We start from the raw sequence: 57,549 nt of genomic DNA, 5'->3' as shown, positions 1-57,549 counted from the left end.
CAGCCCAGAAGCCTTCAGTCGAGCGTTTAAGCGATCGTTCGGCATGGCACCGAGTTCTTTCCGGCAGCACCCGAAATGGCAGATCTGGAGCGCAAGCTTCGTCGTCCCCTACTTTTCAAGGAAACTGACCATGCAAGTGAGAATTGTTGATTTTTCTGAAACCCGTGTCGCCGCTCTTGAACACTGTGGGCCGACCGGACTCGTCAACGAGAGCGTGCGCCAGTTCATTGCCTGGCGCACGCAAAGTGGCCAATCTCCGCTGCCATCGAGCAGGACTTTCGGTATTCCGCGCAGCAACCCGGATACGACACCGGCGGATGAATTCCGCTTCGACATCTGCGGAGAGATTGACGAACCTGTCGCGCCAAATGTCTACGGTGTTCGCGAGCTCGTCATTCCAAGCGCTCGATGCGCAGTGGTTCGGCATGCGGGAGCGACCGACCACATCGGCGAGACGATCTATCCGATCTATCGCGACTGGCTTCCTGCAAGCGGAGAGGAACTAGGGGACCACCCCTTGTTTTTTCACTACCTGAGCGTCTCTCCGGAAACCCCGCAGGACCAATGGCAGACCGACATCTACATTCCCCTCGTGTGAAAAGACGTGTCGACCGCACGGTCTGGGTCGACGCTTCACCCCGGACGTTCAATGTCCGCTTCTTGCCAATACGAGGGTCGGCTCCGGGTCGAACGGTCTCATCCGTCAACACGGTCCGGATGCATCGGTCGGACCCACTCCTGAACTAGGGGAAGCCCAGCTTCCCCGAAATTCATGTACAAAATAGGTTTTCTCATATAAATTTTGCGGATGAGCAAGTCATCCGCCACCCCACCTTTGCAAGCCGCCGATTCCGACGAAGAACGGCCGAAATACAGCGTGCCCGCGCTGGAGAAAGGGCTCGACATTCTCGAGCTGCTCGCGACGCAAAGCGAAGGACTCACGCAGTCGGCCATCGCCGCCGAACTCGATCGCTCGACCAACGAAATCTTTCGGATGCTCAACTGTCTCGAGCGGCGTGGCTGGATCTCGCGCAGGCGGCCGGAGGAAACCTACACGCTCTCGCTCAAGCTTTTTCACCTGGCCAACCATCATCCGCCCGCGCGGCGGCTGCTCGACGTCGCGATTCCGCAGATGCGGCAGATGGCCTTGTCGATCCAGCAGTCATGTCATCTTGGCGTCTATAGCGACGGCGCGCTGCTCGTGATCGCGCAAGTCGAGAGCCCGATTCCGGTCGGACTCTCGGTGCGCCAGGGCGTGCGCTTTCCCCTCATCGAAACCTCGTCGGGGCGCGTGCTGCTCGCCTTCCAGCGGGCCGAGGTCCAGGAGCAATGGCTGCGTGAAGCGGGTGCGCCACAGCCGGGTACGCTCGCCCACAGCAAGCTCATGCAGCGGCTCTTGCACTGCCGGCATGAAGCCTTCGAGACCGTCTCGGACGAGACGCTCGACGGTGTCACCGACATCTGCTTTCCCGTCTTCGACCCGGTCGGCGAAGCCTGCGCCGCACTGGCCGTGCCGTTCCTCGCGGCACACAAGACCGGCATCACGCTCGCCGAGGTCTGCGAGCAGGTGGCCCTGCATGCGGCTACGATCACCGAGGCGATCGGCGGGTTCAGCCCCGTGCAATACACGACATCGAACGGAAGCTGAGCGGCGCACGCTGAAAAGCGGTCGTTGCGAAGACAGCACGGAGAGATGCGCCCCCCAAAAGCACATGTTGAACAAGTGCGCGGCGATCATGCCGGAAAGCGGACGCCGAAAACCAGACTCCAGACCCAGCGCCCCGCAGGATTTACGTCAGCTCAGTCGAGCCGGTAGATCCGCCGCGCGTTGTCGTACAGCATCGCTGACTGCTGACTTGCATCACATCCCTCGAGCAGCTTCGACGTCGCAGCGACCCAGGCGCCCAAGTCCCCGCCGAGCCGGCACACCGGCCAGTCACTACCCCAGACGAGGCGATCCCAGCCGAAGCATTCGACCACATGCTCGAAGTACGGCCTTAGGTCGTCGACCTGCCAGCCTTGCGCCGCATACGCGACGATACCTGACACCTTGCAGTTCACGTTCGGCAGCTCGGCGATCGCCCGCATCGAATCGCGCCAGGGAGCGAGCGCCCCACCCTTGATATCGGGCACCCCGCAGTGATCGAGCACGAACGTGAGATCGGGGCAGCGCTGCGCCAGCGGCAGGCCCACATTCATCAACTGTGTCGCCAGCACGCACAAATCGAAGGTGTAGCCACGCGCGGCCAGCAAGTTGAGGTTTTCGGAAAATATGTCGTTTTGCGAAAGGCTGTCAGGTGCCTGATGCAGGATCCGACGCAGACCCTTGACATGCGGCCGCGAGGCAAGCCGATCGACAAAGGCGGCAAACTCCGCGGTCGAATGCTCGGGCCTGCATCCGGCGATCATGCCGATCACATTGTTGTCCGCGCGCGCAACGATCTCGCCGATCAAATCGATTTCAGCCTCGATCTGCGAAGCATCGACATCGACTTCCATCATCAGTGCCTCGACGATGTTCGCGGGCTTCGCGAGCACCGCGAAGTCCTCGATATGCGCGGCGACGGCTAACTCGGGTGCCCCTTGGGTCCACGGGTAGTTCAGCGACTCGGGATAGAGCAAATGCAGATGCGTGTCGAGGATCTTCATACTGGATAACGGTCCTTGCGGCAAGCAATGAGCCTGCACGGAGTCGGGGTTGACGTCGGAACGCAGACGATAAGGGCATCGGCCCGGTCACGGGTATCCGTACAAGCACGGACACCGGCATGCGCGCCGGTGCCGTCGTTCACAGCGAGTTGCCGTGCGCCGCGACCGCGTCGCGATACTTTACTGTCTGCAAATGTTCGCAGTAGAGCACGAGTTCGCCATCATTTTTGAACACCTCGTAAGACGCGCGATAGAGTCCCATGTCGGGATACTTGGGCTGCTTCTCAAGATCCGTCTTGATCGTGTAGATCGTGTCGCCGATGAACACCGGCTTGATGAAGCGCAGCTTGTCGTAGCCGTAGGAGAACGCGTTCACGCAGTTCGTCGCGACCAGGCCGAGCCCCGCGCTGAACACGAACGCACCCGCGATCAGACGGCGCCCGAAGATGCCCTCCTCGCGTGCGAACATTTCGTCGGCGACGTACGGATGCATATCGAGCACGAGTGCATTGAACTGCATGCTCTCGCCCTCCGACAAGGTGCGGCGCAGGGAGCGGATGCGGTGGCCCGGCACGATGTCTTCGTAGAACCAGTTCTCCGCGTTCCAGACGGGGATCTGCCCATGCAGTGCGGGATCGGCATTCGGATTTTTCATTGCAGGACTTCCTTTATTGGACCGCGCGCCCTCATATCACGGAGCCCTTCACCACCCCCATCCGCAGGTCGAACTCAGCATCGATCGCGACATTGTGCTCGCCGACGGTTGGCGAGCCCCGGCTCGCCTTGAGCGCCAGACCGTCGAGACGGATCGGGCAGCGCGTGGTCACCATCGACGCGCCGTTGTCGCGCACCACATCCTGCAAGAAGTCGAGCACCTTGAAACCGTCGTGTTCGAGCAGTTCGTTCCAATCCATCACCGGCGCACACCAGTAGTCGGCGGCTTCGAGCTTCGCGAGCCATTCGGTCGTCGGACGCGTCGCGATGTGCTCCACGAGCACCTGCTTGATTTCGTCGCGCTGTTCGAACCAGCTGCGCGGGTCGGCGAAGACGGCGAGCGCATCGCATTCGAGCAACTGCCCGAGCCGCGTCACCGAACCCATCGCCAGCGCGAGATACCCGTCGGCACTCTTGTAGATCCCGTAGGGCGCACCGAGATAGGCATGTGCATTGTTGATCGTGCTGCGCGACGGGCTGCGCCGGCCGTCGTTCAGATGGGTCGTCAAGACTTCGAACTGGAAGTCGAGCGTCGATTCGAGCAGGCTCACTTCGACGAGGCCGCCCTCGCCCGTGATGCCGCGCCGCACGAGGCAGGCGAGCAGACCCTGGACCAGATGCGCGCCCGCCAGCATGTCCGCCACCGCGAGGCCGAACGGCACCGGCCCCTGCGACGCATCGCCGTTGAGCCAGACGAGGCCCGAGCGGCTTTGCACCAGCAGGTCCTGCCCCGGCAGCTTGACCCAGGGGCCCTGGGTACCATAGCCGGTCACCACGCCGTAGACGAGCCGCGGATTGATCTTGCGGACTTTCTCATAGTCGAGGCCGATGCCTTCCATCACTCCCGGGCGGAAATTCTGGATCAGCACGTCGGCACGCTCGATCAGCTTGCGCACGCGTGCGAGGTCCTCGGGGTTCTTGAGATCCGCCGCGTAACTGCGCTTGTTACGGTTGATCGTATGGAACAGGGTGCTGTCGCCGTCGAGCTCGAGGTTCGAAATGTAGAGCTGGCGACACAGGTCGCCCTGCTGCGGACGTTCGATCTTGATGACGTCGGCGCCGAGATCGGCGAGCCGCAGCGCGGCGGACGGCCCCGACAGAAACTGGCTCATGTCGAGCACGAGCAGTCCGGCAAGCGGACGGGAATCAGTGGCACTCATTTAAGACTCGTCGATAACTTATTGGTGACTCATTGCCGGTTTGCGCGGGATGCCTCATTTCCAATACTGGCGATGCAGGCGGTTCAATCCGTCGAGCGTCTCGCGCAACCCGGCCTCACCGCGCAGCCAGGTGTGCACGACGAGACCGGCGTCGTTCTGGAATTCGATATAGCCAGGGTAGCGCGGGCGCTGCCAGGCTTCGTCGAGCGTCGAAAGGGTCCGCGTGAAATAGTTGTTCGAGAGACGGTTCGCTTCAGCGTCGAGCCAGGCCGCGCGGTAGCCAGGCTGGCCGCCGCCCTGCACATAGATGCCCCCCTGCACGGCGCCGCTCGCGACGAAACGTGCGTACTGGAGCGCGGCCTCGCGGTGCGGCGAAGCCGCCGATACGGCCAGCCCCGCGCCGCCGAGCGTCGAACGCAGGCGGCTGCCCTTGCGCGTGACGAGCGGGCCGGCTTCGAGTAGGCTGGCCGCATAGCCCGGGCGCGAATAGTTTGAATAGCCATAGGCGAACGGACAATAGAACAGCGTGTCCGAGCGCGTCATGGCTTCATAGGTCTGGATCGGATTGCGCTTCAGACAGGCCGGGTCGCAGGCCGTCACGAGCTCGCGCAGCGCATTCAGCGCGCGTTCGCCGACTTCGTCGCTGCCGAAGCGCTCCGGACCCGCGCACGGTATCTCCCCTTCGTTGACCCACAGCATGAAGAGATTCATCAGGCTGTCGATCGGGATCGCCGGCACGGCGACATGACCCGCCCGCGCGAGCGTCATCAACTCGTCCCAGGTCTGGGGCACGGCCACGCCTGCACGGTCTAGCAAGTCCCTGCGCGAGGTCGCGACCGGCGTCGCCGCATCGATCGCGAGCGCCCAATGATGACCATCGTACTCATAGCTCGGGTGCGAAGAGCCGACGCTCTGCGCAGCCTGGTCCTGAAGAAAATCCTGCGGCAAGGCCGTATCGAGCGGCACGAACAGGCCATGCGCCGCGGCTTCGCCGATCGACGGATGGTCGATCACCAGCAGGTCGAATTTCGACGCGAGCTGTTCGATCGAAAAATCGGCGAATGCCTGCAGCGAACGCGTCTGCCACTGAATCTCGACACCGGGGTTCAGTTCCTGGAACCGCTGTCCGGTCGCGACCTTCGGCAGGAAGCCCCGGGTATGGTTCCAGGTGATGCCGCGCAATGTGATCATGCTTGAAGCTCGCTTCGAGAAGGACGGATACCGCCCTGCGCGCTCGAACGCGCGCAGGCGTCGACGAGTTCCATCGTATGGAGCGCATCGTCGACGGCGGTGTGGAGGACAGGATCTTCGCCGGCGGCGAAGCGCTGGAGATTGGACATCGTGCCGATGAACCCATCCGGAAACCACCGACCTTCGAGCGGAATATCGGTCCAATTGAACGCAGCGGCTCCGAGCCCCTCGGACAGGCCGAGCGTCGCGAGCCGCAGGGTTTCCGGCTCGCCATTGGGATAGTTGAGCAGCAGGCCGAGTTTGACTTCCACGGCCCCGCGCGTACCTTCGATGCGCAACGTTGCGGCCTCGCCTTCAGGACCGAACTGATAGGTGTGGTTCAGCGATAAGCAGCAACGGACCGGCGCCTCGAAATCGAGAATCGTGCTGGTGCGCGCATCCCGCAGTGTCGGGTGAGCCGGATGCGGGACCGAACGCGACATGACCGAGCGCGGTTCACCGAGGAGGCTACGGATGAGGTCGAGGTAGTGGATCGAATGCATCGGCACCTCGACCTGTTCGAGATCCGACATGAATGGCCAGAGATGCCACGACGTCCGACAGGCGAGACGGACTTCGACATCGAGCAGTTCGCCGAGCAGTCCGCGCGCGAGCGCGTCGCGTACCGCGAGCATCATCGGTGTGAAGCGCAACTGGAAGTTGACGGCGGCGATGAGTTGACGGCGATGACAGAGTTCGACGATCTGCCGCGTCTCGGCGAGTGTACGGCCAAGCGGCTTCTGGATCAGGACGGTCGCGCCTTCGGGCAACTGTTCGAGCGCCATCAGCGCCGCTTCGGGAACCAGGGCAAGGTCGAAGACAACGCCCGGGATGGCCGCAAGCTCCGCGATCGATTCGCAGACTCGCGCGATCCCATACTGGGCCGCAAGATCGCGCGCCTTGCCGAGGTCACGGTCGTGGATCGCGGCCACTTCGAGGCCTGCCTTGCGGTAGGCGGGCAAGTGAGCATCGCGGACGATCGCGCCGGCGCCGATGATCGCAATCGGCCTGGGCTTCGCAGGTAGCGGCCAGCGTTGTTGTAAATGGTCCAGCGCAGCATCCATCGTAAGGGCTCCCCCTCCGTCCGAACTCCCCGAGTACGCTGGCAGCCATGCCTGATGGCATCTGGCCGCCCGGCGCATCGCGAGGCCTAATTTGATTTGTGAAGCGACGACTTGTGAAAGTCATCCGTGAATTTGCTTGTGAAATTCAATTTCATTCGTAAAGTATCATACAAATGGTTCGAGCGAGCAGGGTGTAAACCCGGGAGCGTCGGGATAGGTGAAACGGAACGAGGCGTTCGACCCAGACAGGCCGGGAGTGAGGCCTGGGTCGAATGAGGCGGTGGTCTGAGAGGAATACGCAGACGATGTGACGAGTCCAGGGGTAGTGCCCTGGATAGGGCACTTCGAAAACGAAAACTCAGACGTCGAAGCGTACCCCTTGCGCGAGGGGCAGCGACTCGCCGTAGTTGATCGCCGTCGTCATCCGGCGCATATAGCCTTTCCACGCGTCGGAGCCTGATTCACGTCCGCCGCCAGTGTCTTTCTCGCCGCCGAACGCGCCGCCGATCTCGGCGCCGCTCGGCCCCATATTGACGTTGGCGATCCCGCAGTCACTGCCGAGCGCCGATACGAAGCGTTCGGATTCGCGCAGGTCGTGGGTCAGGATGCTCGACGACAAGCCATACGACACCGCATTGTTCAATGCGATTGCCTCGTCGAGGCTCGCGAACTTCATCACATAGAGGATCGGTGCAAAAGTTTCCTCGCGGACGATCGCCGTCTGCGATGGCATCTCGACCAGCGCGGGCCGCACGTAATACGCATGCTCGCCCATCTCGGGCGCGGTCCGCTCGCCGCCGGTCACCTTGCCGCCCTGTTCGCGCGCGCAAGCAAGCGCGTGTTGCATGCGTTCGAAAGCCGCACGGTCGATCAGCGGCCCCACGAGCGTTTGCCCATCGAGCGGGTCGCCAACGCGTATCTGGCGATAGGCCGCTTTCAGGCTCGCGACGAGTTCGTCGTGGACCGACTCGTGCACGAAGAGCCGCCGCAAGGAAGTGCATCGCTGGCCGGCCGTGCCGGCGGCCGCAAATACGACCGCACGCCGCGCAAGTTCGAGGTCGGCGGTCTTGCAAACGATCGTGGCGTTATTGCCGCCAAGCTCAAGAATGGTCCGGGCGAAACGCGGCGCGACCGCCGCGGCGACTTGGCGCCCCATGCGCGTGCTGCCCGTTGCACTGACGAGCGCAAAGCGCGCATCGGCCACCAGCGTCTCACCGAACTCGCGCTCCCCGTTGGCAACCTGAACCAGATCCCCGGGCACGGCGCCGAACGCCTGACAGGCCTTGTCGAAGAGCTGCTTGACCGCGAGCGCGGTGAGCGGCGTCTTCTCCGACGGCTTCCATACGACGCTGTTGCCGCAGACCAGCGCCAGGGCAGCATTCCAGGCCCAGACAGCCACTGGAAAATTGAACGCGGTAATGACAAGGCATGGGCCGAGCGGATGCCAGGTCTCGAGCATCTTGTGATCGGGCCGCTCCGAGGCGATCGTCAAGCCGTAGAGCTGGCGCGACAAGCCCACCGCGAAGTCGCAGATATCGATCATCTCTTGTACTTCGCCGAGCCCTTCCTGCTCGATCTTGCCGGCCTCGAGCGAGACCAGTCGACCCAGTTCGGTCTTCGCGGCGCGCAGTTCATTGCCGAGCAGGCGTACGAGTTCGCCGCGCTGCGGAGCGGGCACGCGGCGCCAGGCATCGAACGCCATGACCGCACGCGCGGCAATGCCGGCGGCGTCGGCCGGCATATTGCGGTGTACGTGTCCGAGCACGCATCCGTCGATGGGCGAAATCGAGCGCATGCCTCCTTCGACCCCCGCCTCAAGATCGAAACCCAACGCGCGCCGGGTGCCCGATTTCCCGCCGACGGGCTCATTGACGATTTCCGAATCCATTTCCGTTGCCATAGTCATCGTCCCATGCTTGACGTCCTCCCCCTACCTGAAGGAAGGGGATTCCCACTTCAACGAATGCACCCCAACATCATCTCCAAGAGACATGGGACTTACGCTTTTTCCATTGGACTGACACCGCCAGTTCGGAGGCCGCTTCAAGCCGCCGCCAGAATTTCCGAACCTACCTCGATGCGCATCTGCGGGTGATACGCACGCCCGAAGCGATTGGCGAGAAAGTCGCCGAGCGCGATCGATTCCTGTCCGACAAAACCGGCCTTCGGCAAGCGCCCAGTACGCAGCAAGTCGACCGCCGCGCAAATGCCTGCCGCGGTGGTGATCTGGATCGCGCTCATGCGCCCGCGTCGCGTCTCCTGCGCGAAGATCTTGCGACTGAAGGTTTCCTGGGAGAACTGACCGTCGCGCTCGCCGCTGACCGTGATGAAGATCAGCACGACGTCCTGCATGGTCGAGGGCACGGCCGCGCGCATCAGGTTCTTGAGCGTCTGCTGGTCTTCGCTGAGACGGAGGTCCTCGAGCAGGAATTTCATCAGCTTGCGGTGCCCCGGATAGCGCACGGACTTGTAGTCGAGCGACTCGACCTGGCCCGCGAGCGTCTCGCATAGCGTGCCGAGACCGCCCGAGGTGTTGAACGCCTCGTATTCGGTACCGTCGAGCATGAAATGTTCGAGCCCTTCGAGTGGCAGAACGCGCTCCAACTTGCCTGCGCGAATCGCATCGCAAGGGTGGCAATATTCGTTGACGAGACCGTCGACGCTCCAGGTCAGATTGTATTTGAGCGCGTTGGTCGGAAACTCCGGCAGTGCGCCCACCCGCATCTTGACATCGCGAACGCTGTCGAAACGCTTGACGAGTTCATGAGCGGCGATGCCGACAAAGCCGGGCGCGAGGCCGCACTGGGGCATGAAGACGGTGCCTGCCCCTTCGGCAAGCGCACGAATCGCCCGGGTCGCGTAGACGTCTTCGGTGAGGTCGAAATAGTGCGCACCGGCCGCGCGCGCGGCGGTCGCAGCCTTGATCGCCATCTGATACGGCAGCGCGTTGACGACGACCTCGAAGCGGCTTACGAGCCTCGTCAGCAGAGTGAGATCCGACAGATCGATCACCTCGGTCGCCACACCGGCTTCGGCCACCTTGGCCAGCGCCGCGGCCTCACGATCGGCAACCGTGACCTGGTAGTCGCCGCTGTCATGGAGCAAGGTCGCAATGGCCCCTCCGATATGACCCGCTCCCAGAAGGATGATTTTCATGGCCCTGCTCCTGTAGAACCCGAGTCGGCGATCGACCTCGTTTACAGAAATTTTATATGGCCATGCAGTCAATCGAAATGGATGAATTGTCGAGCACAACGGATCATCCGTGACGATATGACCGGAATAACGTCAGTTTGACGAGACGGCGCCTGCCCCCCGCTCTCATGCCGTCACCGATGCCGCGACTGAGTCCGCTCAAAACAGTTGCGTGCCCCGCTCGATCTTCCTCGACAGGACTACTGAGGTGCGCGTGCGCGCGACGCCCTCGATCGAGCCGATCTCGTCGAGCAGCCGGTCGAGCCGCGCAGGCGACGGCGCTTGGAGCATCAACATATAGTCGAACTCGCCGCTCACCGAGCAGAGGGTCTGAATTTCGACGATCTTCGACAGCTTGCGAATCACGTCAGGCCCACTGCGCGCCTCGACGGTGATGCCGACGAACGCCTGCACGAGTCCGTCGATGACCTCGCGGCTCAGCCGCAGGCTGTAGCCCGCGATGACGCCGTCGCGCTCGAGCCGCGCGATCCGGGAGATGACCGTGGTACGTGCGACGCCGATCTCCTTGGCGAGACGCGCCGTGCTCGTGCGCGCATCGTCCTGGAGGTGGGTGATGATCTTCAGATCGATCTCGTCAAGATTCTGCACGGCGTTTCGTCTGGAAATTTGAAAGTCTCCTGAAAACGATCGAACGGGACCGGACCAGGTCGAGGCCACCAAACCTCTCTGGCAAACGACGGCCCGACGGCCTGGCATCAAATAATAACCTTGGGTTTTTCCCGCTTCTTTTCTCATATCCGGGCCATTCCGTATTCACATGCCAATCCTGACGCAATTGCCATGAAATTGCTGACGCAATTGCCATATAACTCAGATCAATATTCGGTAACAAAAATTCCTCTCCTGCATCCCCGTTCATCCCGCCGAGCCCGCCCCCGCCGTGCCGGCGTGCCTCAGCCATTGTTTTATTTCGCAAAAGACTGGTTTACCCTCAACGACATCGCACAAAAAGTGAGCTCGGGTTAGCATCCCGTGGCCTTACCCCTGTCCAAAGGTTCTGCAAATTCAATTCCATTTGTGTACATTCCGGTTTTCTCGCGACGCTGCGCAGACCACACGATGGATTGGGCAGTACCGCCATGACGAACCGCTTCTGTAGCTTGCCGTCGCAAGCCGTCTGTAAGTTGTTTAGCCGTTTAACCACCCCGCTCCCGGAATATTCATGCTCGGCCTAGTTAGTATTGCCCTCAAACGGCCATACACCTTTGTCGTCCTGGCGATCGTCATTTTGATCGTCGGGCCGTTGTCCGCCATGCGGACCCCGACTGACATCTTTCCGGATATCCGGATCCCGGTGATCAGCGTGGTCTGGCAATACACGGGGCTGCCGCCTGACCAGATGGTCGGCCGCATCACCTCGCCATTCGAACGCACGCTGACGACCACCGTCAACGACATCGAACATATGGAAGCCGAATCCGTCAACGGCTTCGGGATCATCAAGATCTTCTTCCAGCCGGGCGTCAACATCAGCACGGCGAACGCACAGGTCACAGCGATCGCGCAGACGCAGCTCCGGCAGTTGCCGCCGGGCACTACGCCACCGCTGATCCTGAACTACAACGCGTCGACGGTGCCGATCATCCAGCTCGCCTTGTCCGGCAAGGGGCTCTCCGAGCAGAACCTCGCCGACATCGGGCTCAATTCCCTGCGGCCCTTCCTCGTGACGGTCGCGGGCGCGGCGATCCCCTACCCGTTCGGCGGCAAGACGCGCCAGATCCAGATCGACGTCGACCCGGCCGCGCTCCAGGCGCACGGCCTCTCTGCGCAGGACGTCGCGAACGCGCTCGCGATGCAGAACCTGCTCACACCGGTCGGTACGCAAAAAATGGGGGACTTTGAGTACACCCTGCAGCTCAACAACGCGCCGTTCGACATCAAGGCGCTCGGCGACATGCCGATCAAGGCCGTCAACGGCACGACGGTCTATATCCGCGACGTCGCCAACGTACGCGACGGCAGCCCGCCGCAGACCAATATCGTTCACGTCGACGGCCACCGCTCGGTGCTCATGTCGGTGCTCAAGAACGGCTCGGTTTCGACGCTCGGCATCATCGCGGGCATCAAGCAGCAAGTGCTCAATGCGAAATCCTCGATGCCCGACTCCCTGGTCGTCGCCCCGATCGGCGACCAGTCGCTGTTCGTGCGGGCCGCGATCACCGGCGTCGCCCGCGAAGGGATCATCGCCGCCGCGCTGACGAGCCTGATGATCCTGCTGTTCCTCGGTAGCTGGCGCTCGACGATCATCATCGCGACTTCGATCCCGCTGGCGATCCTGGGGTCGATCGCGACGCTCTCGGCGCTCGGTGAAACGCTCAACATCATGACGCTCGGCGGCCTCGCGCTCGCGGTCGGGATTCTCGTCGACGATGCGACGGTGACCATCGAGAACATCAACTGGCACCTCGAGCAGGGCAAGGAGGTCGAGACCTCGATTCTCGACGGCGCCGCGCAGATCGTGACGCCGGCATTCGTGTCGCTGCTCTGTATCTGTATCGTGTTCGTGCCGATGTTCTTCCTCCAGGGCGTCGCGCGCTTCCTGTTCGTGCCGATGGCCGAGGCCGTGATCTTCGCGATGATCTCGTCGTTCATCCTGTCGCGTACGCTCGTGCCGACGATGGCGAACTACCTGCTCAAGAAGCACGCCCATCATGAAGAGGGCGCCCACGTGGCGCCGAGCCGCAATCCGCTCGTGATTTTCCAGCGCGGCTTTGAAGCGCGCTTCGAAAAGATCCGCGGCGGCTATCACGCCCTGCTCACGCTCGCGCTGGCCAACCGGCGTCCGTTCGTCAGCGTGTTCTACGCCTTTATCGTCCTGTCGTTCACGCTCGTACCGTTTCTCGGCCGCAACTTTTTCCCCGCAGTCGATTCAGGCCAGATCCTGATGCACGTGCGCGCGCCGGTCGGGACGCGTATCGAGAAGAGCGCCCAGATCTTCGCGGACGTCCAGAACGTGGTTCGCCAGATCATCCCGCCGACAGAACTCGGCACCATGGTCGATAACGTCGGGATGCCGGTCAGCGGTATCAACCTGGCCTATAACAATACCGGCACGATCGGCACGCAGGACGGCGATATCCAGATCGCGCTCAAGGAGGGCCACCGGCCGACCGCCGAGTATGTCCGCGAGATGCGCGAGAAACTGCCGCGCGAGTTTCCGGGCGTCACGTTCTCGTTCCCGCCCGCGGACATCATCAGCCAGATCTTGAACTTCGGCTCACCTGCCCCGGTCGACCTGCAGATCCGCGGCAACAACCTGCCGGCCAACTTCGTCTACGCCGACCAGCTGCTGCGTGAAATCCGCCGCGTGCCCGGTGTCGCCGATGCACGCATCCAGCAGTCCCAGGCCAATCCGACCTTCGAGGTCAATGTCGACCGCACGCGTGCCCAGCTGCTCGGTATCAGTGAGCGCGATGTGACCAACAGCATGGTCGTGAATCTCGCCGGTTCGAGCCAGGTCGCGCCGACTTACTGGCTCAACAACCAGAACGGCATCTCGTATCCGATCGTGATGCAGACGCCGCAATACAGCCTCGATTCGCTTGCCGAGCTGCGCAACCTGCCGATCTCGTCGAGCCCGACCTCGGGCGCGCAGATCCTCGGGGGCCTGGCGACCTTCAAGCGTACGGGTAGCAATGCGGTGGTCAGCCAGTACAACATCCAGCCGATGGTCGAGATCTTCGCCACGACGCAGGATCGCGATCTCGGCACGGTCGCGAGCGCGATCCAGCAGATCGTGAAGAACCACGCGAACACGCTGCCCAAGGGTTCGACCGTCGCCCTGCTCGGCCAGGTCCAGACCATGAACAGCGCGTTTGCCGGCATGTTGTTCGGCCTGCTCGGCGCGGTCGTGTTGATCTATCTGCTGATCGTCGTCAACTTCCAGTCGTGGGCCGACCCGTTCGTGATCGTCTCGGCGCTGCCGGCTGCGCTCGCCGGCATCGTCTGGATGCTGTTCGCGACGCATACGACCCTGTCGGTGCCCGCGCTCACCGGTGCGATCATGTGTATGGGGGTTGCCACGGCGAACTCGATCCTGGTCGTGAGCTTCTGCCGCGAGCGCCTCGCCGAACACGGCAACGCGCTTCAGGCCGCGCTCGAGGCCGGTTTCACACGCTTCCGGCCCGTCTTGATGACGGCCCTGTCGATGATCATCGGCATGGCGCCGATGGCCCTCGCGCTCGGCGAAGGCGGCGAGCAGAACGCGCCGCTCGGCCGAGCCGTGATCGGCGGTCTGATCTTTTCCACTGCGGCGTCGCTCCTGCTCGTCCCCGTGATTTTCTGCATCGTTCACTCGCGCCCTGGGCGCGCGTCTACCCCGGCATCCGCTTCCCGAGGTCCTGCTCATGTCGTCTGAAACCACTTCCCCCGTCGTCATCCCGCGGCGCCGTATTAAAGTCGTCGGCGTGATCGCCGTCGTCGCCGTCGTCCTCGTGGTGGCCGCAGGCATCGAGACGCGCTCCTCCGATGCGCGCCATCTCGAGACCTGGACCGACACCCAGGCCGTGCCGACCGTCAATCTCGTCGTGCCCAGCCGCGACTCCACCGGGCCGATGCTGAACCTGCCCGCACGACTCGAGGCCTATACGAGTGCGCCGATTTTTGCGCGCGTGAACGGCTACCTCAAGACGTGGACGGCCGACATCGGCACGCCGGTCAAGGCCGGGCAAGTGCTTGCCGAAATCGAGACACCCGAACTCGACCAGCAGATCCTGCAGGCACGGGCCGACCTCAGCAGCGCCAAGGCCAACTCAGCGCTCGCCGGCACGACCGCGCACCGCTGGCAGGCCATGCTCAGCTCCGACTCGGTATCGCGTCAGGATGTCGACATGCGCACCGCCGACTTCACGGCGAAGGACGCGCTCGTCCAGGCCGCCCAAGCCAATGTCGATCGCCTCGTCGCGACCAAGGGCTTTGCCCGAATCGTCGCGCCATTTGACGGTGTGGTCACGGCTCGTGATACCGATATCGGCCAGCTGATCAATGCGGGCAGCGGTGGAATCGGACAGGAATTGTTCGCCGTCTCCGAAGTCAAGCAGTTGCGTGTCTATGTGCAGGTGCCGCAGAACTACGCGCCTGAAGTGCATGCTGGCGCAACCGCGAGCCTGACCGTGCCCGAGCATCCCGGCCAGACCTTCTCCGCCCACGTGATCGCATCGTCCGGCTCGGTCAATGCCCAGTCCGGCACGACCCTGGTCCAGCTCCTCGTCGACAACTCGAGCGGTGAGCTCCTGCCCGGTGGCTTCGCGAACATCCAGTTCTCGCTGCCCGTCCAGGCCAATATGGTACGCATCCCTGCGAGCGCGCTCGTGTTCGACAGCCGCGGCCTCGTCGTCGCGACGCTCGGCGCGAACAACCGTGTGCAGTTCAAGCCCGTCACGATCAACCGCGACCTCGGCGACGCCGTCGAGATCGGCTCGGGTCTCACGCCAGACGACCGCGTGATCGATACCCCACCTGACGGCCTGCTCGACGGCGATGCCGTGCAGGTTGCGACGACCGACAAGAAGGCGGCCGCACATGGTTAAGTACGGACTCCCGGCGCTGTTGGCCGGCACCGTCGGGCTCGCGGCTTGCTCGCTCGCACCCGACTATCACGTGCCGCCGACGCCGGTCGCCGACAGCTACCGGACCATCGGGCCGTGGACCAGCGCACAGCCCGCCGATCAGTTGAGCCGCGACGGCTGGTGGAAGATCTACAGCGATCCTCAGCTCGACGACCTCGAACAGCGCCTGCTCGCGAACAACTCCGACTTGCGCGCCTCGCTCGCGCACTATGAGCAGTCTCGGGCATTCCTTTCGGAGAGCGAATCGGCACTCTATCCGACGGTTAGCGTGGCGGGCTTGCCGCAGCGCAACCGGCAGTCGGACAACCGGCCCCTGCGTGTCGGCGGTCCGAACGAGTACAACTCCGCCACGGTCGGTGGCGAGGTCGACTATGAAGTCGACCTCTGGGGCCAGGTACGCGACAGCGTCGCCGCGGCGAGGGACGAGGCCCAGGCATCGAGGGCCGACCTTGCCTCTGTCCAACTGAGCCTGCAAATCCAGTTGGCGGACAGCTATGTGCGGCTGCGCGGATTCGACCAGCAGACCGAACTGCTCCAGCAAACGGTGGTCGCCTTCGCCAAGGCACTCGAACTGACCGTGACGCTCCACGGCGGCGGAATCGTCGCGGGGCTCGATGTCTCGCGGGCGCAGGCGCAATTGTCATCAGCGAAGTCGATGTTGTCGCAGAACATCGCCCAGCGTGCGCTCGTCGAGCATGCGATCGCCGTGCTCGTCGGCCAGTCGGCAAGCGAATTCACGATGCCGCAGCAGACCGCCTCGATCCCATTGCCGACGATTCCTATCGGTGTGCCCTCTGCCCTACTCCAGCGGCGCCCTGATGTCGCTGCCGCGGAGCGGCGGGTCGCCGAGGCCAATTCGAGGATCGGTGTAGCGCGTGCCGCGTATTTCCCGCAGCTTACTTTAAGCGCTCAGGCCGGCTTCCAGAGCTCCATGTATGCGAGCCTGCTCAGCGCGCCAAACCTGTACTGGGCAATCGGCCCGCAGCTCGTGCAATACGTGTTTGACGGCGGCTTGCGCCGGGCCCAGCTGAATGCCGCGAAAGCCGCGACCGACGAGGCTGGCGCGCGTTATCGCAGCGTCGTGCTGATGGCGTTCCAGCAGGTCGAGGACAATCTCTCAATGCTGACCGACCTCGGCACCGCGCTCAAGGATCAGCGTGACGCTGCCGACGCTGCCCAACACTCGGTCGACCTCGCGCTGAACCAATACAAGGAGGGTGCGATCGGTTATCTCGACGTCGTGCAGGCGCAGACGGTCGCGCTCGATGCACAGCGTGCCTTGCTCGATATCCAGACGAATCAACTCAGCGCCAATGTGCAGCTCGTGCGCGCGCTCGGCGGTGGTTGGTCGGATGCGGAACTCGCCAGCACTAAGGCGATGCCCGTACTGGTTGCAGCGGGGGCGACGCCCAAGGCGAACTAGAAATAGCTCGTCTGCGAATGGACGAGTCGTTGCTTGCCGCATTGCGTTGCCGTTCAGGCGGCTGGACCGGCGACGCGATGCGCGCGGCAGGCTTGCGACGGGCCGGGCAGCGAACGGCCTTACACCGCTCCAGCCCCTCGCATGAATATGCCGGGCTTCAAAGACCCTTCGAAGACCCTCTCCAGGCCACCTGGGCTGTCCGTCGGTGGCCGGATTGCAGCGGCGCTATTGCGTTCGGCGTGAAGGCCAAGGTGCCTGGCACGCCTCGCGCGCTCAATGATCGTGCGACATCCCTTTCAGCGCCGCCTCACCCGCATCGCGCGCAGCGGCCGGCGTCGCAAAGCTGTCGTCCGATAACAGGACACGCCGCACGTCGTTTTCTTTCATGTCGAGCAATGTGATTGCCCACAGGTAGCCAGCGCCGTGTTCTGCCGTATGGACAGAAGCGCGGACTTTGCCCGCATCCTTGTTCGCGTGTTTCCCTGACATGACTGTCTCCTTTCTTCAAAGAAATTGAAGGTTGATATCCCCTGGGAATGAGCGGCCCGGTGGAGATCGGATCAGCCCCGGTCATCACACACCGGGACGAACTGCATCGTCTGTCAAGGCAGCAAATTTCGATCCCGCACGGGCCTGCGCGGCCTGCTCGAATCGTGCTGGCGAATACTGCCGAATTCATTGCAGTATGCGCCATCCGAGCGTCGCCGGATCAGCGATTGCCGCGCGCCTTTCCGCCAGCCCGCTACAATCTCGGACATAAGCAATCCGGAACACCTGCACCATGCATTCAGGCGATCGCAAACAAGACACCCCCCAAGCCAGCTTCGATGCCTATGTCGAAGCGTTCCAGGAACTCCTGCATGCGCCCCTTCCGATCCCTCAGGCGTTCGAGGGCCCTTGCCCCATACGAGAGATCGATGCCGGCAAGCCTGTCGCGCTGATCGTCTCGCCCCATCCTGACGACGAATGCATCGTGGGTGGCCTGCCCTTGAGGCTTCACCGCGAGGCCGGCTATGAAGTGGTGAATGTCGCGGCGACGCTCGGCAGCAATGTGGCACGGCGCGAAGAACGATGGATCGAATTGACCCACGCATGCGGCGAACTCGGCTTTGCGACAGTCGATCCGGATTTCGCGGGGCAACTGCCCTTGCATCTCGCACGCCGCACGTCCGAGCCGGACAGCTGGGGGCGCGATGTCGCACGGCTTGCGCAGGTATTCGAACAGTTCCGGCCCGCGCTCGTGCTCTGCCCGCATGGCGCCGATGGCTCGGCCACGCATATCGGCACACATACACTGACGTTCGATGCCTTGCAGGCCTATGGCAAACCGACGTGGCTCGTGCAGAGCGAGTTCTGGGGAACCATGGCGTCGCCGAACCTGCTCGTCGAGCTTTCGGTTGGCGACGTGAGCACCTTGTTGCGCGCACTCGTCTGCCACCGCAAGGAAGTCGAGCGCAATCCCTATCACCTGAAGCTGACCTCATGGCTCGCGGACAGCGTGCGGCGCGGTGGTGAAACGATTTTCGGTGCGGGACTCGAGCCGCCTTCGTTCGACTTTGGCGCGGTCTACCGGGTCGATCGCTGGAACGGAAAGCGCATCGAATCGCGTGAGAGCCGCTGCGCGATCGGCCTGGCCGAGTCGTTGCTGCCGGTATTCGCGCAGTAGGCTTGCGCTATCCGCCGATCCCATTCGAATCCGCGAGCCCGGCGGGGGTCGGCGACCAGCGTGCGAAGACGCGATACAACACATAGCTCGCCGCGAGCGCGGGGAGCGAAGCCCCCCACTGCGGTTCGAAGCGTGTGACGTACTGGTAGACAGCGATGCCTGCGATCCAGGCAACGGCGCCGACCCAGCTCAGTGCGACCTGCGTGCTGTCGGGCGTACGCGGCCGCGCGCCATGGTGTGCGATCACGACACCGAACAAGGGCACGAATATCGATCCGAGCAGATAAAGGAAATCCTGGTAATTCTGGATCGGCAGCAGCAAAGCGAGCACCGTGGCAATCAGCGCCAACACCGGCCCCCAGACGCGCACCGACCACTTGGGCACCAGGCTGTGCGTCGAAACGGCTGCGGAATACAGATCGCTATAGCCGTTATCGGTTTCGTCGATCAGGATCAAGGCCAGTGCGAGCGCACCAAAGCTCGCCTGCAGAATCGTCGGCATGAGTTCCGCCCCCGGATGCAGCGCGGCGATCAGGATACCCAGCAGGAAGCACCATGCGTTCGCGAGACCATAGCCGACGAGCGTGCCGCCGAATGCGGCGCGCGGCGAGCGGCCGTAGCGCGTGTAGTCGGCGACCAGCGGCAGCCATGAAATCGGCATGGCGATCACGAGGTCCACGGCGGCGGCAAACGCAAGGCCGCCCTTGCCCGGTTGCTCGAGCAACACAGGGCTCGCTTCGCGAGCGAAACGCACTGTCAGCCAGACGAGCGAGGCCAGCATCAACCATAGGCCGATACGCCGGATAAGGCGCCGCACCACGCCGACCATGCTCAGTGACAACAGTCCGGCGAGCACCGCGCCGGCAAGCACCGTGAGCCATGGCGGGGGAATCGCATGGAACTGCTGCCTGGCGATCGCACCCAGCCCGTCGCGCAGCACGACGATTTCGAACACCGACCATCCGAGCAATTGCAGCACGTTGAGCGCGATCGGCAGGACAGCGAAGCGCCGGCCGAGCGCACTCCAGATCAGGCCGGCGCTCGACACACCGGAAACCGAACCGAGATAGCCGACCCAGGCAAGCAGAAGCGTGCCGCCGATCGTGCCGACGGCGACGGCTGCCGCGGCGGCTGCGCCGCTCAATGCGGGAATCAGCAGGGCGCCTGCCTGCATGACAAGCAGGCCGACGCCAAGGCTGCCCCACAGGGCGAGGTAGTCGGAGAAGCCGAGCTTGCGCAGCTCGGGCGGCACGGGGTGCAGCGATTCGTTGACCACGCGCGTGGTGGAATTGGAAAGCGGTGAGGCGGACATGGGCGGCTCTGAATGGATCATGACTGATCGGGAACGCCGCCGGAAACCGGGTCGATACGACTACATCGATGCGCTTCCCTACGCTGGTGCGATCCAGATCAGGTTCAGCGGGTCGAGTACTGGCGCGTCGAACCGACCGCACAGGCACGCTCTCAGCCGGCCCCACCGGCTCCCCGAGCAAGCCGACACCTTCGCATGTCAAACGGAGGACGTCAATTTTTTTAGGGAACGGATCGGTCGTCGAAAGGTCGGCTTCATTGGCGCATTGGCGCATTGGCGCATTGGCGCATTGGCGCATTGGCGCATTGGCGCATTGGCGCATTGGCGCATTGGCGCATTGGCGCATGGAGGTTGAGGGGCGGAGCTAATGGGGGAGGTCTGCGTGCGAGGAGGAGCAGCAGAACGCCGACACGCCGCTGCACTGCAACATCCCACAGCGATATACACTGAAAGCGCATTGACCGAATCGCCCCAACCGAGGACGCAAGCCATGATGCCTGACCAACAAGACCGGGACACGCTATCGGACACCGACACGCGGCCCGCCATGGAGAATCCCGCCGTCGATCCCCTGGTGGCCGAACGCCCCGGACCTGAGCACTTCGATGCAGCCATCGGCCATGTGGACACACTCTGGTCGTCCGGCAATATCGCGGCGAGCGCGGCACGCGGCATCCTTTACAGCATCGTTGAGACGCTTGGCACCTTCGTCGGCGACCCCGACCTCCCCGAGCACGCGCGCGCCGGTTATATCGGCCTGCTTGAATCAGCACGGGAGTTGCGGGTCAAGATCGGCGAATAGACGCAAAAGGTTATCGCGGCGGATACATAAGGTTCGTCCGATGCCATACGGCCAGGACGACGGATTACGACGCGACGGCCCCTGGATCGGACCGTCGCGAGCATGCCGCAACCATCACGTGACGATCCGGGCCCCGACAGTTCGAGGCCCCCCCCGGCTTGGGAGAATCCGCAGATGGCACCACAACAGATTCGCGTCGGTATGGGTGGCTGGACTTTCGAACCCTGGCGCGGCAGCTTTTATCCCGACGATCTGGCGCAAAGCAAGGAGCTTCACTACGCGAGCCGTGAGGTCACGGCGATCGAGATCAACGGCACTTACTACGGTTCGCAGAAGCCCGCGACATTCGCCAAATGGCGCGACGACACGCCAGACGGTTTCGTGTTTTCGCTCAAGGCCAGCCGCTATGCGACAAATCGGCGCGTGCTGGCGGAAGCGGGGGAATCGATCGAGCGCTTCGTGAACAGCGGCATCACCGAACTCGGTCCGAAGCTCGGCCCGATCCTCTGGCAATTTGCGTCCACCAAGCGTTTCGAGCCGGACGACTTCGGCGCGTTTCTCGCCATGTTGCCGAAGAAAGTCGACGGTCATGCCTTGCGCCACGTTCTCGAAGTGCGCCATCCGAGCTTCATGACGGCCGAGTACGTCGAGCTTTCGCGGCGGTACGGTGCCGCGACCGTCTTTGCGGACTCGGATCAGTACCCGTCCTTCGCCGACCTGACCGGGGATTTTGTCTATGCGCGGCTGATGTCGAGCAGCGAGCAGTTCAAGAGCGGCTATGCGCCGAAGGAGCTGGATGCATGGGTGGAACGCGCGACGGCGTGGGCCAACGGAAAATCGCCCGATGACCTGCCTCGTGTCGGCGACAAGGATCCCGTGGCCAAGCAGCGCGATGTGTTCATCTTCTTTATCAACGGCGCCAAGATCCGCGCGCCCCATGCGGCGAAGGCCCTGCTCGAGCGGCTGAAGAAATAGGCCGCCTGGATCTCCGTGGCGGCCAATCCTTCATCAATGGTGTGCGCGCGACGCGCGCGTAGCTGCCGCCTTTTTTTTTGCTGCCTGCGACCGGGCGGCTGCCGCTCTGGTGGCGGCTCCCTTCTTGGCCGCGGCCGACCGCTCGGCGGCGGAACGTCGGCTTGCCGACTCGTGAGCCTGCTTGGAGAGCGCCTTGGGTGAGGCGGCTGCCCCACTCTCCCGCTTGAGTGCCTTTGTCGCGGCGGCCGAACGCTTCGCATGCGATTCGGCGTTACCGGCCGTGGGCGTCTTCCCCTGGCCGGCATCGCTATCGGACTTGGCCTTGCGACGCGTGGCTTCGGAGACGCTGCCCTTCTTCGGCGGCTTCAGCTTGACCCCGGCGCGCCGGGCTTCCGACAGGCCGATCGCGATGGCCTGCTTGGTGGACTTCGCGCCGTGCTTGCCTTCACGGATGTGGTCCACCTGTTCCTTGACGAAAGCACCAGCCTGGGTGCTGCCAGACTTGCCCTGACGCTTTGCGGCGTGAGCACGTTCCAGTGTTTTCTTCTCAGGCATGACAAACCTCCATGGTTAGGTTCGTATTCCTGAGGACAGCAACGGGTGTGCCCGGACTCGTGCAAACTCAGGCTTGCACGGCGCGCGCACGTCCGTTGAGAATGACCGCGCCCACGCAAAACGCCAACATCTCCCATGGAATCCCGACCGGGCCCAGGCTATGGAAAAGCGGCCCGACCAACGCGGCTGCCAACGAGCCGCCCAACATCTGGACGCAGCCCAGCAGCGCCGCGCCTGTCCCGGCTATCTCAGGCAGTGACTGCAGCGCTTGCTGGATCGAGATGGGTAGCGTCGCACCCGCGCAATACGCGACGATCGAGAACCCCAGGGTAAGCGGCACGATCATGCCACCCGTGCCCGACAGATATTGCACGATCAGAATCGCCACCGAACCGAGGCAGGCCGTCACGAGATGCGCCTTCAGCAAGCCTTCGGCGGAGCGCCCGCGCGAAAGGGTCGCGGTCGCCCACGATCCCGCGATGATGCACGCGCTGATCAGCGCGAAGATTCCCGCATAGTTCAGCGCACTCAGATGCAGCGTGTTCACGAAGACGAGCGACGAACCCGAGACAAAAGTGAACAGGCCTCCGAAGGTGCATCCTGTCAGCAGGGTGTTCGCTATCGATACCCGCGAACGCACGAAGCGCAGGTAGTCGTGCGCGACGCCGCGTCGTTGCCCGCTTGCATTCGGGTCCAGTGTCAAACTCTCCCTGAGCGACATCCAGATAACGCAAATCAGCACGGCTCCCGCCCCGGCGAGACACAAAAAGATCGCGCGCCAGGAGAGGCCGGCCATGAGCATCAAGGCACCCAGCGGTGGCGCGATCACAGGTGCGACCTGGCTCACCGCATTCACGTAGGCAAACTGAACGCGCGCCGATGCAGGGTCCGGGAACGAGTCGCGCACGATCGCGCGCGAAAGGACCATGCCGGCTCCCGCGCCGGCGCCCTGCAAGGCGCGCCAAACGAGAAGCGTCGGCAGCGACGATGCGAACGCGCATGCCAACCCACCGGCGACATAGAGAACGAGCCCGATCAGCAACAAGGGGCGGCGCCCGTAGCGATCCGAAGCGGGACCGTAGATGAGTTGCGCCACCGCAAACCCAAACAGAAAGGCACTCAAGGTCGCGGCTGCCGACTGCGGCGCCACCGCGAGCGCTCGCGCAAGCTGCGGCAAGGCGGGCAGGTTCAGGTCGATCGAAAGCGGTGGGAGTGCCGAGATCGCGCCGAGCAGGACGCCGAAGCCGATCGACCCCGGTTTCAGGTGGAATGCCCCCGTCTCGGCGTCGGGCCCCGTCGATTTTCCAAATGCGAACACCATGTGTCTTTGCTTTCCCACCAGGTAAACATCTTTCGGTCACCCCAATTGAATGGTTGGGGCGTTGGCCTACGCGGTCGTCCGTCACCGGCCGGTTGCGACCGTGAGACCTCGCGCGCACGACGTGGGCGCACTACAGCCCGTACGCCGATTTGCCGGGGGCTTAGTATAGCGGTGCAGTAAATCACAGGCAGGACAGGCGCAGCGGAATGGAATTTCCTATTGAAGTTGAATTTCATCTTTCAGATATTCACTTTCAGCGCTGAAAGAGCGCGCGTGCGGAGGGCTTGCGATCAAACGTCGCAAGCAGCACGCAAGATGGATGACCGATCGATCGACCGAATGAACGATGCGTTCCGAGCGAGCGCATTCGATGCACACGCCGCATTGCGCGGCGTGTGTCCTTCTAGCCTACTCGCCCCGATAGTTGAGCCATACCTTCATCGGCCCGCTCTCGCGGTTATGCCATGCGAAGTACGGAATCGCGACTATCGTCGCTGGATCCGGCGATCCGTTCGATCCGTCCTGAGCCATCGGTCGATACAGTGCCCCGCTCCAACTGGAGCCGATCGACCGGCGATGCGCCGCCGCCTTCAGCACGACCACACCGCCCAACTGTTCGGCCTTCCAGCTGGCCTCGATCTGTGTCGGATCGACATACAGCTCATCGAGATCCACACCCGGCATGTCCGCACGTTCGACGCAATACAACAACGGACCCCGGCTCAGCGCGACACGCCCACGGTTTTCGGCAACCTTCGGATGACTTTGCCAGACCCGCACGGTCATCGGCAGATCGAGCCGGATCCGATCGCCATGCTGCCACGCGCGACGAATTTCGACATAGCCCTGCGAATCCGGCTTCGCTTCGAGCGGTACACCGTTGAGCGTCAGCACAGGCAAGCCAGTCTTACCTGGCTCCGCGGCATGGCCGCCTGCTTCGCGGGCCGGCGTCGTCAGGTTGGCCGAGCCGTCGACCCAGCCCGGGATCCGCAGCTTCAACGAGAACTCGCCCTCGCCGTCGACCGTGATTTCGATCGCGCCATCCCACGGATACCGCGTGCGCTGGCGCAGACCGACTGTGCGTTCGCCGAGCGGCACCTGTGCATCGCTTTCGACGTAGAGGTGAACATAGATCGCATCCGCGTCGGTCCCGTACACATAACCCGGCAGGGAGGCGAGCGTGCGCGCCACATTCGGCGGACAGCACGCGCAGTGGTACCACGGCTGACGGCGGTGACCGCCATCGTCCTCGAGCGGATTCACGTAGTAGTACTCACGCCCGTCGAGCGACCAGCCCGGCAGCATGCCGTTATACAGTGTCCATTCGAACAGGTCGGCATATCGCGCATTGCCGGTCGCCGCGAGCAGCCGGTGGCACCACATCATGCTGGCAATCGCCGCGCACGTCTCGGTATAGGCCTGCCCATTCGGCAGCTCGTAGTCCGCGCCGATCGCCTCGCCGTCGTGACGCGAACCGACACCGCCGGTGATATACATCCGCTGCGCGGTCAGCCGCTCCCAGAGCGTTTCGAGCCTCGGCAAAAGTTTCGCATCGCCGGTCTCGAGATAGAGGTCAGTGATCCCGCAGGCCATATACAGCGCGCGCACCGCGTGGCCGGCGAGATTTTCCATCTGGTCGAACGGCACGTCGTCCTGGTAGTACGCGTCGCCGAACCGGCCGCCCTTGAGCAGCCCATGGCCGCGTGCCCGGATGAAGAATCGCGCGAGTTCGAGATAGCGGGTCTGGCCGGTCTCGCGAGCCAGTTCGATCAAGGCCATTTCGATTTCCTCGTGGCCGTCGACCGCCTCGATCTTGCCTTCGGCGGCCGGCCCGAAACGGCTGCACAGCATGTCGGCAAAGCGGGTTGCGATATTGAGCAGCCGCGTCTGGCCCGTGCTGCGATGGTTCGCGACCGCGGCCTGGATCAAGTGGCCGCCGACATACATTTCGTGGAGGTCGCGCAGATTGGTCCAGCGTTCGCCCTCACGCTCGAGGCAGAAGTAGCTGTCGATGTAGCCATCCGCGCCTTGCGCGCGCTCGATCAACGTAATGCCTTCCTCGATGCGCTGCTCGAGCAGCGCGTTCGGGCCGCGGGCGACCAGCCACGAAGCGGCCTCGAGCCATTTATAAAGATCCGAGTCGTTGAAGAACAGACCCTCGAACGGTCCGTCGTATTCGCCGAACACGCGCCGGAAGTTGTTGAGCCGGCCCGTGCTTTCGAGCAGGTCCCATTGGCTCGGCAAGGTCTGCTCGAGATTCGTCGCGAAGCGGTGCCCCCAGAAATCGCCACGCAGTTCGACGGCCGTTACCGCGACGGGCTTGATCCGGGCATATGCCGTCGATGCGAAATCGACGACCACGGGCTGACGCAAGGTTATCGTGTCGTTCATGGTGTGAGTTGCAAGTGTTATGCCTTGACCGCGCCCGCGATCAGGCCGTTGATGTAGTAGCGCTGAAGCAACAGGAAAAGCACCGCGCACGGCAGGATCGACAGCGTGATGCCCGCCTGCATCAGCCCCCAGTCGATCGCGCCCAGTTGCCCGCTCTGTGCATTGAGCAGCATCACGGGCATCGTGTAGTTCCTCGCATCGCCAAGCAGGATCAGCGCGGCAAGCAGTTCGTTCCAGGAACCAAAGAACGCGAACAGCCCCGCGGTCACGAGCCCCGGCAAGACGAGCGGCAGCATCACGATGCGCAGGGATTGCAGCGAGCTGCAGCCGTCGATCAGCGACGCCTCCTCGATCTCGCGTGGTACGGAGTCAAACGAGTTGCGCATCATGAACACCGCGAACGGCAACTGGAATGTCGTATAGACGAGTGCCAGGCCGAATAGCGTGCCTTGCAGGTGCAGCCAACGCAGCAGCACGAACAAGGGGTTCAGGATCGACTGGAACGGGATCATCAGCGTCGCGAGAATCACGATGAAGATCACATTGCGTCCGCGAAAACGAAAGCGCGAGAAACCGTAACCGCCGAGCGTACAGAGCACGAGTGTCATCGATACGGTCATCGCCGCGACCGAGGCGCTGTTGCCGAGGTAGCGCCAAATCCCTTCGCCGTAGCTCGCGAGATTGAAGTAGTTCTCGAACGACAGATGCGACGGAATCCATTTCGGCGGCGAAGCGCTCGCATCGGCGGGCGAATAGAACGACGTGAACGCCGACCACGCGATCGGAAACAGGAACAAGACCGTCAGTACGCCGCAGACCAGATAGTAGAGCGCGACAGCCGCCCTCGCCTTGATTCGCGCTGTGCGGCCACGATCCTGCATGACGGGCAGGTCCCCGGAACCGGAAGCCGTCGCCGGCGACGTCGAAGCCGTGCCCAAATCGCGATCGGCGGAACGCAGCGCATCACTCATGGTCGTCTCGCAGAAGGATCATCTGGATCACGCTCAACAACAGCAGCACGATCAGCAACACCACCGACATCGCCGCACCGTAGCCCAACTTGAAGTACGTGAACGAAGCGCGATAGATCCAATGGACCACCGTGATCGTGGTATTCATCGGCCCGCCGCGCGTCATCACATAGAACTGCTCGAACGCGAGGTAGGAACCGATGACCGCCATGATCAGGGCGAGCGCGAAGGTACGCCGCATCAGCGGCACCGTGATGTAGCGCTGCTGCGCCCACCAGCGTGCGCCGTCGATGCGCGCCGCGTCGTAAAGGTCCTGCGGAATCGCCTGCATGCCGACGAGCAGGATCACCATCGTGAAACCCGATGCCTTCCACAGGATCATCACGATCAGCGACCACAACGCCGAGTTCGTATCGCCGAACCATTGCACCGGTTCGTCGATGATCCCAAGCTGCATCAGCATCGCGCTGAAGATGCCGACCTGGTCGTTGTACATCCAGACCCAGAGCAGGCTCGCTGTCGTGAGGCCAATTACCACGGGCAGGAAGAACGCCGTGCGGAACAGACCGACGAAGCGCCGCGCGCGATTGACCAGCATCGCGAGCACGAACGCGACCACGAAGATCGCGGGCGTCACGAACAGGGTGTATTCCGTCGTGAACCACAGAGCCGCCCAGAACGAGGCGTCCTGCAGCAAGTCGAGGTAGTTCCTGAAGCCGGCGAAGCGCGCCACGCCCATCAATGGCCAGTTGTACAGCGACATGCCGAGCGTCATCACCAGCGGCACGAGAAAAAACACCACGGTGAAAACGACGCACGGCAACACGAACCAGTAACCTGCGCGATTGCGGTCGCGACCGCCCGGCGAGCCGGGCTTAGGCACGCGTCGGCGCAAGGCTGGCGTGGTGCTCTGCGATCCGAACAGGACGCCCATGATGATCGCGCTCCCTATTGCGTGTTCAGAATCTGCGTGAAGCGCACCTGCGCGGCCGCAATCGCGACATCCACACCTTTGCCGAACACGGCTTCCTGGATCATCGCGGCCCAGGGGCCGTTCGGATCGTTGATGAGCTGGTTGAATTTCGCGCTGTACGGTGTCTTGCCCTTGCTCATCGCGTCCGCGGCGAGTTCATAGCGCGTATCGAGCTTGCTGTAGGCGTTGGTCGCAAGGTCCAGGCGCACCGGGATGCTGCCGTTCTTCGCAAACTGTTCGATCTGCACCTGCTCGCTGAGGCACCACTGGATAAACTCCATGGCTTCCTTGCGATGGGCCGAGTGAACCGGAATCGCGATCGAGTCGCCTCCTGCGAAGCTCGACCACCCACCGCTCTGGCCTGGCAGGTAGGCAAGACCGAAGTCGATCTCAGGATGGCTCTTCTTCAGCACGCCGATCGAAAACGCGCCGGATCCGACCATACCGACCTTGCCCGACAGGAAGGCGTTGATGAAATTCGCGCCGCTGTCCGTCTTCGCGCTCGACGGCATGTCGCCCGCTTCCCACATGCGGCGATACATGGCAAGCGTGCCCTTGAGTGCGGGATTGTCGAGCGTCGCTGTCTTGCCATCCGCCGACAGCACGTCGCCGCCCGAGGCCCAGACATAAGGCGTCAATGTGAAGATGTTGCAGCCGCCGCAGGCGCCCGAGAAGTAGAAGCCCTTGACGCCGCCGCCGAGCGCGGTGATCTTCTTCGCGGCCGCCTCGAGTTCGGCCCAGGTCTTGGGCGGCTGGTCAGGGTTGAGACCCGCGCGCTTGAACAAGGTCTTGTTGTACAACAGCATCGAGCTTTCCGCACTGAACGGCAGCGCGTATTGCTTGCCCTCGTACATCGCGAGCCGCACATGCGAGGGGCTCAGGCTCTGGTTGAACGGCAGTTTCTTCGCGTCTTCCGTGATGTCGGCGAGCTGCCCGGCCTGCGAGAACGCCGGCACGTAAATCAGGTCGATCGCGAGAACATCGGGGCCTGCGCCGCCCGCCGATGCGGTGCCGAACTTCGTCACGAAATCGTCATTCGGTATCACGGTCAAATTGACCTTGGTCGGATGCGTGTCGTTCCACGCCTTGACGACCGGCGTAATAAAGCCCGAATCCGCCGCGCGTGCCCAGAACGAAATGCCGTCGTCGGCGTGCGCCGGCGAAGCGGTCAAAAGCGCTGCCGCTGCCCATAGAGAAAGCCATCGCTTATGGCGAACCATCAGTGTCCCCTCCTCGTTGTCGATGCGTCCTGCTGGCCTTCGCCAGCCTGCTGCCTGGGAGTGTGCGTCGTTCGTCGTTCGGGAAAACCCCCTGTGCATACAGAGGCGCTTTCCCGGTGAACGTGCTTATTTCTACCATTGCGCGTCGCAGCAAATTCTGGCTGTTTCCTGCCAACGCAAGGTATGCAAAGGTTGACATGCTCCCGCTGCGCTCACAAGATGAAGAAACCGCAGCAAAACAGGCCGATTCCGACTTTTTTTGAAATGGACGATTCGACACTTCGCTTGACGTCTACGCTGGGTCTCGAGGCCAGCAATGGGGGCTTGTTCGTCTCGCGCGGCACGGGGGTTCACCCTTCGCGCGTGATTCAGTCCTACGAGCTAATCTACGTGCGCCAGGGCTATCTCAATCTGCACGAGGAGGGTCAGCAATTCGAGGTCAGTGCAGGCGAGACATTGCTGCTGTGGCCCGGGCGGCTGCATGGGGGCACGTCTCCGTACGCACTCGATCTGCAGTTCTACTGGGTGCATTTCACCCTGCCCGCGATGCGTCGTGCGAAATCGGCCGAGTTGCTCGAAGTGCCCCGGTATGCGCGCATCGAACGGCGCGATCATCTGACCGGCTTGTTTCAGCGCCTGCTGAACGACCAGGAGATCTACGGCGTGCAGCCGCTGCCCGATAGCCTGACGATCCTGCTGATGCTCTGGGAGCTCACGCGTTCGCGCGTCGCGACGGCGACCCTCGATGGTGCGCCCCAACGGCTCGCGGCCAGTGCCGATCGCTGGATCCGCACGCATTTTCACGAGGCCATCGGCGCCTCGACGATCGCCGCGCAACTGGGCTGCAATGCGGATTATCTCGGGCGGGTGTTCCGGACTGTCTATGGCCGCACGCTGACCGATGCGGTCCACGAGCGGCGCATGCTCCATGCGGCAATCCTGCTGGCCGAGGGAAAGCTCACGATCGCACAGGTCGCCCATGACGCGGGGTTCGAGGACAGCGGGCACTTCCGTCGACTGTTCAAACGAAGCAAAGGGATGACGCCGAACGCGTTCCGGCGTCTTCACTTACGGGTTCACGTGAATACGGCGTAGCGGGAGGTATGATGAACGAGTACTCCCCGCTTTCTGATGTGGAATAAACCGCACACACGGCACGTTCATCGAGTACACGCAGTCCAACCCATGCACGGCATGGGCCGCTGCATGCATGCTCGTTCCACTGGAGGAGAAGCTAATGAAAGCTGTCCGTATTGTTCGTGTTGTTTCGATTGCGATGATAGTGATAAGCGCGGCACTGGCGGGCTGCCAGGGCAGTGGCATGTCAGGCACTTCGGGCTCCGGCTCGAGCGGTAGCTCGGGTGGTGGCTCAGGCGGCTACTGATCGCCTTGTCCGTATCGATGCGTAGCGCGCTGCGTCCGCCGCACGTCACGCAAGCCGCGTTCGACGCGGCACTCGATGCGTTCCGCATCGCTATCGGCGACGCGGCCGTCATCACCTCGACCGACGGCCTCGCCGTCTACCTCGACCCGTTTGCGCCGGGCGACGCGCGGCAGTATTCAGCATCCGCTGCGCTCATGCCGGCGAGCGTCGACGAGATCCGCGCGGTGCTCGTCACCGCGAATCGCTACCGCATTCCGCTGTGGACCGTCTCGACCGGGCGCAACTTCGCCTATGGCGGGGCTTCGCCTCGCATCGCCGGTTCGGTCGTACTCGACCTCAAGCGCATGAACCGGGTTCTCGAGGTCGACGAGACGCTCGCCTATGCCGTGGTTGAGCCCGGCGTCAGCTACTTCGATCTCTACCAGTATCTGCTTGCCCGGCACTCGTCGCTCTGGCTCGATCCGCCTGCGTCCGGATGGGGCAGCGTGGTCGGCAACACCCTCGAACGCGGCTTCGGCGCGACACCCTATGGCGATCACGCTGCGATGCAATGCGGCATGGAGGTCGTGCTCGCCAATGGCGACATCGTGCGCACCGGCATGGGCGCCATGCGCAACAGCAATTCATGGCAAGTCTTCAAGGCCGGCTTCGGCCCTTCGTACGACGACATGTTCATGCAGTCGAATTTCGGCATCGTCACGAAGCTCGGCATCTGGCTGATGCCGCGGCCCGCGGGGTATCGGCTCTGCCATTTCAAATTCCGCCATGACAGCGATCTTGCCGTGATCATCGATACGCTGCGCCCGCTGCGACTCGACGACACGATCCAGAGTCAGGCCGTGGTCGAGCACGCGATCCGTTGGGCCGCGGGTGTCTCGACGCGGCGACAGTGGTACGACGGCGCGGGCGCGATGCCGGATGCCGCCATTGATGCAATGGCAAGTGCGCTCGGTATCGGGCGGTGGAATCTGCGCTTCGGCCTGTATGGGCCGGAAGAACTCGTGGCAGCCCGCTTTCGCGTGATCGAGCGCGCGTTCGCGCGGATTCCCGATGCGCGGCTCGACGCCGATGGCTATATGAACGCGAGCTCGATGCCGAAGGGCGGCGGCGATGGCAGCCAGGTCGGCATTCCGAGCATGGCGGCATTCCAGTTGCTCAACTGGCGCGGCGGCAACGGCGCGCACGTCGACCTGTCGCCGATCTGTCCGCCGACCGGACGCGATGCGCTCGCACAGTATCAACGGGTCCGGGCGCGGGCCGCCGAGTACGGTTTCGACTACTACGGGGGATTTACGGTGGGGCCGCGTCATATGCATCACATCTTCGCCGCCATCTTCGACAAGGACGACGCGACGCAGACCCAGGCCGCGCGTGCGCTCATCGAGGCGCTGATCGAACAATTGGGTGCCGCGGGCTACGGCCAATACCGGACTCACCTCGCCTTTATGGATCTTGCGGCCTCACAATACGATTTCAACGATCATGCACTGATGCGCCTGAGCGAGAGGATCAAAGGCGCACTCGATCCGCAGGGCATCCTATCGCCGGGCAAGCAGGGGATCGGGGGCGCGCGGTTCAAGGATTGAGGGTCGGCAGGGGCTGAGACAATGATCGGGAGACGGCAGTTTCTGATTGCGACGGGATCGGTGATCGGCGGCGGAATCGCTTTGCCTCAGGCGGCATGGTCCGCGTGGCGGACGGCCATGGCGCCCTCTGCCTTGCCGGTGACATGGCCGGCTGGCGACGTGTTTGACGGGGTGCAAGACAGGGGCAAGGCGCTGAGTCCAGGTGAGCCGGCGATCGGCGAATCCCCCGCGGCACCCGCCTCGCGTGCGCTCTTGATCTTCGATCCTGCGATCGCCCTGGCATGTGCCGTCGCAGCACAGGCCCGGCGCAACGGCGAATTCGCATTACCACTCGAAGGCGATGCGGGCACATTCTGGTATCGCTCGATCCTGCCGCTCCTACAGCAGGATGCTCGAGCACCAGCCCCCGGCGGCTTCACGCCTGAAAATCTCGGCAGCGGCGCCCCCGGACCTCACAACGGCGACGTCTTCGAACACCGGATCGCGATGACCGGCCTCACACCGCACGCGGCATTCTTCGTGCTCTCCACGCTCGCAATGGGGGCCGGCATGGGCGTCTCGAGCCGTCGCCTGATTGGTGCCGACGACGACCCGCACCTGGTCGCCTGGCACTTCGAACTCCGCATGACCGCGTAGAGGCGCTAAGATCTGACCCGCTTCCACAACAACATCACAATCACGGAGACGATCGAGATGGACCTCAAACTCACAGGCAAGGTCGCGGTACTGACTGGTGCAAGCGTCGGTATCGGCCTCGCGGTCGCGGAGAGTTTCGCGGCCGAGGGCGTGCACCTCGTGTTGGCCGCACGCCAGGCTGAGCGCCTCACGCAGGCCGCCCAGCGCATCGCCGCCCAATACGGCGTGCAGGCCTTGCCGGTCGCCTGCGACGTCGCGACGGCCGCCGGCGTCGACCAGCTGGTCGCTGCGGCGGAACAGACCTTCGGCGGCGCCGACATCCTGTTCAACAATGCGGGCACCGGCAGCAACGAGACGATCATGGATGCGCCCGACGAAAAATGGCAATCCTACTGGGACCTTCATGTGATGGCCGCGGTGCGTCTCGCGCGCGGCCTCGTGCCTGCGATGAAGCGGCGCGGCGGCGGTGCGATCCTGCACAACGCGTCGATCTGTGCGCTCCAGCCGCTGGGCTACGAGCCAATCTACAACGTGACCAAGGCCGCGCTGATGATGTTCTCGAAGAATCTCGCCAACGAAGTGATCGGCGACAACATCCGGGTCAACACGATCAATCCCGGGCTGGTGCTGACACCCGACTGGATCAAGACCGCCCGGCAATTGACGCAATCCTCCGGCGGCGACTGGGAGGCGCATCTGGCAGGCGTAGCCCACGAACATGCGCCGATCAAACGATTCGCGAGCCCGCAGGAAATCGCGGACTTCATCGTATTCCTCTGCTCGGAAAGAGCGAGCTACAGCGTCGGCGCGACCTATTTCGTCGACGGCGGGATGTTGAAGACGGTGTGAGCCGGGGAGACCCGTTTTTCCCACACAAGGCAAGACTTACATAGCGCTCGACTGCGCGTAGGAGAGGGCCGGCACGCATCCCGGCCCTTCTCCGCCTCCAATGCACGCAAGATAGCCAAGCCGGAAACTCGCGCCTTGCCACACACCGCGTGACCCGAGTCAAGCGATCCATTTGCAGAGCTTGCGGGAGTGGAGAAACCCGCGCCGCGCCAGCCAGGTGGCATGTTTGTTGCATCGCTACGAGTTCAACTTCGTGGGGCGCGCAATGGCACATATGATCTGGAAAGGCGCGATCAGCTTCGGTCTCGTACACGTGCCGGTACAACTCTACCCGGCCACACAGAGCGAACGTATCGGCTTCAACCTGCTCGACAAACGCACGATCGATCCGATCGGCTACAAGCAGATCAACAAGCGCACGGGCAAAGAAGTCCCACGCGAGAACATCGTGCGTGGCTTCGAGTACGAAAAGGGCAAATACATCATCCTCAGCGATGCGGAAATCCGCTCGGCGAATCCCGAGTCGACGCAGACGGTGGATATTGTCGCTTTCGTCGACGCTCCCGAAGTCTCGTTCTTCTTTCTCGATACGCCCTACTACCTCGTGCCCGATCGCAAGGGCGAAAAAGTTTACGCGCTGTTGCGCGAAGCCATGAAGGCCTCCGGCAAGATCGGCATCGCGAATGTCGTCATGCACAACAAGCAGCATCTGGCTGCCTTGATCCCGGCGGGTCCCGTACTGGTGCTCAACACGCTGCGCCGCGCCGACGAGGTCCGTTCGACCGAAGAACTGAAACTTCCCGCCGAAGGCAGCAAGGCCGCCGGCATTACGCCACGTGAACTCGATATGGCGAAAAAGCTCATCGACGACATGAGCGAGACCTTCGATCCGTCGAGCTATCACGACACCTTCCACGACGACATCCTTGCGCTCGTCGACAAGAAGATTCGCGCGGGCAAGACCGAAGAAATCGACGAAACCGAAGCCGCCGAGGAAAAACCACGCTCGGCCGATATTCTCGACCTGTCCGACCTGCTCAAGCGCAGCCTTGGACAACGCAAGGGCAAGAGCAGCCGGACGCCCGATGACGATGAGCGCGACGCCCCCGCCCGCAAGACGCCGAAACGCCGGCGCGCTGCGGGGTAGGCGGACGACGACCCCGCCCAGGCGCAGGAGGATGTCGAAACGATGGCTGGCAAACTCGAAACCTACAACCAGAAGCGGCGCTTCAACGAGACACCGGAACCCGCGGGCGAGGCGGCGCGCAAGCGTGCCGCGCGCACTCGCGGCACGGCGAGCGCACCGAGCCTGTCATTCGTGATTCAGGAGCACCACGCGCGGCGCCTGCACTACGATTTCCGGCTCGAACTCGACGGCACGCTCAAGTCTTGGGCGATCCCCAAAGGACCGAGTCTCGATCCATTAGTCAAGCGGCTTGCGGTTCATGTCGAAGATCATCCGATCGAATATGGTTCGTTCGAGGGCGAAATTCCCCCCGGCAACTATGGCGCGGGTTCGGTCATCGTATGGGACCGCGGCAGTTGGCGACTCGCCACCGAAGAAAACGCGCTGGCCGCCTACCAGGCCGGCAAACTCAAGTTCAGGCTCGACGGCGAGAAACTGCACGGTGGCTGGACGCTCGTGCGCAGCCATATGAGGGGAAGCGGCGACAAGGAGCAGTGGCTGCTGATCAAGGAGCGCGATGAGGAGGCCCGCAACGAGGCGGAATTCAACGTGCTCGAAAAGCGCCCGGGCAGCGTGCTCGATGCGGCTCCCAAGCCTGCTCGTCAAAAAGCCGCTGCAACGAAGACCGCTAAAAAGGCCGCCAAAACCGCTCACCAGGATAGAGAGACGGCCTCCGCTCGCAGCGAGCGTGTGCTGACCCGCAGCCATGCCACGCTGCCCTCGACGCGCGGCAAGAACAGCCGGCCCGACATCGTCTCGACACGCAGCACCGGATCGCTGCGAGAGCTCGCCAGCCATCCCGCGATCAAGGGTGCGGTGAAGGCCACCCTCCCCTCCACCTTCAAGCCTCAACTCGCAACGCTCGTCGACACAGCGCCCTCCTCGGGCGACGACTGGTCATACGAGATCAAGTTCGACGGCTATCGCGTTCTCGTTCGCATCGAAACCCGTCAAGGCGAGCCGCATGCGCGCATCTTCACGCGTGCCGGCAACGACTGGACCGAAAAATTCGGCCGCCTCGCCACAGCCTTTACCGAGCTCGGCATCGAGAGTGGCTGGCTCGACGGAGAGGCAGTCGTGCTCGACGATGACGGCCTGCCCGATTTCCAGGCGCTGCAGAACGCCTTCGATATTGCGCGACCGCAGGACATCGTGATCTACCTGTTCGATGTCCCCTTCCTGAACGGCTATGACCTGCGCGACGTGCCGCTCGTGCAACGCCGCGCGATCCTGCGCGCCCTGCTCGAGGACACCGAACCCCTGCACCTGCGCTTCTCCGAAGACTTCCCTTTCAGCGCCGACGAATTGCTCAGGAGCGCCTGTGCGATGTCGCTCGAAGGCATCATCGGCAAACGGCTCGACAGCGGCTATGCATCGCGCCGCTCGTCTTCATGGATCAAGCTCAAATGCCGGCGCCGGCAGGAGTTCGTGATCGGCGGCTATACCGAACCGTCGGGCAGCCGCACACAATTCGGCGCGCTGCTGCTGGGCGTTCACGATTCGCATGGCAAGCTTCAGTATGCGGGCCGCGTAGGCAGCGGCTTCACTGCAAGCACCCTGCGCGCAGTCCACCAGCAGCTCGAGCGCCATGTGAGCGACACGATGCCTTTTGCAAAGGCCCCCTCCGAGCGCAGTCGCACCCCGGTTCACTGGGTCGAGCCCAAGCTTGTGGCCGAATGCAATTTTGCCGAGTGGACCGATGAACGCATCGTCCGTCAGGCGTCTTTCGTGAGCCTGCGCAACGACAAGCCCGCGAAACAGATTGTCAGGGAAGCACCCGTCAAAGGAGCGACCGTGCAAAACTCATCCGCACATGAAGCTGCCCCGGCTCGCGCGAAAACGCCATCGGCATCCGCCCCGTCGAAGACCGTGTCGAAGTCGACCGAGAAAGCGCCCGTGACGCGGTCCACGCTGACATCCACAACGGAGTCCGCGCCCAAATCCGCCATAAAGTCCCGTTCAAACACGAGCGACAACACGATCGCGGGCGTGAGGATCACCCATCCCGACCGGGTCATCGACAAGCAGAGTCAGGCACGCAAGATCGACCTCGCGCGCTACTACGAATCAGTCGCGCAGCGGATGCTGATCGAGCTCAAGGACCGCCCGCTCGCGCTAGTCCGTGCGCCCGACGACATCGGTGGGGAGCTGTTCTTCCAGAAGCATAGCCAGCGCCTCGCCATTCCCGGCGTCACGCAACATCCGGGACTCGATCCCGGCCATTCGGCGCTGATGACGCTCGACACGGTCAAGGCGGTGGTCGGCGCGGCCCAGATGGGCACCGTCGAAATGCATACATGGAATGCCCTGGCGTCGGCAATCGAGAAGCCCGACCGGATGGTCTTCGACCTCGACCCCGACCCCGTGCTCGGCTGGGACCGCATGATCGAAGCCGCGCAGCTGACGCGTACGCTGCTCGAAGAACTCGGCCTGAGCGCATTCTGCAAGACAAGCGGCGGCAAAGGGCTGCATGTGGTGGTACCGCTTGCGAAACAGGCCGGTTGGGATGAGGTCAAGGCGTTCACACAGGGTGTCGCCCAGCATATGGCCGCGACGCTTCCGGATCATTTTTCGGCAAAGATGGGGGCACAGAACCGCAGGAAGAAGATCTTCATCGACTATCTGCGCAATAACCGCGGTTCAACGACGGTTGCGGCCTTCTCCGCGCGCGCGCGGCCGGGGCTGGGCGTATCGGTGCCAATCGCCTGGGACGAACTCCCTCAGACGACAGCAGGCGACCAATGGAACATTACCAACGTCCACGAACGCCTCGATAGCCTCGAGGCCGACCCTTGGGCCGCCTATCCAAAGTCGCGGCAACGCCTGACTGCCGCGATGAAAAAGCGCCTCGACCTCGACAAGGGACGCTAGCAGCACGCTGCAGGCACCCCCACCCTGCTTGCGACGGACGCAGCAGCGCCGGACTCCACCGAAACCAGGAGACTCGCCATGAAAGTCGCTCAACAGAAACCCGCCAACGCCCTCCCGAAGGATCCCGCGGGCAAGCATGCCGCGCCGCGTGGCCGCCGCGATCATGAGGACGTCGCGCCCTTGCCACACGAGACGGACCAGGATGCCGAGTCGCAGCACGAACAGGGCACCCGGCGCGTGGGCCGACAGGCTCACCAGGACCTTGCGCGCGGCCTGACCGATACCGATCGCCGCGGCGGCGATGCGTACCAGCAGCAAACACAGAACGACGCGAATGTGAACACCGCCACGCCCGCGCAAAAGGGAACGCAGCGCAAAGGAACGCCAGAACAGAAAGCGACACGCAAACCCTAGCCGGGCCCGCGGATTGCTGGTCGAAGGACAGGGCGCATCGCCCCGAATGCTTACTTTTAGGAGGCCACCATGCGTACTCGGCACACTGAGCAACACCCGAGCAGTAGCAAGGCTGAAAAGAACGTCGACAAGGCTATCGAGGATACCTTTCCAGCCAGCGATCCGCCGTCCATCGGCGGTGTGACGAAAATCAAGCAGCCTGCCCCGAACAAGGAGGCCACTAAAAAATCCACTAAGCAAAAGCGTTCTCACTAGGGCGCTTGCCCGCCGGGGGCATTGCTGCGATGTTTCCCAGCTCTCCCTGGCCTTCTGCACTTGCCGGCCGCCCATCGATCCTGTCGATGCGGCCGGCTTTCTTATGCGGCGGCGCGTACCGCATTGCGCCCTTCCGCCTTCGCGCGGTAAAGCGCCCTGTCCGCCTTGGCAATCAGTTCGGCCAGGCTTTGTACATCGGGCGCATCCGACAAAGCGACACCGATGCTCACGGTCACCGAACCATGCGAATGATAGGCGTGAGCGAGGCCCCGTCGCACGACGCCGTCGCGGATCAGTTCGGCGACCTCCAGGGCGCCGTGCGCATGCGTATCGGGCAGGGCCACGACAAATTCCTCGCCGCCATATCGCCCGATGCTGTCCGACGGGCGGCGCAGGCAGTCGGTGATCGACTGCGCGACGACCGCGAGGGCCTTGTCGCCGGCCGCATGACCATAGTGATCGTTATAGGACTTGAAGGCGTCGACATCGATGAACAGGATGCCGAGCGTGCGCCCGTCGCGTTTTGCACGGCGCCATTCGCGCGCGAGTGTCGCATCGAGCGCATGCCGATTCGACACGCCGGTGAGTCTGTCTTGCGTGGCCTGCTCGATCAGTTTTTGCTGGTTGCGTGCGCGCTCGCGCAACTCATGCGCAAGCAACGAGGACACGCAGACAAACACCGCGCTGAAGACCACCATGAGGCCGCCGATGATGATCGAGCGCCGCCGCCAGTTCTCAAGGATATCGTCTTCGGCCGGTGCGACGACCGCGATCACCGGCACACCGGGGATCCGGGCATAGCTGTACAGACGCCGCACGCCCTCAGTAGGGTCCTGCCCGGTGAATGTGCCGGATGCCGCGCTCTGGAAGCGCTTGAAGTTCACCGAGCCAATCATGCTGCGCCCTACGACGTTCGAGTGGTCGGGCTGGCGGCTGATGACCGAGCCGTCTTCACAAACCAGCAGCAACACACCGTGCGCCCCCACGTCGAGCCCCGCGAGCAAATCATGGAAATAGTCGATGCCGATGGCGACGAGCGCGACTCCGCCGAATGCGCCGTTGGGCAGGGACACGCGACGGGAAAGCACCACGATCCAATGATCATGAGTCAGGCGCGAGCGAAACGGGCCGCTCAGATAGAGGCCGACGTTCGGATTCTCGCGATGGATGGTGAAGTACTCACGGTCCGAGAAATTGCCTTTGCGAGGCACCGGGTTTGCCGAATCGATCAACACCTTGCCCTGGGCGTCGAGCACCAGCAAGGCCCCCACGTATCGGGCCTGCACCGAGCGGTCGAACAGGACCGCTCGCTGCAGCGAGGACGGCAAGGCCATGACATCGCTGCGCTGCGAGCCTTCGAGCGCCGCCTGCAGCGATAGATCATACAACTCGACGTTGCGTGAGATGTCCTTCTGGAGGATGAGCAAGAGGTTTTGCGAGGTCTTCCGCGCACCCTGCAACGCCTCCTGCCGGCCTTCGTAAAGCGCCATCATGCATAGGCTCAGCATGATGAGCGCGACGCCCGAGCCAATCAGCGTGACAAAGCGGTGAAAACGTGCAAGGCGAAAAAAGCGCCGCGCGGCCGACGCCGCGCGGCGCTCCTGAATACCGTCGAGCTGGGGAAAACGGCCAAACATACCGATGCGAAAAGGTGGAAAGTGACGACGGACGCTATTGTAGGGGGCGCACGGGCCCGCATCGAATGCCTAGCGCTCCTGCATGTCGTTTTCCGGCATTTTTCCACTCTCGCGTACCGACCGGAATCCGTTGAGTCGGGATTCAGGCCGTTTCCTCAAGCACGATCTGGACTTTGACGTCCGAGGCGAGGCCGCGCGACGCTTCGTCAAATGCATTCACCCCGTCCTTGAACGAGAACGAACGCGAGATGAAAGGCTTGACGTCGATGCGCCCCGAGGCAATCAGCTGAATCGCGCGCGGGAAGATGTTGGCATAGCGGAACACCGATTCGATTCGGATTTCCTTGCACTGGATCGCGACGATGTCCATCTCGACCTTCTTCGGCGGCATGCCGACCAGCACGAGGCAACCGCCCGGGCACAGCAAGTCGGTAATGTTCTCGAAGGCCTTGGTGCTGCCGGTCGCCTCGAACACGATGTTGGCGCCCCACCCTCCGGTGAGTTCAGCCACCACGTCGAGGGCCTTGTGCGAACGCACGTCGACCGTCGTCACGCCCGGCGTATCGCCGATCAACGCCAATTTCTCGGGCACGAGATCGCAGACGATCACACGACTGCAACCGCCCGCGAGCGCTGCGAGCGTCGTCATCATGCCGATCGTGCCGGCACCGATCACGACCGCGACGTCGCCCGGCTTGATCGCCGCCTTCTTGGCCGCCTGCAGGCCGATCGAGAGCGGCTCGACGATCGCGCCTTCGGCAAAACTCACCGTGTCGGGCAGCTTGAACGTAAAGGCCGCGGGGTGGACCACGAACGGCGTCAGGCAGCCGTGAATGGGCGGCGTCGCCCAGAAGCGCACGGCCGGGTCGAGGTTGTACATGCCTTCGCGCGTCGCGCGCGAATCGGCGTCGGGCACGCCGGGTTCCATGCAGACCCGGTCGCCCGGCTTCAGGTTCGAGACTTCGGCCCCGACCTCGACGACCGTGCCGGACGCCTCGTGTCCGAGCACCATCGGCTCATTGACGACGAACGGGCCGATGCTGCCATGCTGAAAGTAATGGACATCGCTGCCGCAGATGCCGACCGTGTGGATCCGAATCTTCACGTCGCGCGGACCGACGACTTGCGGCAGTGCGATATCGCGTAGCGTGATGCGATGGGCTTCTTCCAGAACCAGGGCTTCCATTCGTCAATCCTTTCTTTAAAGGGGCGAAACGTATGCGCCACCTTGAATAAGTTCGACTGAACCGTCAATTGCGTTTCCGGCGACAGGGCGGAATGATTTTTTCAGGCATCGGCCAGCAATTCAGTGCCCCTCGTCATGGACCGACAACAGGCTCTTCACAGCAATCACGCCCAGCACTTCTCGAGCGAGGTGCTCGCCTGCTTTCCGGCAAGCGAGCGCCACGCGATGGGATTGCGCGTCGAACGGCCGTGCACGCTTTATGCGTGGTGCGACACTTCGACGGGGGGCGTGCCTTCGTGGAAGTATTGCTTCAGTTGTGAACGGAGTTCGGGCGAATCTTCATGCTTGTGAACCGAGACCGCATGCTGCACGGCAGCTTCCAGCAATTCACTGTCGGAATCCGCGGAGAGCGCGACCGTGCAGTTCATCTCACTCGGGTATTCGCGGCAATCGATGTATTTGCGCGTCATCATGACCTCCTTAACGCGGGTCGGGAGGGGCCCGCACCGATCACCGCCGACACGTCGCGCGGATTGAGTCGAACACCCTCGCGTCGCATTGGGCGGGTGGCTTTGAAGTATAGGTCGGGGGTAGGGATTCGGCACGGTTTAAGGCCGGACGGCCGCGGGAGCCCCCCTATTCAAGATCCCCGTACCGTCCCGGGCCGCATTCGTCTCAATGAATGTGGCGATGATGAATGTCCGGATAGTGAGCATGAGTGTGGGTCATCGGCGCGTGCCGATGAGGATGCACATGGGGTTCTTCACCATCCCATTCAAAGTCGTGGGCGTGCTGGTGGTGCTCGTCGTGTCGGTGACGATGGTTGTGGAGCAGCAGTTCATGCGTATGCGCGTGTTCGTGCCGCTCGCGAACATGAAGCCAAATCCCTATGGCCATGAACGCAGCCGCGACCCAGAAGAGCAACGGTGGCATTTCCGGCCAGAGGACGAGCGACAACGCAACACCGAAGAGCGGCGCAATCGAGAAATACGCTCCGGTGCGGGCGGTACCCAGATTGCGAAGCGCCACGACAAAGAGCACGAGACTGACGCCATAGCCTGCGAAGCCGGTCAGCATGGCGGCGGCTGTCCTGCCGGCGCCCGGAACATGCGCCCCCAGCAAAAGCGCAATGCTCAGATTAACGGAACCGGCTACCAGTCCCTTCAAGCACGCAATCACCATCGCGTCGTTCGTCGATACTTTGCGCGTCAGGTTGTTATCGATGGCCCAGGCGATGCAGGCAGCGACGACAAGCAGTGCGCCCGTCGACAATCCCGCCGCACCGGGTTGCCAGGACAGCGCCACCCCGCCGGCCACGATAGCGGCCATGCCGAGGAGGATCCGGGAGTCCACGTTCTCGCGGAAAACCACCCAGGCAATCAGCGCTGTAAATACGCCTTCAAGGTTCAGCAGCAAGGCACTCATTGCAGCGGGTGTCGTGGCGAGCCCCAGCATCAGCAGCGCGGGTCCCGCAATGCCTCCCGCCGCAATGGCGCCTGCCGGCCACGGCAGTTCGGCGAGCTGAATTCGACTTTCGTTTTGCCGCTCGGCCGCCTTGCGACGAAGCCGCCGAATGAGGATTCCGATGGCTAGCCCGAGGCCGCTGCCCAAGTAGAAGAGGCCCGCGACCATGAAAGGCGACAGTGAGCCTAGCAGCGTTTTTGCGAGCGGCGTTGTCACCCCGAACAACGCCGCTGCGAGGAGTGCCGTCAAGGCGGCATGGGGACGCGCGTTCACGAAATCTGAAATCTCAAACTATTTGCCCGGTCTCGGGCAATTCTACGCGGGATCGACTTCAGGCATCCGGAGGTGACAGGCTCCATCATGATGCTGGTGCAATCGCGAGCATCCAGCGAGATCCGGCCGACGTCCTCACGTGCAGATCAGACCCCTAGAAACGCCGCCGCGCAGAGGGCCACGCCCAGCGCGCCCATGCCGATCGAGACGCGCCTGAGCCAACGCTTACGGGTCAACAACGTGATCGCCGTCAGTGCGATGGAAATTTGGATCAATGTGGTCGCCTGCGCCCATCGGTGATGTTGATGAAACAGCGCTTCGCTCGTCGCGTTGTCCTTGTCGACTTCTTTCTCAATGGCCTCGGCGTGTACCCGGATCGGCTCCTTCTCGGATTTGTATCGGGCGGCCTCCGACACAAAGTGGGCGTGCGAGTCAGAAGACGATGTGCTGAGCGCGGCGCCCAATTCGGCGAGATTCTGTTTTTCGCCTTTTGCCTGATAGTAGGCCCACTGATTGGCCGCTTCGGTCTTGTGAATCGCGGCTTCGTTCTTGTAGTACAGCGCGAGATTCTCGTTTGTGCCGCTCTGGTAAGACGTCATCGCGCCGATGGAGGCGAGGATCGCGGTCATTACCGCCATTCGCGCGGCGCTCGGGTCGGAGTCATGTGCGCCCGCATGCTCGACAGCGTGGTCGTGAGGGCCGTGAACTTCAAAATCGTCGGACATAGTGCGCTGAAAGCAAAAAAACGAAGCTTACCGCATGGACCCTTTCACTTTCGTTCAATACGCGGTGAGGCGCACTGTCGCACTGTGCCGTGTGGGTGAATTCGCGACAGTCATGCCTGGGCGCCAATTTGCAGACCCTGGTGGCCTTCAATCAGACGAACGACTCATGGCATCACAGGAAAGGCCAGCTCGCCGTCTCGTCGTCTTTCGGCAGAGACGGCGACGATTGTGTGCGGGTCGCTTGTTCGAGCGCGACAACTGCCTGCGCAATGGCCTCCGTCGTCGCCAGGGTGTTGATCACACCGGTTCGCAAGGCACCCAGGACCGCTGTGGTTTTCGTGCTTTCGCTCGCCACCGCGATGACGTTCGGAATGTGCTTCAGGTCTTCCATGCTCAGGCCGATCACCCGGTCCCTGACCGACGTGACCGCGGGCTTGCCGTTCAGGTCGATGAAGCAGTAGCCCATCAGGTCGCCAACGGCGCCTCCACGGCGAAGTTCGGCAATCTCCTCAGGCGAGAACCAGCCCGTGCGCACCATATTGCTGTCTTCATTGATATCGCCGACACCGATCAACGCGACATGCGCTCTTCTGGCCTTGCCGAGGGTCTGCTTGACCGCATCGTTCTCGAGCAGGGCTTGCCGCACGTCGGGAGCATTCACCAGCGCGGGTGCATACAAGGTCTCGCTCTCACCGCCGAGACGCGCAGCAAGCCGCCGACAAATATGATCCGCATTCATGCTCTCGCCGCCGCGATAAAACCCGCCGGTCGCGCAGACGAACGTCGAGGCGCGTTGAATCGACGATATCGAGTGTTGGGAAATAGCATTGATATTGCGGCCCATGCCGACCGCGATGATCATGTCGTTGGCGAGGACACGATCCAGATGGCTCGCGACCAGACCCGCCAGCATCTCGCGCTGCTTGTCCTGATCCTTGTGAGTGATGGACAGGATGGCGCGGTCGATCCCGAAGCGTGTGATCAACTCGCGCTCGAGACCGCGTGTATCGCTCGGATGATGCTTGACGCGAATTTCGACGATACCCTCTTCCTGCGCGCGCTTGAGCAAGCGGCCGATCTTCGCTCTCGACAGCGAAAACTGCTTGGACAGGTCTTCCTGGGTCAGGCCATCAACATAATAAAGCGTGGCCAGGCGAGTCAATTCGTCAGTGGTCATATCGCTCCCTTTGCAACGCTGCTCGAATCGCCCCACTCTTCTATCGAACAGCCCCCTCAGTTCATGGTCTCTTGTCGCCAGCAGCCAACGGCTGCTTCAGGCTTTCTTCATATTCGGTGATCCGGTCGACTTTGGCGGCGGAGCGGCCACCGTCAAATCGAGCACCCAGCCATGTGTCGACGATCGCCTTGGCCAGTTCGGAGCCGACGACCCGCGAACCGAGCGTGATGATCTGCGCGTTATTGCTCCTCATCGCGCGTTCGGCGGAATACGTGTCGTGACACTGAGCGGCACGAATGCCGGATACCTTGTTGGCGGAAATCGCCATGCCAATTCCGGTGCCACACAGCAGGACCGCGCGCTCCGATTCACCCCGCACGATACTTTCGGCGACCGCGAACGCGATGTTCGGGTATTGGACAGGCTGCGTATCGTACGTCCCGAAATCGGTCACGTCCAAGCCTTTCTCGATCAAGTGCCGCTTGATTAGCTCCTTCAGTTCAAAGGCAGCCTCGTCACATCCGATCGCCAAATTCATCTCGCATCTCCTGATTCTTTTAAATTGCAGTCTACGCTGATCAAATGAGCATTGATGATCAAATTCTCAATGACACGGGAAATGCTGTCAAGGCGCCATCAATCCACATCGCTTATATTTGATTTTCTCGATCACCAATTGAGCAGTTTTTTTGATCGATATGGGGTTAACTATTATCGGGTTAACCCTTCTAATCTCATTATTGACAGGCCAGTACGGCCAACCTAGGATTCACAGCGTTGATCAAATGTTCATCAATGCACAAATGGTGGAGACACGATGAGCGACTTTCTTCTGGAAGCGCATGGCCTTCAAAAGTCGTTCGATGGCGTTCCGGCGCTCGAAGATGGCCGTTTGAGCCTGCGCCGCGGCAGCGTCCACGCGCTTTGCGGCGGTAATGGAGCGGGCAAGTCGACGTTCCTGAGTATCGTGATGGGCATCATCCAGCGCGATGCCGGACGCATTCTGCTCAATGGACGCGAAGTCAATTTCAATTCGCCCGCCGAAGCCCTGGCAAATCGAATAGCGATCATCACGCAGGAGTTGTCGCCGATTCGCGCGATGACCGTTGCGGAGAACCTCTACCTCGGGCGCGAGCCGCGGCGAGCCGGCGCCTTGGTCAAGTTCAACGCGCTTGCGCGGCAAGCCCAGGATCTGCTCGACCACCTTGGCTTTCCAGTCGACGCCCGCGCGCAGGTGGACTCGCTCAGCCTCGCGCAGATTCAACTCGTCGAGATTGCCAAGGCGTTCAGCCGCGATTGCGACGTGATGATCATGGACGAGCCGACTTCGGCAATCGGCGAGTCCGAGACGGAAGTCCTGTTCGGCGCGATCCGCAATCTGACTGCGCGGGGCGCGGGCATTATCTATGTCACCCATCGTCTTTCCGAGATATTCCGGATCGCGGACGACTACTCCGTGTTCCGCGATGGCCGATTCGTCGAGAGCGGCCGCATGGCCGATATCGATCGCGCGCATCTGGTCAGCACGATCGTCGGACGCAAGCTCAACACGACTGAAAAGATTCGCCGTACGACGGGCGAGCCGGTCCTGGAATCGACGGCGCTTTCAAGAACGACGGAATTCAACGACATCTCGCTGAGCGTTCACGCGGGTGAAGTGCTCGGCATCTACGGGCTCATGGGATCGGGGCGGAGCGAATACCTGAACTGCCTCTATGGCCTCACGAGTCCCGAGCGCGGCGAAATCAGGTTCAAGGGGCGCAAACTCGCCGTTGGAAAACCGCGCAAGGCGATCCAGGCCGGTATCGCGCTCGTCACCGAGGACCGCAAGGAAACGGGGCTTGTGCTGTCCTCGTCCGTGCGAGACAACATCTCGCTTTCCGCCTATCCGTCGCTCTCGCGCTTTTCCCTGATCAACTTCCGCAAAGTCAAGGCACTGGCGCAGTCGATGGTCGAACGCATGCGCATCAAGACCAGTTCCCTGTCGCTCGCGGTGTCCTCGATGAGCGGGGGCAACCAGCAGAAGGTCGTCTTGGCCCGTTGTCTGTCGACCGATCCCACCTGCCTGTTATGCGATGAGCCGACGCGCGGTATCGACGAGGGCGCCAAGCGCGAGATCTACAAGCTTCTCGGCGACTTTGTGTCGCAAGGCGGGGCGGCGATCGTCGTGTCATCCGAAACCCAGGAGATTCTCGACGTCAGCGACCGCATCGCCATTTTCAAATCGGGGCAGTTGGTCTCAGTGATCGACGGCCATCTTGCCAGCCAGGAAGACCTTTTGCATCTCGCCTCATGAATACTCAAACTTCGCCCGTCAACGTCGTGCGCCAGGGCCGCGCTGCACATATGCAGCAACTCTACCGACGATACGGCATCGTTGCCGTACTGATCCTGCTGTGCATCGTACTGACTTTCTCGAACCAGTATTTCCTGACCTGGGGCAATATCGCCGACATCCTGCGCCAGACCTCGATCAACGGCATTCTCGCGGTCGGCATGACCTATGTGGTCCTGACCTCGGGTATCGATCTGTCGGTCGGCTCGACGCTGGCGCTTGCCGGCATGGTCAGTGCGAGCGTGATCACCGGCGCCCATCCGCACGGTGTGGCACTGGGCCTCTTGTCCGGCCTGGTGGTCGGGGGCCTGGTCGGCGCGGTGAACGGCGTTCTCGTGGCACGCTTCGCCGTACCTTCGTTTGTCGCCACGCTCGGCATGCTGAGCGTCGCGCGAGGGCTGACCTTCATCTACAGCGGCGGCATGCCGATCGCCGATCTGCCCGACGACTTCCTGAGCACGGGCACGGGTACGCTCGCCGGCATCCCGGTGCCCGTGATCATCTTCGCACTGGTGGTCCTGCTGTTCTGGTTCATCTTGCGCTACACGACCTATGGCCGCTATGTCTATGCCGTGGGCGGCAATGTGAAAAGCGCGAAGACGAGCGGCATCTCGACCGGCAAGATCATCTTTTCCGTGTACGTGATCGGCGGCATCCTCGCTGGCCTGGCCGGCATCATCCTGGCGGCGCGCACGACATCGGCACTGCCGCAGGCCGGCCTGTCCTATGAACTCGACGCCATCGCCGCCGTCGTGATCGGAGGCACCAGCCTGTCGGGCGGCTCTGGCTCGCTCGGCGGCACCGTGGTCGGCGCCCTGCTGATCGGCGTGATCAACAACGGATTGAATCTGCTCGGCGTGTCCTCGTATTACCAGCAAGTCGTGAAGGGCGTCATCATCGTCGGTGCCGTCCTTCTCGATGCATCCCGCAAGAAGTCCTAGCCGTATCCGCAACAGACACATTTAGAAAACCTGAGGAGACAGTGATGGCATCACTGAAGAAAGCTGTTTTGGTGTGTGCATTGGCCGGTATGGCCGCCACCGCCGTGCAAGCGAAACCCATCCGCATCGGCGTCATGCCGTATGGCCTGAAAGCCGAGTTCATGCAGATGTGGACCAATGCACTCAAGCAGGATCCCGCTGTCAAGGACGGCACGGTCGATCTCGTCGTGTTCGACGGCAACTACGACGCGCTCACGCAGAGCAATCAGTTCGACACCATGATCACGCAGAAATACGACGCGATCATCTTTGCGCCGATCGACAAGAATGCGGGCGCCGCCGATGTGGCGAAGGCCATGGCCGCGCATATCCCGGTGATCGGATCGAACACGCATGTGTCGGGCGACAAGCTCACGTCGTATGTGGGCAACGACGACGTGGTGGCCGGCCGCATGGAAGCCGAAGCGATCGTCAAGGCGATCGGCGGCAAGGGCAACGTCGTGATCATCGAAGGGCCGATCGGGCAATCCGCGCAGATCGATCGCTCCAAGGGCATCGACGAAGTGCTGGCCCAGCACAAGGACGTCAAGGTCCTGCAAAACAAGACCGCCAACTGGTCGCGCGCCGAAGCGCTGGCACTCGTCGAAGACTTGCTGACCTCGCACCCCGGCCAGATCAACGGCATCATCGCCGAGAACGATGAGGAAGCGCTCGGTGCGATCCAGGCGATGAAGTCGAAGGGCCTCGATCCGAAGAAGATTCCGGTGGCTGGCGTCGACGGCGTTGCCGATGGCATCCAGGCCGCCAAGCGCGGCGAGATGACGACCTTCTTCCAGGACGCGAAGGCGCAATCGCAGGGCGCGCTCGATGTGGCATTGCGCGTGACGCTGGGTGCGTCGTACAAGCCGCGCTCGGACATCTGGGCGGAATACGGCGACAAGATGCCGTGGAACGGCGGTACGGCCAAGAACTATACGGTGCCCTGGACCCAGGTCACCCAGGCCAATGCCGATGCCATCCTGAAGAAGGTCCACGAAGTCGCGCAATAGGCGACAAAGCGGGCAAGCAAGAGAATAGACAAGAAGGCAAGGAGCCAGGTCATGTCGCTTGAAGCAGGATATCGTTTTGATCTTACCGATCGCGTAGCGATCGTGACGGGTGCGGCAAGCGGCATCGGCCTGGCCACCGCGGAAAGTCTGGCGGCGGCGGGTGCGCGCATCGCGCTGCTCGATATCGATCCGAAGGTCGTCGAAGCGGCCGCGACGCTTCCCGGTGGTGCCGGGCGTCACTTGCCGATCGTGACGGACCTCGTTGCCGCCGGGGCCATCGATACGGCAGTGCGTCGTGTGGTCGACACTCATGGCCGGATCGACATCCTCGTCAACAATGCCGGCCTTGCGCTGCTCGAGAACGCCGAATCGTTGTCCGAGGCCGCATGGGACAAGACCATGGCGCTCAATCTCAAGGCACCCTTCCTGCTTGCCCAGGCAGTAGGCAAGGAGATGATCCGGCGCGGGTACGGGCGCATCGTCAACCTGGCATCCCAGGCGAGTGTGATTGCACTGGAACGTCATGTCGCCTATTGCGCAAGCAAGGCCGCGATCGTCGGCATGACCAAGGTCCTCGCGCTCGAATGGGCGAAGCATGGCATTACCGTGAACGCGGTTTCGCCCACGGTCGTCGAGACTGAGCTCGGCAGAAAGGCCTGGGCCGGCGCGGTCGGAGAGGCCATGAAGGCCAGGATACCGGTCGGGCGATTCGCCCGACCCGATGAAATCGGCACATTGATTCTCTATCTCGCCAGCGACGCGGCGGCGATGGTGAACGGCGAGAACATCGTGATCGACGGCGGCTATACCGCTCAATGACAACAATCGAAGATGTAAAGGACTGGCATGAATCGCGTCATCAATAACCCTGATCTCGTTGTCGAAGATATGTTGCGCGGCATCCTTGTCGCTCATCCCGAACTGCGGGTATCCGCGGACAACCCACGCGTCGTCCATCACGTGGGCGCGGCCCAGAAGGGTCGTGTGGGCATCGTCACCGGCGGGGGATCGGGCCATGAGCCCGCCTTCATCGGATATGTGGGGCAGAACGTCGTGGATGCCGTAGCCGTCGGCGAGATCTTCTCGTCTCCGACCGCGAAATCCTTCCTCGACGCGTTCAGGGCTGCCGACGGCGGTGCCGGTGTCGCCTGTCTTTACGGGAACTATGCCGGCGACAACATGAACGTGAAGATGGCGATCAAGATGGCCGAGCGCGAAGGCATTCGCGTTCGCACCGTCGTCGCCAACGACGATGCCGCATCGGCACCGCTGGACGAGATCGAGAAACGCCGTGGCGTGGCCGGTGAAATCGTGATGTGGAAGGTCGCCGGCGCTCGCGCCGCGCAAGGTGGATCGCTCGACGAGGTGATCGAGGCCGCACAGCATGCGATCGACGTGACGCGCTCGATCGGCATCGGCCTGTCCGCCTGCACGATTCCCGCTGTCGGCAAGTCCAATTTCACGATCAAGGACGGCGAGATGGAAGTCGGTATCGGCCATCATGGCGAGCCCGGTATCGAGGTTCAGTCCACGGTACCCGCGCGCGACATGGCGAAGCTGATGCTCGACAAGCTGCTGCCGGACCTGCCCTTCGCACGCGGCGACAAGGTATCGCTGCTGTTGTCCGGCCTGGGTGCGACCCCGCTGATGGAGCAGTACATCCTGTATGCCGAGGTCGCGGATATCCTGCGCGAAGCCGGCATCGAGATCCAGTTTTCACGCGTGGGCAATCTCTATACGTCGCTGGAAATGATGGGGGTGACCGTGACGCTGACCAAGCTCGACGCCGAGCTCAGCGCCTGCCTCGCCCATCCGTGCCACAGCATCGGCATCACCGTGGGAGGCGCATCGTGAGCGAAGCCATCGAACTTGACAAGGCAGGCGGGGTCGTCCTCGATCTGATCACAGTCATCAACGCCAATCGGCAATACCTGAGCGAAGTCGACGGTGCGATCGGCGATGGCGACCACGGCATCAATATGAGCAAGGGATTCACGCAGTGCGGCGAACGACTCGCGAAGCGAGGTGCCCTGCCCTCGCTGCCGGTTGCCCTGAGTGATTTGTCCGCGGCCTTGATGGAAGGTATCGGCGGATCGATGGGCCCGCTCTATGGCACGTTCTTCCTGAGCATGAGCGATGTATTTGCCGGACACGCCTTGCTCGACAAGGACATGTTCCATCGCGCGCTCGTTTCCGGGATCGAGTCCGTTCAGGAAATCGGTGATGCTAAGATAGGCGACAAGACGCTCATCGATACCCTGGTTCCGGCCAGCAATGCGTATCAGGCAGCGTCAGCGGCCGGACAGTCCTTTCGTGACTGCCTCCACGCAATGATTGCGGCCGCGGAAGCAGGCATGAATTCGACTCGCGAGCTGCGAGCCCGCATCGGTCGCGCAAGCCGACTGGGCGATCGTTCAATCGGCGTGCTCGATGCCGGGGCCTGTTCGTCCTTTCTGATTCTACGCAGCATGGGTGAGTCGCTTGTGCGGTTGCTGGACGACGCATAGCACCGAACAGAGGCATGCATGGCACCGGACCGATATGGAACCCTACGACGACGAGCTTGAAAGCTTTGCGGCACATGGCGCCACGCCCCTGCCGGCCGCCCATGATCAGGGCTATGTGGAGCACGACGGGGCTCGGATCTGGTACACGGCTTACGGCTCCGGCGCCCCCGTGATCCTGCTCCACGGCGGACTGGGCCATAGCGGTAACTGGGGTTATCAGGTGCCGGAGCTGGTCGGCTCCGGCCACCGCGTCGTACTCATCGACAGCCGCGGTCATGGTCGCAGCACACGCGACTCGAAACCCTACATGTACGAGCTGATGGCGTCCGACGTTCTGGCCGTCATGGACGCATTGCAGCTTGAACGCGCCGCCATCGTCGGCTGGAGCGACGGGGCCTGCACGGCTTTGATCCTCGGCATGAAAAGCCCGAAGCGCATCGCAGGGGTTTTTTACTTCGGCTGCAATATGGACCCCACCGGCACGAAGGCATTCGTCGCCACCCCGGTGATCGACCGTTGCTTCAACCGACACGCCCAAGACTATGCCGAACTGTCCGCCACGCCGGATGATTTCGATGCGTTTGTCGGTGCAGTCAGCGAGATGATGAAAACCCAACCCAACTATTCCGCCCGCGACTTGGCCGAGATCCGCGCACCCGTTGCGATCGTGCAGAGTGAGTTCGATGAATTCATCAAGCCGGAACATGCGGAATACCTTGCCCGGAGCATCCCCGGCGCCGAATTGATTCTTCTGCCTGGCGTCAGCCACTTCGCCCCGCTGCAAAGGCCGGCGCAATTCAATAGGGCGATACACGCTTTTCTCGACAAACTTCCTACCTGAGGAAAAAAGACGACTGCTGGGGCAAATAGCCAGCAGTTTGACTGGCAAACCGCATTGCTGCGGCGCCGAAACGCGACTTCCTCCATAGTGCATAGTGAATTGACAGCCGCGCTCAGCAACGGCCGGAAGCGTCACGCGTTTCGGAGAAGTCGAAATATATCGCGCTCACTGTCGATTCGTGAAAGCGCCGTTCGTCGTGGATATGGGGACCCAGGCTGCGGACCCAGGCTGGGGGACCAGGCGGCAAATATGCCGTTCAATCCCCGGTCGCCGGCGCCCCGATCCTTTTGATCCAAGGAGATCGTTCATGACGGACGTAGCTGAATTCACACAGATATTGAAGCCCGCCGCAACGCTTGCCCAATCGCCGCGACGGTTCCCGGGTGAGAGCACGCAATTCCGGCAGGCACGCAACGCCCTGCTGGCGGAAGAAATCGAATTGCGGCGCCATATCGAACGTGTCGCCGCCCTGCGCCGTGCCCTTCCCCCCGGTGGCGAGCCGCCGAAGGACTATTCATTCGAGAGCGAGCAAGGCACGGTGACGTTGTCTCAAATGTTCGGCGAACACGACACCTTGGTCACCTACAACTGGATGTACGGTCCCAAACGAGAACGGCCATGTCCAATGTGCACCTCGATGCTGAGTTCGCTCAACGGCGAGATGCCCGACATCCTGCAACGCGTGGCCTTTGCCGTGATCGCGCGATCGCCGATCGACCGTCTGGTCGCATTCAAGAAGGAACGCGGCTGGCATAACCTTCGCCTCTATTCGTCGGGGAACAACAGCTTCAATCAGGACTACGCCGGTGAAGATCCCGATACGGGGGACGACGCGACGTTCAATGTGTTCACCCGCTCGGGCGGCATCGTGCGTCACTTCTGGGGCGATGAAATGGGCCCTCGAACGGCGGACCCTGGGCAGGATCCTCGTGGGGCCCCCGACTTGATGCCGCTATGGACGGTACTCGACATGACGCCCGGCGGTCGTGGCACGGACTGGTATCCGAAGCTGAGCTACGACACGCTTCCCAAGGATCGCGGCGTGCGCACCTGATCCAACTCGAAAGGACGACGGATGTTTGCTTGCGTGAACATCCGTTCGTCGACGATGCATGACCGCGTATGCGATCTCCTTGTCGAAGCGCCGGGGCTAAACCGTCTCGACGCAAAGGAGCGGGATTGACCGAAGGTTTCAGGGCGAAGCCGATGTCAAAGCGTCGGCGAAGTGTCTGACATAGACGGGGGACGCATCGCTGATGGCCCAGAACACCATGCCGCCGTGACGCCACTCGACCAGCGAATAACCGTCTTCCGAGTGGCTTTTCAAAGGCGTCACCGGCGATCCGGTCTTGCCGCCGTTATCGGGGAACACGTACAGGTCGATCGGGTGCTTCAGATATCGATAGACCAGCACGGCAACGGGCCGGTGATCCACGTAGTCGAGCCGGCCGCCGACAAGCGGGAAGCCCTGGGCCTCGAGGTCGACCACCGGCGGCGCATAGTTGATGCGGCCATTGAACCAGGGTTTGACCGTGTGCTGATCGGTCGACACCACATCGATCGCTCGCGACGACATGAGGGCACGCACATGGCTTGCCACAATCTCCTCCCCGACGGGGTCAAAACGGGACGGGAGCTGAGTCCAGGTGAACGCCATGAATACCAGCGCGCATGCAGCGATTCCAGTCATCCCGCCACCGAGGAACGGCAGACCGATCCAACTGGACTCCGCCCATTTGAACGAGCGTTTCGGCTGCGCGGCTTCCCTCAGGTTGGCGAGTACCTGCGCGCGCAGGTGCGCGGGTGCTCGTTCATAAAGCGAGCCGTCGCGCAGCTTCTCGCCGAGCGATGAATCGGGTCTAGTTTTCATGCCGTGACTCCTCCGGGTCGACGGGCGGCGTCTTCACGAGCCGCACGCCGGGTTGTTCCGACTCCGCCTGGGCGGCACGCACTGCCGCACACAGCAAGCGACGCGCACGTGAAAGGCGCGACATGACCGTGCCAACCGGTATGCCCGCCACTGCCGCGACATCCCGGTAGCTCATGTCTTCCAGTTCGCGCAGCACCAGCACCTCACGATGTTCGACGGAAAGCGCGGCAAGCGCGCGATGCACGAGTTCGGTGTCCTCGTGACGGACGACGATCGTCTCCGGGTCTTCGCCACTGCCATCGATCCAGCCGAGAAATTGATCGTCGCGCTCATGCGAGTCGTCGTACGGAACGGTATCCACACCCTGTCGATGTCTGCGCCATTGCGTGAACCAGGTATTGCGAACAATGGTCAACAACCATGCTCGCGGATTGTCGCCCCGATAGCCCTCGAAAAAACGGAACGCGCGCAGATAGGCTTCCTGCACGACATCGTCGGCATCGGCGGCGCTTCCGCTCAACCAGCGGGCAAGGTTATACGCCGCGTCCATATGCGGCAGCATGACCTTTTCGAATCGGTCGGACGGGGCCTTCCCCATTGCGACTCTCCCTGCACAGGCTCGAAGCGGATCGGCGCCGCCGCGCATGAGCACATGCCCTCCGGACATCAGGCCCGGGCTCACCAATCATATTACTGACCGGATTGCGGATTTATTCCCTTTCGAACGAAATTTGCAAAGAAATTCTTCTGGAATAAATTCGTTGTACTCCGGGTTTGATGGGCGTGGGCAAGTGTTGCCCACCCTCACAGGAGCCGATCATGATCGCAAAAGACGCAAGCGACCCGAACGTTTCGCCCACCCCGCCACCTGAAACGCTCGACGGACACCGGGCTCGGCGACGCACCGCACTGAGCTGCATGGCATGGGCGGGCGCCGGCATGTTATGGACGCTGAACGGTGGTGTGCCCGGGTCGAGGCTGATAGGCGCGTCCGCACAGGCAGCCGAGCTCGATCGGCAGGCATTCAGTTTCGTGCAGATCAGCGACAGTCATATCGGCTTCAGCAAGGACCCGAATCTCGATCCGGCAAGTACCTTGCGGGAGGCCGTCGACAAGATCCATTCAATGCCGGTGCATCCCGCATTCATCATTCATACCGGCGATATCAGCCATCTTTCGAAGCCCGGCGAGTTCGATACCGCCACGCAGATCATCAACAGCACCCGGCTCGATGTGCACTATGTCCCTGGCGAGCATGACGTGCTCATCGACAACGGCGATTCCTATTTCGAGCGCTTTGCCAAGCAGGGAGATCCAAAATGGTACAGCTTCGACCAGAGAGGTGTTCATTTCATTGGCCTGACCAATGTGCTCGATCTGAGAGGCGGCGGCCTGGGCTTTCTCGGCGATGCGCAACTGGCGTGGCTCGAAAAGGATCTTTCGGCACGCACGAGCAGCACGCCACTCATCGTTTTCGCGCACATTCCCTTGTGGTCGCTGTATCCCGCATGGGGCTGGGGCACCGATGACAGTGCCCGCGCACTGGCCCTGATGAAGCGCTTCGGCTCGGTTACCGTGCTCAATGGCCATGTGCATCAGATCGCGCAGAAAGTCGAAGGTGAAATCAGCTTCTACACCGCGATGTCGACAGCGTTTCCGCAGCCGGCTCCGGGTACCGCACCCGGTCCGGGACCCATGAAAGTGCCAGCCGACACGCTGCGCACACTCCTCGGCGTTCGTGCCGTGAATTATGTTCCGGGGCGGGCCGAACTGGCGATCGTCGACACCCGGCTCAGCGCGCGGGAGCCCTCTTTGACAAGCGGAGCGAAAGCATGAATACGCATGGCCCATGGAGCGCCTGTGCGGCGCTCATCTGCTGTGCAGCCGTGTCGATGGCCCCAGCCGCGCGGGCGGACGGCCCGCCCTCCACGGCCACGGTGGTCATCGGCAACTTCTCTTTCAATCCGCCCCGCTTGTCGATCCCGGTGGGCACGACCGTCGTCTGGCAGAACGAGGACGACATGCCTCATACCATCGTGAACGATGCGGCACCTCGTGAATTCAAATCACCACCGATCGATTCAGGCGAACATTTTTCCTGGACGTTTTCGAAAGCGGGAACCTATGCCTACTTCTGCTCCGTTCATCCCCGGATGACTGGCGTCATTACCGTGCGGTGAGTCGACACGGGGGCGGCAACACTCAGGCGCTGATCGCACGTGAATCAATCGAACGGATTGCTCTCGTCTTTCGTTTCGGTGGAAAGATTGTATTGCGCCCGCACTTCGCTCAGCACCGCCGCAATCTCGCGTTCGAATCCGGCAGCGTTGCCGAAATGCTTCATGTCCCAGTTGCAGCCCGCTTTGTCGGGTTCCTGCAACTGCGGACGTGGCACGCCGATCTTCACGCCGTCTTCCACCACCTCATGACGGCGGTGAAGGCGCCGGCTGACCTCCGCCTGCAACCGCGATGCATTGAGGGTCTTTCGCATGGTCCTTGTCTCCTTTCTCGCACGGGAGACAGTCTAATGCCCGGCCGCGTGCCCCTTCAATACCGACGGGAGACACGGCCTTGCATGCTTGCAAGGCGACGTAGAGGCGAGACCCATTTCATCAGTTCGCGGGCGGTCCGTTTGCCATGAACCGCGAGCAGCCCCCAACGGGTATTGACGATCTGCAAGGTCCACGCAGTCGAGACATTGCCTCGGCTCCAATACGGCTTGAAGTGCTCGGAGCCCACGCCAAAATCGAGATCGAAGCCCTGCTCAAATGCCCATTTGACACCATGCTCCACCACAATCGAACCGAGGCCGAACTTGCCGTACTCGGCATCGAAACCGGCGATGATCGCGGTGGCACAAGGATTACCAAGGCTGACGACCAATGCCGCGATCGGCTTCCCATCGAGGCTGACCACGACCAGGCGAGCCATTGCCTGACCTTGTGCCGTTCCGAGCAGGTCGACGAGAAAATTCCTGAAAAGAGGCGAATCCACCCACTCGCCTCGTTTGTCGACCCGATCGCCCCAAGCACGCTTCCATTCGAGCATCCAGTCGACGATCGATGCGATCTCGAGTGCGTCGGACGGGTCGATCACGCGCACCGCGACCTGCCCTTCCTTGGCCAGCCGACGCTCGCGCGCTCCCGGTTTCTTC

The 57,549-nt window shown here is 62.4% G+C and carries 55 protein-coding genes and 1 riboswitch (2 of these 56 running past the window's edge); of the genes, 28 read left to right on the top strand and 27 right to left on the bottom strand.

Features of this window, described 5'->3' with window-relative positions; all coding sequences use genetic code 11:
* Positions 1-598, top strand: partial view of an AraC family transcriptional regulator gene (locus HV670_RS16545; RefSeq protein WP_175105881.1) — the 3' portion only. Its footprint begins 275 nt before the window's first position; 598 of the gene's 873 nt are visible here — the last part of the coding sequence; its start codon lies off the left edge, out of view; its stop codon occupies positions 596-598.
* Between the two features lie 210 nt (positions 599-808).
* On the top strand, positions 809-1,648 hold the full coding sequence (locus HV670_RS16540; RefSeq protein WP_175105880.1) for an IclR family transcriptional regulator: 840 nt from the start codon (positions 809-811) through the stop codon (positions 1,646-1,648).
* A 152-nt stretch (positions 1,649-1,800) separates the two neighbouring features.
* Here the strand turns inward: HV670_RS16540 and HV670_RS16535 are convergent, their stop codons facing one another.
* The 8 genes from HV670_RS16535 to HV670_RS16500 all read right to left on the bottom strand — a co-directional run bounded on the left by HV670_RS16535 (position 1,801) and on the right by HV670_RS16500 (position 10,621).
* A complete protein-coding gene (locus HV670_RS16535; RefSeq protein ID WP_175105879.1) occupies positions 1,801-2,649 on the bottom strand; it encodes an amidohydrolase family protein in 849 nt (282 codons plus the stop codon).
* Between the two features lie 139 nt (positions 2,650-2,788).
* Positions 2,789-3,304 carry a MaoC family dehydratase gene (locus HV670_RS16530; protein WP_175105878.1) on the bottom strand — a complete coding sequence of 172 codons (516 nt, stop codon included), beginning with the start codon at positions 3,302-3,304 and terminating at the stop codon, positions 2,789-2,791.
* Positions 3,305-3,335: 31 nt separating this feature from the next.
* A complete protein-coding gene (locus HV670_RS16525) occupies positions 3,336-4,523 on the bottom strand; it encodes a CaiB/BaiF CoA transferase family protein (RefSeq protein ID WP_175105877.1) in 1,188 nt (395 codons plus the stop codon).
* A 54-nt stretch (positions 4,524-4,577) separates the two neighbouring features.
* On the bottom strand, positions 4,578-5,714 hold the full coding sequence (locus tag HV670_RS16520; protein WP_175105876.1) for an ABC transporter substrate-binding protein: 1,137 nt from the start codon (positions 5,712-5,714) through the stop codon (positions 4,578-4,580).
* Positions 5,711-6,817: a Gfo/Idh/MocA family protein gene (locus tag HV670_RS16515; RefSeq protein ID WP_175105875.1), complete on the bottom strand. Its 1,107-nt coding sequence runs from the start codon at positions 6,815-6,817 to the stop codon at positions 5,711-5,713. Before HV670_RS16515 ends, HV670_RS16520 begins: the two co-directional genes overlap by 4 nt.
* A 358-nt stretch (positions 6,818-7,175) precedes the next feature.
* Entirely contained in the window at positions 7,176-8,612 is a 1,437-nt protein-coding gene (gene amaB, locus HV670_RS16510; protein ID WP_246257533.1) for an L-piperidine-6-carboxylate dehydrogenase, read from the bottom strand.
* A gap of 248 nt (positions 8,613-8,860) precedes the next feature.
* Positions 8,861-9,973 (bottom strand): saccharopine dehydrogenase family protein, encoded by a 1,113-nt coding sequence (locus tag HV670_RS16505; RefSeq protein WP_175105873.1) that lies wholly within the window; start codon positions 9,971-9,973, stop codon positions 8,861-8,863.
* Between the two features lie 198 nt (positions 9,974-10,171).
* Positions 10,172-10,621, bottom strand: coding sequence for an Lrp/AsnC family transcriptional regulator (locus HV670_RS16500; RefSeq protein WP_246257531.1), 450 nt, complete (start codon positions 10,619-10,621; stop codon positions 10,172-10,174).
* Positions 10,622-10,741: 120 nt separating this feature from the next.
* On the opposite strand from HV670_RS16500, the gene HV670_RS16495 reads away from it, so the two are divergent.
* The 4 genes from HV670_RS16495 (at position 10,742) to HV670_RS16480 (ending at position 17,023) form a co-directional block, all read left to right on the top strand.
* Complete coding sequence (locus tag HV670_RS16495) at positions 10,742-10,999, top strand: hypothetical protein (RefSeq protein ID WP_175105871.1); 258 nt, start codon at positions 10,742-10,744, stop codon at positions 10,997-10,999.
* A 196-nt stretch (positions 11,000-11,195) separates the two neighbouring features.
* Positions 11,196-14,390, top strand: coding sequence for an efflux RND transporter permease subunit (locus HV670_RS16490; RefSeq protein WP_175105870.1), 3,195 nt, complete (start codon positions 11,196-11,198; stop codon positions 14,388-14,390).
* A complete protein-coding gene (locus tag HV670_RS16485) occupies positions 14,380-15,561 on the top strand; it encodes an efflux RND transporter periplasmic adaptor subunit (protein ID WP_175105869.1) in 1,182 nt (393 codons plus the stop codon). Before HV670_RS16490 ends, HV670_RS16485 begins: the two co-directional genes overlap by 11 nt.
* On the top strand, positions 15,554-17,023 hold the full coding sequence (locus tag HV670_RS16480; protein ID WP_175105868.1) for an efflux transporter outer membrane subunit: 1,470 nt from the start codon (positions 15,554-15,556) through the stop codon (positions 17,021-17,023). The genes HV670_RS16485 and HV670_RS16480 overlap by 8 nt, the downstream gene beginning before the upstream one ends.
* 273 nt (positions 17,024-17,296) lie before the next feature.
* Here HV670_RS16480 and HV670_RS16475 read toward each other — a convergent pair whose 3' ends face one another.
* Complete coding sequence (locus tag HV670_RS16475) at positions 17,297-17,512, bottom strand: hypothetical protein (RefSeq protein ID WP_175105867.1); 216 nt, start codon at positions 17,510-17,512, stop codon at positions 17,297-17,299.
* Between the two features lie 292 nt (positions 17,513-17,804).
* On the opposite strand from HV670_RS16475, the gene HV670_RS16470 reads away from it, so the two are divergent.
* A complete protein-coding gene (locus tag HV670_RS16470) occupies positions 17,805-18,689 on the top strand; it encodes a PIG-L deacetylase family protein (protein WP_175105866.1) in 885 nt (294 codons plus the stop codon).
* A gap of 7 nt (positions 18,690-18,696) precedes the next feature.
* On the opposite strand, the gene HV670_RS16465 is transcribed toward HV670_RS16470, so the two are convergent.
* Complete coding sequence (locus tag HV670_RS16465) at positions 18,697-20,001, bottom strand: purine-cytosine permease family protein (RefSeq protein WP_175105865.1); 1,305 nt, start codon at positions 19,999-20,001, stop codon at positions 18,697-18,699.
* A 58-nt stretch (positions 20,002-20,059) separates the two neighbouring features.
* Positions 20,060-20,187, bottom strand: a riboswitch (TPP riboswitch).
* A gap of 361 nt (positions 20,188-20,548) precedes the next feature.
* Here HV670_RS16465 and HV670_RS16460 point away from each other — a divergent pair.
* Together HV670_RS16460 and HV670_RS16455 are read left to right on the top strand one after the other, a co-directional pair.
* Positions 20,549-20,803 (top strand): hypothetical protein, encoded by a 255-nt coding sequence (locus tag HV670_RS16460; RefSeq protein ID WP_175105901.1) that lies wholly within the window; start codon positions 20,549-20,551, stop codon positions 20,801-20,803.
* Positions 20,804-20,977: 174 nt separating this feature from the next.
* Complete coding sequence (locus HV670_RS16455; RefSeq protein ID WP_246257530.1) at positions 20,978-21,778, top strand: DUF72 domain-containing protein; 801 nt, start codon at positions 20,978-20,980, stop codon at positions 21,776-21,778.
* A gap of 33 nt (positions 21,779-21,811) precedes the next feature.
* On the opposite strand, the gene HV670_RS16450 is transcribed toward HV670_RS16455, so the two are convergent.
* The 6 genes from HV670_RS16450 to HV670_RS16425 form a co-directional block, all read right to left on the bottom strand.
* A complete protein-coding gene (locus HV670_RS16450; protein WP_175105863.1) occupies positions 21,812-22,333 on the bottom strand; it encodes a DUF6496 domain-containing protein in 522 nt (173 codons plus the stop codon).
* A gap of 67 nt (positions 22,334-22,400) precedes the next feature.
* A complete protein-coding gene (locus tag HV670_RS16445; protein WP_175105862.1) occupies positions 22,401-23,654 on the bottom strand; it encodes a multidrug effflux MFS transporter in 1,254 nt (417 codons plus the stop codon).
* Positions 23,655-24,062: 408 nt separating this feature from the next.
* Positions 24,063-26,045 (bottom strand): glycoside hydrolase family 127 protein, encoded by a 1,983-nt coding sequence (locus tag HV670_RS16440; protein ID WP_175105861.1) that lies wholly within the window; start codon positions 26,043-26,045, stop codon positions 24,063-24,065.
* 17 nt (positions 26,046-26,062) lie between these two features.
* Positions 26,063-27,016, bottom strand: a complete 954-nt coding sequence (locus tag HV670_RS16435) for a carbohydrate ABC transporter permease (protein ID WP_217478441.1) — start codon at positions 27,014-27,016, stop codon at positions 26,063-26,065.
* Positions 27,009-27,950, bottom strand: a complete 942-nt coding sequence (locus HV670_RS16430; RefSeq protein WP_175105860.1) for a carbohydrate ABC transporter permease — start codon at positions 27,948-27,950, stop codon at positions 27,009-27,011. Before HV670_RS16430 ends, HV670_RS16435 begins: the two co-directional genes overlap by 8 nt.
* Positions 27,951-27,964: 14 nt before the next feature.
* A complete protein-coding gene (locus tag HV670_RS16425) occupies positions 27,965-29,209 on the bottom strand; it encodes an ABC transporter substrate-binding protein (protein WP_175105859.1) in 1,245 nt (414 codons plus the stop codon).
* Between the two features lie 116 nt (positions 29,210-29,325).
* On the opposite strand from HV670_RS16425, the gene HV670_RS16420 reads away from it, so the two are divergent.
* The 9 genes from HV670_RS16420 (at position 29,326) to HV670_RS16380 (ending at position 38,390) form a co-directional block, all read left to right on the top strand.
* Positions 29,326-29,472, top strand: a complete 147-nt coding sequence (locus HV670_RS16420) for a hypothetical protein (RefSeq protein ID WP_175105858.1) — start codon at positions 29,326-29,328, stop codon at positions 29,470-29,472.
* Positions 29,473-29,494: 22 nt separating this feature from the next.
* Positions 29,495-30,304, top strand: a complete 810-nt coding sequence (locus tag HV670_RS16415; RefSeq protein WP_175105857.1) for a helix-turn-helix domain-containing protein — start codon at positions 29,495-29,497, stop codon at positions 30,302-30,304.
* Positions 30,305-30,610: 306 nt separating this feature from the next.
* Positions 30,611-32,179: an FAD-binding oxidoreductase gene (locus tag HV670_RS16410; RefSeq protein ID WP_175105899.1), complete on the top strand. Its 1,569-nt coding sequence runs from the start codon at positions 30,611-30,613 to the stop codon at positions 32,177-32,179.
* 117 nt (positions 32,180-32,296) lie between these two features.
* On the top strand, positions 32,297-32,815 hold the full coding sequence (locus HV670_RS16405) for a hypothetical protein (protein ID WP_175105856.1): 519 nt from the start codon (positions 32,297-32,299) through the stop codon (positions 32,813-32,815).
* 57 nt (positions 32,816-32,872) lie between these two features.
* A complete protein-coding gene (locus HV670_RS16400) occupies positions 32,873-33,664 on the top strand; it encodes an SDR family NAD(P)-dependent oxidoreductase (RefSeq protein ID WP_175105855.1) in 792 nt (263 codons plus the stop codon).
* Between the two features lie 265 nt (positions 33,665-33,929).
* On the top strand, positions 33,930-34,811 hold the full coding sequence (ku, locus tag HV670_RS16395) for a non-homologous end joining protein Ku (RefSeq protein WP_175105854.1): 882 nt from the start codon (positions 33,930-33,932) through the stop codon (positions 34,809-34,811).
* Between the two features lie 42 nt (positions 34,812-34,853).
* Positions 34,854-37,721 carry a DNA ligase D gene (gene ligD, locus HV670_RS16390; protein ID WP_175105853.1) on the top strand — a complete coding sequence of 956 codons (2,868 nt, stop codon included), beginning with the start codon at positions 34,854-34,856 and terminating at the stop codon, positions 37,719-37,721.
* Between the two features lie 78 nt (positions 37,722-37,799).
* Positions 37,800-38,135, top strand: coding sequence for a hypothetical protein (locus HV670_RS16385; RefSeq protein WP_175105785.1), 336 nt, complete (start codon positions 37,800-37,802; stop codon positions 38,133-38,135).
* Positions 38,136-38,204: 69 nt separating this feature from the next.
* Positions 38,205-38,390, top strand: a complete 186-nt coding sequence (locus HV670_RS16380) for a hypothetical protein (protein ID WP_175105852.1) — start codon at positions 38,205-38,207, stop codon at positions 38,388-38,390.
* A gap of 101 nt (positions 38,391-38,491) precedes the next feature.
* Here HV670_RS16380 and HV670_RS16375 read toward each other — a convergent pair whose 3' ends face one another.
* The 7 genes from HV670_RS16375 to rpiB all read right to left on the bottom strand — a co-directional run bounded on the left by HV670_RS16375 (position 38,492) and on the right by rpiB (position 45,390).
* The gene (locus HV670_RS16375) at positions 38,492-40,027 is read right to left on the bottom strand and encodes a sensor domain-containing diguanylate cyclase (protein WP_175105851.1); all 1,536 of its coding nucleotides are present in this window, start codon (positions 40,025-40,027) and stop codon (positions 38,492-38,494) included.
* A gap of 142 nt (positions 40,028-40,169) precedes the next feature.
* Positions 40,170-41,213, bottom strand: coding sequence for an NAD(P)-dependent alcohol dehydrogenase (locus HV670_RS16370; RefSeq protein WP_175105850.1), 1,044 nt, complete (start codon positions 41,211-41,213; stop codon positions 40,170-40,172).
* Between the two features lie 257 nt (positions 41,214-41,470).
* Positions 41,471-41,683 carry a DUF1059 domain-containing protein gene (locus HV670_RS16365; protein WP_175105898.1) on the bottom strand — a complete coding sequence of 71 codons (213 nt, stop codon included), beginning with the start codon at positions 41,681-41,683 and terminating at the stop codon, positions 41,471-41,473.
* 205 nt (positions 41,684-41,888) lie between these two features.
* Entirely contained in the window at positions 41,889-42,950 is a 1,062-nt protein-coding gene (locus HV670_RS16360) for a DMT family transporter (protein ID WP_175105849.1), read from the bottom strand.
* A gap of 146 nt (positions 42,951-43,096) precedes the next feature.
* Positions 43,097-43,675, bottom strand: a complete 579-nt coding sequence (locus HV670_RS16355) for a DUF4337 domain-containing protein (RefSeq protein WP_175105848.1) — start codon at positions 43,673-43,675, stop codon at positions 43,097-43,099.
* Positions 43,676-43,847: 172 nt separating this feature from the next.
* Positions 43,848-44,852 (bottom strand): sugar-binding transcriptional regulator, encoded by a 1,005-nt coding sequence (locus HV670_RS16350; RefSeq protein WP_175105847.1) that lies wholly within the window; start codon positions 44,850-44,852, stop codon positions 43,848-43,850.
* A gap of 61 nt (positions 44,853-44,913) precedes the next feature.
* Positions 44,914-45,390 (bottom strand): ribose 5-phosphate isomerase B, encoded by a 477-nt coding sequence (gene rpiB / locus HV670_RS16345; protein WP_175105846.1) that lies wholly within the window; start codon positions 45,388-45,390, stop codon positions 44,914-44,916.
* A gap of 279 nt (positions 45,391-45,669) precedes the next feature.
* Between rpiB and HV670_RS16340 the strand changes: the two genes are divergently transcribed.
* From HV670_RS16340 to HV670_RS16305, 8 genes are all read left to right on the top strand, one after another.
* Positions 45,670-47,148, top strand: coding sequence for a sugar ABC transporter ATP-binding protein (locus HV670_RS16340; protein ID WP_175105845.1), 1,479 nt, complete (start codon positions 45,670-45,672; stop codon positions 47,146-47,148).
* On the top strand, positions 47,145-48,128 hold the full coding sequence (locus HV670_RS16335) for an ABC transporter permease (protein WP_175105844.1): 984 nt from the start codon (positions 47,145-47,147) through the stop codon (positions 48,126-48,128). Before HV670_RS16340 ends, HV670_RS16335 begins: the two co-directional genes overlap by 4 nt.
* Positions 48,129-48,172: 44 nt before the next feature.
* Positions 48,173-49,177: a substrate-binding domain-containing protein gene (locus HV670_RS16330; RefSeq protein WP_175105843.1), complete on the top strand. Its 1,005-nt coding sequence runs from the start codon at positions 48,173-48,175 to the stop codon at positions 49,175-49,177.
* A gap of 51 nt (positions 49,178-49,228) precedes the next feature.
* Positions 49,229-49,996, top strand: coding sequence for a GolD/DthD family dehydrogenase (locus tag HV670_RS16325; protein WP_175105842.1), 768 nt, complete (start codon positions 49,229-49,231; stop codon positions 49,994-49,996).
* A gap of 27 nt (positions 49,997-50,023) precedes the next feature.
* Positions 50,024-51,031: a dihydroxyacetone kinase subunit DhaK gene (locus tag HV670_RS16320; RefSeq protein ID WP_175105841.1), complete on the top strand. Its 1,008-nt coding sequence runs from the start codon at positions 50,024-50,026 to the stop codon at positions 51,029-51,031.
* The gene (gene dhaL / locus HV670_RS16315; protein WP_175105840.1) at positions 51,028-51,684 is read left to right on the top strand and encodes a dihydroxyacetone kinase subunit DhaL; all 657 of its coding nucleotides are present in this window, start codon (positions 51,028-51,030) and stop codon (positions 51,682-51,684) included. Before HV670_RS16320 ends, dhaL begins: the two co-directional genes overlap by 4 nt.
* A gap of 34 nt (positions 51,685-51,718) precedes the next feature.
* Positions 51,719-52,525, top strand: coding sequence for an alpha/beta fold hydrolase (locus HV670_RS16310; protein ID WP_175105839.1), 807 nt, complete (start codon positions 51,719-51,721; stop codon positions 52,523-52,525).
* 307 nt (positions 52,526-52,832) lie between these two features.
* Positions 52,833-53,579, top strand: a complete 747-nt coding sequence (locus tag HV670_RS16305; protein WP_175105838.1) for a DUF899 family protein — start codon at positions 52,833-52,835, stop codon at positions 53,577-53,579.
* Positions 53,580-53,717: 138 nt separating this feature from the next.
* Here the strand turns inward: HV670_RS16305 and HV670_RS16300 are convergent, their stop codons facing one another.
* Complete coding sequence (locus HV670_RS16300; RefSeq protein ID WP_175105837.1) at positions 53,718-54,395, bottom strand: anti-sigma factor family protein; 678 nt, start codon at positions 54,393-54,395, stop codon at positions 53,718-53,720.
* Complete coding sequence (locus HV670_RS16295) at positions 54,385-54,993, bottom strand: RNA polymerase sigma factor (protein ID WP_246257528.1); 609 nt, start codon at positions 54,991-54,993, stop codon at positions 54,385-54,387. Before HV670_RS16295 ends, HV670_RS16300 begins: the two co-directional genes overlap by 11 nt.
* Positions 54,994-55,214: 221 nt before the next feature.
* Here HV670_RS16295 and HV670_RS16290 point away from each other — a divergent pair, with 221 nt between their 5' ends.
* Both HV670_RS16290 and HV670_RS16285 read left to right on the top strand, forming a co-directional pair.
* Entirely contained in the window at positions 55,215-56,231 is a 1,017-nt protein-coding gene (locus HV670_RS16290; protein ID WP_175105835.1) for a metallophosphoesterase family protein, read from the top strand.
* Positions 56,228-56,575 (top strand): plastocyanin/azurin family copper-binding protein, encoded by a 348-nt coding sequence (locus HV670_RS16285; RefSeq protein WP_175105834.1) that lies wholly within the window; start codon positions 56,228-56,230, stop codon positions 56,573-56,575. The genes HV670_RS16290 and HV670_RS16285 overlap by 4 nt, the downstream gene beginning before the upstream one ends.
* Before the next feature lie 44 nt (positions 56,576-56,619).
* On the opposite strand, the gene HV670_RS16280 is transcribed toward HV670_RS16285, so the two are convergent.
* Together HV670_RS16280 and HV670_RS16275 are read right to left on the bottom strand one after the other, a co-directional pair.
* The gene (locus tag HV670_RS16280) at positions 56,620-56,886 is read right to left on the bottom strand and encodes a hypothetical protein (RefSeq protein ID WP_175105833.1); all 267 of its coding nucleotides are present in this window, start codon (positions 56,884-56,886) and stop codon (positions 56,620-56,622) included.
* A gap of 56 nt (positions 56,887-56,942) precedes the next feature.
* A protein-coding gene (locus tag HV670_RS16275; protein ID WP_175105832.1) for a GNAT family N-acetyltransferase crosses the window boundary here: on the bottom strand, positions 56,943-57,549 show its 3' portion. 533 nt of this gene lie beyond the right edge of the window; only the last 607 of its 1,140 coding nucleotides appear in the window; its start codon lies beyond the right edge, outside the window — the gene reads right to left on this strand; the stop codon is at positions 56,943-56,945.

It is taken from the genome of Pararobbsia alpina, from assembly GCF_902859895.1.
GTDB classification, from domain to species: Bacteria; Pseudomonadota; Gammaproteobacteria; order Burkholderiales; family Burkholderiaceae; genus Pararobbsia; species Pararobbsia alpina.
The sequence above is the reverse complement of the archived record's forward strand: the minus strand, read 5'-3'. Positions and strand labels throughout refer to the sequence as shown.

Coding starts and splice junctions, on each gene's coding strand:
- HV670_RS16540 (WP_175105880.1), top strand. CDS start 809: ATGAGCAAGTCATCCGCCACCCCACCTTTGCAAGCCGCCGATTCCGAC.
- HV670_RS16535 (WP_175105879.1), bottom strand. CDS start 2,649: ATGAAGATCCTCGACACGCATCTGCATTTGCTCTATCCCGAGTCGCTG.
- HV670_RS16530 (WP_175105878.1), bottom strand. CDS start 3,304: ATGAAAAATCCGAATGCCGATCCCGCACTGCATGGGCAGATCCCCGTC.
- HV670_RS16525 (WP_175105877.1), bottom strand. CDS start 4,523: ATGAGTGCCACTGATTCCCGTCCGCTTGCCGGACTGCTCGTGCTCGAC.
- HV670_RS16520 (WP_175105876.1), bottom strand. CDS start 5,714: ATGATCACATTGCGCGGCATCACCTGGAACCATACCCGGGGCTTCCTG.
- HV670_RS16515 (WP_175105875.1), bottom strand. CDS start 6,817: ATGGATGCTGCGCTGGACCATTTACAACAACGCTGGCCGCTACCTGCG.
- amaB (WP_246257533.1), bottom strand. CDS start 8,612: ATGCGCTCGATTTCGCCCATCGACGGATGCGTGCTCGGACACGTACAC.
- HV670_RS16505 (WP_175105873.1), bottom strand. CDS start 9,973: ATGAAAATCATCCTTCTGGGAGCGGGTCATATCGGAGGGGCCATTGCG.
- HV670_RS16490 (WP_175105870.1), top strand. CDS start 11,196: ATGCTCGGCCTAGTTAGTATTGCCCTCAAACGGCCATACACCTTTGTC.
- HV670_RS16485 (WP_175105869.1), top strand. CDS start 14,380: ATGTCGTCTGAAACCACTTCCCCCGTCGTCATCCCGCGGCGCCGTATT.
- HV670_RS16480 (WP_175105868.1), top strand. CDS start 15,554: ATGGTTAAGTACGGACTCCCGGCGCTGTTGGCCGGCACCGTCGGGCTC.
- HV670_RS16475 (WP_175105867.1), bottom strand. CDS start 17,512: ATGTCAGGGAAACACGCGAACAAGGATGCGGGCAAAGTCCGCGCTTCT.
- HV670_RS16470 (WP_175105866.1), top strand. CDS start 17,805: ATGCATTCAGGCGATCGCAAACAAGACACCCCCCAAGCCAGCTTCGAT.
- HV670_RS16465 (WP_175105865.1), bottom strand. CDS start 20,001: ATGTCCGCCTCACCGCTTTCCAATTCCACCACGCGCGTGGTCAACGAA.
- HV670_RS16460 (WP_175105901.1), top strand. CDS start 20,549: ATGGAGAATCCCGCCGTCGATCCCCTGGTGGCCGAACGCCCCGGACCT.
- HV670_RS16455 (WP_246257530.1), top strand. CDS start 20,978: ATGGCACCACAACAGATTCGCGTCGGTATGGGTGGCTGGACTTTCGAA.
- HV670_RS16450 (WP_175105863.1), bottom strand. CDS start 22,333: ATGCCTGAGAAGAAAACACTGGAACGTGCTCACGCCGCAAAGCGTCAG.
- HV670_RS16445 (WP_175105862.1), bottom strand. CDS start 23,654: ATGGTGTTCGCATTTGGAAAATCGACGGGGCCCGACGCCGAGACGGGG.
- HV670_RS16440 (WP_175105861.1), bottom strand. CDS start 26,045: ATGAACGACACGATAACCTTGCGTCAGCCCGTGGTCGTCGATTTCGCA.
- HV670_RS16435 (WP_217478441.1), bottom strand. CDS start 27,016: ATGAGTGATGCGCTGCGTTCCGCCGATCGCGATTTGGGCACGGCTTCG.
- HV670_RS16430 (WP_175105860.1), bottom strand. CDS start 27,950: ATGGGCGTCCTGTTCGGATCGCAGAGCACCACGCCAGCCTTGCGCCGA.
- HV670_RS16425 (WP_175105859.1), bottom strand. CDS start 29,209: ATGGTTCGCCATAAGCGATGGCTTTCTCTATGGGCAGCGGCAGCGCTT.
- HV670_RS16410 (WP_175105899.1), top strand. CDS start 30,611: ATGCGTAGCGCGCTGCGTCCGCCGCACGTCACGCAAGCCGCGTTCGAC.
- HV670_RS16405 (WP_175105856.1), top strand. CDS start 32,297: ATGGCGCCCTCTGCCTTGCCGGTGACATGGCCGGCTGGCGACGTGTTT.
- HV670_RS16400 (WP_175105855.1), top strand. CDS start 32,873: ATGGACCTCAAACTCACAGGCAAGGTCGCGGTACTGACTGGTGCAAGC.
- ku (WP_175105854.1), top strand. CDS start 33,930: ATGGCACATATGATCTGGAAAGGCGCGATCAGCTTCGGTCTCGTACAC.
- ligD (WP_175105853.1), top strand. CDS start 34,854: ATGGCTGGCAAACTCGAAACCTACAACCAGAAGCGGCGCTTCAACGAG.
- HV670_RS16385 (WP_175105785.1), top strand. CDS start 37,800: ATGAAAGTCGCTCAACAGAAACCCGCCAACGCCCTCCCGAAGGATCCC.
- HV670_RS16380 (WP_175105852.1), top strand. CDS start 38,205: ATGCGTACTCGGCACACTGAGCAACACCCGAGCAGTAGCAAGGCTGAA.
- HV670_RS16375 (WP_175105851.1), bottom strand. CDS start 40,027: ATGTTTGGCCGTTTTCCCCAGCTCGACGGTATTCAGGAGCGCCGCGCG.
- HV670_RS16370 (WP_175105850.1), bottom strand. CDS start 41,213: ATGGAAGCCCTGGTTCTGGAAGAAGCCCATCGCATCACGCTACGCGAT.
- HV670_RS16365 (WP_175105898.1), bottom strand. CDS start 41,683: ATGACGCGCAAATACATCGATTGCCGCGAATACCCGAGTGAGATGAAC.
- HV670_RS16355 (WP_175105848.1), bottom strand. CDS start 43,675: ATGTCCGACGATTTTGAAGTTCACGGCCCTCACGACCACGCTGTCGAG.
- HV670_RS16350 (WP_175105847.1), bottom strand. CDS start 44,852: ATGACCACTGACGAATTGACTCGCCTGGCCACGCTTTATTATGTTGAT.
- rpiB (WP_175105846.1), bottom strand. CDS start 45,390: ATGAATTTGGCGATCGGATGTGACGAGGCTGCCTTTGAACTGAAGGAG.
- HV670_RS16340 (WP_175105845.1), top strand. CDS start 45,670: ATGAGCGACTTTCTTCTGGAAGCGCATGGCCTTCAAAAGTCGTTCGAT.
- HV670_RS16335 (WP_175105844.1), top strand. CDS start 47,145: ATGAATACTCAAACTTCGCCCGTCAACGTCGTGCGCCAGGGCCGCGCT.
- HV670_RS16330 (WP_175105843.1), top strand. CDS start 48,173: ATGGCATCACTGAAGAAAGCTGTTTTGGTGTGTGCATTGGCCGGTATG.
- HV670_RS16325 (WP_175105842.1), top strand. CDS start 49,229: ATGTCGCTTGAAGCAGGATATCGTTTTGATCTTACCGATCGCGTAGCG.
- HV670_RS16320 (WP_175105841.1), top strand. CDS start 50,024: ATGAATCGCGTCATCAATAACCCTGATCTCGTTGTCGAAGATATGTTG.
- HV670_RS16310 (WP_175105839.1), top strand. CDS start 51,719: ATGGAACCCTACGACGACGAGCTTGAAAGCTTTGCGGCACATGGCGCC.
- HV670_RS16305 (WP_175105838.1), top strand. CDS start 52,833: ATGACGGACGTAGCTGAATTCACACAGATATTGAAGCCCGCCGCAACG.
- HV670_RS16300 (WP_175105837.1), bottom strand. CDS start 54,395: ATGAAAACTAGACCCGATTCATCGCTCGGCGAGAAGCTGCGCGACGGC.
- HV670_RS16295 (WP_246257528.1), bottom strand. CDS start 54,993: ATGGGGAAGGCCCCGTCCGACCGATTCGAAAAGGTCATGCTGCCGCAT.
- HV670_RS16290 (WP_175105835.1), top strand. CDS start 55,215: ATGATCGCAAAAGACGCAAGCGACCCGAACGTTTCGCCCACCCCGCCA.
- HV670_RS16285 (WP_175105834.1), top strand. CDS start 56,228: ATGAATACGCATGGCCCATGGAGCGCCTGTGCGGCGCTCATCTGCTGT.
- HV670_RS16280 (WP_175105833.1), bottom strand. CDS start 56,886: ATGCGAAAGACCCTCAATGCATCGCGGTTGCAGGCGGAGGTCAGCCGG.